This is a genomic window from Methylobacterium sp. 22177 (assembly GCF_052045615.1).
GTDB lineage: Bacteria > Pseudomonadota > Alphaproteobacteria > Rhizobiales > Beijerinckiaceae > Methylobacterium > Methylobacterium radiotolerans.
This window is the reverse complement of sequence record NZ_JBQEPK010000038.1, coordinates 1-55,076: the sequence shown is the minus strand read 5'-3', so window position 1 is coordinate 55,076 and position 55,076 is coordinate 1. Positions and strand designations below refer to the sequence as shown.

The 55,076-nt window shown below is 74.2% G+C and carries 51 protein-coding genes and 2 tRNA genes (1 of these 53 running past the window's edge); 21 read left to right on the top strand and 32 right to left on the bottom strand.

Translation table 11 applies throughout. From position 1 onward, the window contains the following. Positions 1-587, top strand: the 3' portion of a protein-coding gene (locus tag ACTJK8_RS25495; RefSeq protein WP_012318495.1) for a helix-turn-helix domain-containing protein. It extends 388 nt beyond the left edge of the window; the window shows 587 of its 975 coding nt (coding positions 389-975); its start codon lies off the left edge, out of view; its stop codon occupies positions 585-587. A 100-nt stretch (positions 588-687) separates the two neighbouring features. On the opposite strand, the gene ACTJK8_RS25490 is transcribed toward ACTJK8_RS25495, so the two are convergent. From ACTJK8_RS25490 to ACTJK8_RS25455, 8 genes are all read right to left on the bottom strand, one after another. After that, positions 688-2,418, bottom strand: a complete 1,731-nt coding sequence (locus ACTJK8_RS25490; RefSeq protein ID WP_012318494.1) for an FAD-dependent monooxygenase — start codon at positions 2,416-2,418, stop codon at positions 688-690. Then, on the bottom strand, positions 2,415-3,023 hold the full coding sequence (locus ACTJK8_RS25485) for a MarR family winged helix-turn-helix transcriptional regulator (protein WP_440762722.1): 609 nt from the start codon (positions 3,021-3,023) through the stop codon (positions 2,415-2,417). Before ACTJK8_RS25485 ends, ACTJK8_RS25490 begins: the two co-directional genes overlap by 4 nt. Before the next feature lie 172 nt (positions 3,024-3,195). Further along, positions 3,196-4,248: a DNA polymerase III subunit delta' gene (locus ACTJK8_RS25480; RefSeq protein ID WP_012318492.1), complete on the bottom strand. Its 1,053-nt coding sequence runs from the start codon at positions 4,246-4,248 to the stop codon at positions 3,196-3,198. A gap of 193 nt (positions 4,249-4,441) precedes the next feature. Continuing rightward, positions 4,442-5,164, bottom strand: a complete 723-nt coding sequence (tmk, locus tag ACTJK8_RS25475; protein ID WP_440762721.1) for a dTMP kinase — start codon at positions 5,162-5,164, stop codon at positions 4,442-4,444. A gap of 10 nt (positions 5,165-5,174) precedes the next feature. After that, a complete protein-coding gene (locus ACTJK8_RS25470) occupies positions 5,175-6,425 on the bottom strand; it encodes a D-alanyl-D-alanine carboxypeptidase family protein (RefSeq protein WP_041372295.1) in 1,251 nt (416 codons plus the stop codon). A gap of 205 nt (positions 6,426-6,630) precedes the next feature. Next, complete coding sequence (locus tag ACTJK8_RS25465) at positions 6,631-7,959, bottom strand: septal ring lytic transglycosylase RlpA family protein (RefSeq protein ID WP_012318489.1); 1,329 nt, start codon at positions 7,957-7,959, stop codon at positions 6,631-6,633. A 576-nt stretch (positions 7,960-8,535) separates the two neighbouring features. Beyond that, positions 8,536-8,859 (bottom strand): ribbon-helix-helix domain-containing protein, encoded by a 324-nt coding sequence (locus ACTJK8_RS25460; RefSeq protein ID WP_012318488.1) that lies wholly within the window; start codon positions 8,857-8,859, stop codon positions 8,536-8,538. Continuing rightward, a complete protein-coding gene (locus ACTJK8_RS25455) occupies positions 8,843-9,490 on the bottom strand; it encodes a ParA family protein (RefSeq protein ID WP_012318487.1) in 648 nt (215 codons plus the stop codon). The genes ACTJK8_RS25460 and ACTJK8_RS25455 overlap by 17 nt, the downstream gene beginning before the upstream one ends. A 372-nt stretch (positions 9,491-9,862) precedes the next feature. Between ACTJK8_RS25455 and ACTJK8_RS25450 the strand changes: the two genes are divergently transcribed. Beyond that, on the top strand, positions 9,863-10,423 hold the full coding sequence (locus ACTJK8_RS25450; RefSeq protein WP_012318486.1) for a PAS domain-containing protein: 561 nt from the start codon (positions 9,863-9,865) through the stop codon (positions 10,421-10,423). Positions 10,424-10,622: 199 nt separating this feature from the next. Continuing rightward, positions 10,623-12,260 (top strand): acyl-CoA synthetase, encoded by a 1,638-nt coding sequence (locus ACTJK8_RS25445; RefSeq protein WP_012318485.1) that lies wholly within the window; start codon positions 10,623-10,625, stop codon positions 12,258-12,260. Between the two features lie 54 nt (positions 12,261-12,314). Here ACTJK8_RS25445 and ACTJK8_RS25440 read toward each other — a convergent pair whose 3' ends face one another. After that, positions 12,315-12,500: a hypothetical protein gene (locus tag ACTJK8_RS25440; RefSeq protein ID WP_041372294.1), complete on the bottom strand. Its 186-nt coding sequence runs from the start codon at positions 12,498-12,500 to the stop codon at positions 12,315-12,317. Positions 12,501-12,787: 287 nt separating this feature from the next. Here ACTJK8_RS25440 and ACTJK8_RS25435 point away from each other — a divergent pair, with 287 nt between their 5' ends. Then, positions 12,788-14,119, top strand: coding sequence for an alpha/beta hydrolase (locus ACTJK8_RS25435; protein WP_440762720.1), 1,332 nt, complete (start codon positions 12,788-12,790; stop codon positions 14,117-14,119). A 229-nt stretch (positions 14,120-14,348) separates the two neighbouring features. Continuing rightward, positions 14,349-16,592, top strand: a complete 2,244-nt coding sequence (locus ACTJK8_RS25430) for a TonB-dependent siderophore receptor (protein WP_182180457.1) — start codon at positions 14,349-14,351, stop codon at positions 16,590-16,592. Between the two features lie 58 nt (positions 16,593-16,650). Here the strand turns inward: ACTJK8_RS25430 and ACTJK8_RS25425 are convergent, their stop codons facing one another. The 8 genes from ACTJK8_RS25425 to ACTJK8_RS25390 all read right to left on the bottom strand — a co-directional run bounded on the left by ACTJK8_RS25425 (position 16,651) and on the right by ACTJK8_RS25390 (position 27,336). Further along, complete coding sequence (locus tag ACTJK8_RS25425) at positions 16,651-18,246, bottom strand: PhnE/PtxC family ABC transporter permease (RefSeq protein WP_440762719.1); 1,596 nt, start codon at positions 18,244-18,246, stop codon at positions 16,651-16,653. Further along, positions 18,246-18,914 (bottom strand): ATP-binding cassette domain-containing protein, encoded by a 669-nt coding sequence (locus ACTJK8_RS25420; protein ID WP_440762718.1) that lies wholly within the window; start codon positions 18,912-18,914, stop codon positions 18,246-18,248. The genes ACTJK8_RS25425 and ACTJK8_RS25420 overlap by 1 nt, the downstream gene beginning before the upstream one ends. A 5-nt stretch (positions 18,915-18,919) precedes the next feature. After that, complete coding sequence (locus ACTJK8_RS25415) at positions 18,920-19,813, bottom strand: putative selenate ABC transporter substrate-binding protein (RefSeq protein WP_440762717.1); 894 nt, start codon at positions 19,811-19,813, stop codon at positions 18,920-18,922. A gap of 192 nt (positions 19,814-20,005) precedes the next feature. Continuing rightward, positions 20,006-21,331, bottom strand: coding sequence for an adenylate/guanylate cyclase domain-containing protein (locus ACTJK8_RS25410; RefSeq protein ID WP_012318478.1), 1,326 nt, complete (start codon positions 21,329-21,331; stop codon positions 20,006-20,008). Further along, positions 21,331-22,743, bottom strand: coding sequence for a GTPase HflX (gene hflX / locus ACTJK8_RS25405; RefSeq protein ID WP_012318477.1), 1,413 nt, complete (start codon positions 22,741-22,743; stop codon positions 21,331-21,333). Before hflX ends, ACTJK8_RS25410 begins: the two co-directional genes overlap by 1 nt. A 340-nt stretch (positions 22,744-23,083) precedes the next feature. Then, positions 23,084-23,335, bottom strand: coding sequence for an RNA chaperone Hfq (hfq, locus tag ACTJK8_RS25400; RefSeq protein WP_007563033.1), 252 nt, complete (start codon positions 23,333-23,335; stop codon positions 23,084-23,086). A gap of 195 nt (positions 23,336-23,530) precedes the next feature. Next, positions 23,531-24,895 (bottom strand): nitrogen assimilation response regulator NtrX, encoded by a 1,365-nt coding sequence (gene ntrX, locus ACTJK8_RS25395; protein ID WP_012318476.1) that lies wholly within the window; start codon positions 24,893-24,895, stop codon positions 23,531-23,533. After that, the gene (locus ACTJK8_RS25390) at positions 24,892-27,336 is read right to left on the bottom strand and encodes a sensor histidine kinase NtrY-like (RefSeq protein WP_012318475.1); all 2,445 of its coding nucleotides are present in this window, start codon (positions 27,334-27,336) and stop codon (positions 24,892-24,894) included. Before ACTJK8_RS25390 ends, ntrX begins: the two co-directional genes overlap by 4 nt. Before the next feature lie 131 nt (positions 27,337-27,467). Between ACTJK8_RS25390 and ACTJK8_RS25385 the strand changes: the two genes are divergently transcribed. Both ACTJK8_RS25385 and ACTJK8_RS25380 read left to right on the top strand, forming a co-directional pair. Then, positions 27,468-27,560 (top strand) — tRNA-Sec (locus ACTJK8_RS25385). Between the two features lie 210 nt (positions 27,561-27,770). After that, the gene (locus tag ACTJK8_RS25380; RefSeq protein WP_012318474.1) at positions 27,771-28,019 is read left to right on the top strand and encodes a hypothetical protein; all 249 of its coding nucleotides are present in this window, start codon (positions 27,771-27,773) and stop codon (positions 28,017-28,019) included. A 44-nt stretch (positions 28,020-28,063) separates the two neighbouring features. Here the strand turns inward: ACTJK8_RS25380 and ACTJK8_RS25375 are convergent, their stop codons facing one another. After that, on the bottom strand, positions 28,064-28,456 hold the full coding sequence (locus ACTJK8_RS25375) for a hypothetical protein (protein WP_012318473.1): 393 nt from the start codon (positions 28,454-28,456) through the stop codon (positions 28,064-28,066). A 161-nt stretch (positions 28,457-28,617) separates the two neighbouring features. Here ACTJK8_RS25375 and ACTJK8_RS25370 point away from each other — a divergent pair, with 161 nt between their 5' ends. Both ACTJK8_RS25370 and ACTJK8_RS25365 read left to right on the top strand, forming a co-directional pair. Continuing rightward, entirely contained in the window at positions 28,618-28,854 is a 237-nt protein-coding gene (locus tag ACTJK8_RS25370; protein WP_012318472.1) for a DUF4170 domain-containing protein, read from the top strand. Between the two features lie 198 nt (positions 28,855-29,052). After that, a complete protein-coding gene (locus tag ACTJK8_RS25365; RefSeq protein WP_012318471.1) occupies positions 29,053-29,997 on the top strand; it encodes a ribose-phosphate pyrophosphokinase in 945 nt (314 codons plus the stop codon). A 36-nt stretch (positions 29,998-30,033) separates the two neighbouring features. On the opposite strand, the gene glgX is transcribed toward ACTJK8_RS25365, so the two are convergent. Both glgX and ACTJK8_RS25355 read right to left on the bottom strand, forming a co-directional pair. Then, entirely contained in the window at positions 30,034-32,151 is a 2,118-nt protein-coding gene (gene glgX / locus ACTJK8_RS25360) for a glycogen debranching protein GlgX (RefSeq protein WP_440762716.1), read from the bottom strand. A 54-nt stretch (positions 32,152-32,205) separates the two neighbouring features. Then, positions 32,206-33,627 carry an alpha,alpha-trehalose-phosphate synthase (UDP-forming) gene (locus tag ACTJK8_RS25355; RefSeq protein WP_024830509.1) on the bottom strand — a complete coding sequence of 474 codons (1,422 nt, stop codon included), beginning with the start codon at positions 33,625-33,627 and terminating at the stop codon, positions 32,206-32,208. A 417-nt stretch (positions 33,628-34,044) separates the two neighbouring features. Here ACTJK8_RS25355 and ACTJK8_RS25350 point away from each other — a divergent pair, with 417 nt between their 5' ends. The 4 genes from ACTJK8_RS25350 to ACTJK8_RS25335 all read left to right on the top strand — a co-directional run bounded on the left by ACTJK8_RS25350 (position 34,045) and on the right by ACTJK8_RS25335 (position 36,298). After that, positions 34,045-34,590 (top strand): hypothetical protein, encoded by a 546-nt coding sequence (locus tag ACTJK8_RS25350; RefSeq protein ID WP_012318468.1) that lies wholly within the window; start codon positions 34,045-34,047, stop codon positions 34,588-34,590. A 4-nt stretch (positions 34,591-34,594) separates the two neighbouring features. Then, positions 34,595-35,032 carry a phage holin family protein gene (locus ACTJK8_RS25345; RefSeq protein ID WP_012318467.1) on the top strand — a complete coding sequence of 146 codons (438 nt, stop codon included), beginning with the start codon at positions 34,595-34,597 and terminating at the stop codon, positions 35,030-35,032. 5 nt (positions 35,033-35,037) lie between these two features. Beyond that, positions 35,038-35,409: a DUF3618 domain-containing protein gene (locus ACTJK8_RS25340; RefSeq protein ID WP_106427818.1), complete on the top strand. Its 372-nt coding sequence runs from the start codon at positions 35,038-35,040 to the stop codon at positions 35,407-35,409. A gap of 97 nt (positions 35,410-35,506) precedes the next feature. Next, entirely contained in the window at positions 35,507-36,298 is a 792-nt protein-coding gene (locus ACTJK8_RS25335; RefSeq protein ID WP_182179513.1) for a hypothetical protein, read from the top strand. Positions 36,299-36,464: 166 nt separating this feature from the next. Here the strand turns inward: ACTJK8_RS25335 and ACTJK8_RS25330 are convergent, their stop codons facing one another. The 3 genes from ACTJK8_RS25330 to ACTJK8_RS25320 all read right to left on the bottom strand — a co-directional run bounded on the left by ACTJK8_RS25330 (position 36,465) and on the right by ACTJK8_RS25320 (position 39,989). Further along, entirely contained in the window at positions 36,465-37,994 is a 1,530-nt protein-coding gene (locus ACTJK8_RS25330; RefSeq protein WP_440762715.1) for a malonate--CoA ligase, read from the bottom strand. Between the two features lie 117 nt (positions 37,995-38,111). After that, on the bottom strand, positions 38,112-39,521 hold the full coding sequence (locus ACTJK8_RS25325) for a malonyl-CoA decarboxylase (protein WP_012318463.1): 1,410 nt from the start codon (positions 39,519-39,521) through the stop codon (positions 38,112-38,114). 276 nt (positions 39,522-39,797) lie between these two features. Further along, a complete protein-coding gene (locus ACTJK8_RS25320) occupies positions 39,798-39,989 on the bottom strand; it encodes a hypothetical protein (RefSeq protein WP_012318462.1) in 192 nt (63 codons plus the stop codon). A 334-nt stretch (positions 39,990-40,323) separates the two neighbouring features. Here ACTJK8_RS25320 and ACTJK8_RS25315 point away from each other — a divergent pair, with 334 nt between their 5' ends. After that, positions 40,324-41,499, top strand: coding sequence for an MFS transporter (locus ACTJK8_RS25315; RefSeq protein WP_012318461.1), 1,176 nt, complete (start codon positions 40,324-40,326; stop codon positions 41,497-41,499). Here ACTJK8_RS25315 and cobD read toward each other — a convergent pair. Continuing rightward, on the bottom strand, positions 41,492-42,526 hold the full coding sequence (cobD, locus tag ACTJK8_RS25310) for a threonine-phosphate decarboxylase CobD (RefSeq protein WP_076730188.1): 1,035 nt from the start codon (positions 42,524-42,526) through the stop codon (positions 41,492-41,494). The genes ACTJK8_RS25315 and cobD overlap by 8 nt on opposite strands. On the opposite strand from cobD, the gene cbiB reads away from it, so the two are divergent. Beyond that, the gene (gene cbiB / locus ACTJK8_RS25305; RefSeq protein ID WP_440762714.1) at positions 42,518-43,513 is read left to right on the top strand and encodes an adenosylcobinamide-phosphate synthase CbiB; all 996 of its coding nucleotides are present in this window, start codon (positions 42,518-42,520) and stop codon (positions 43,511-43,513) included. The genes cobD and cbiB overlap by 9 nt on opposite strands. A gap of 109 nt (positions 43,514-43,622) precedes the next feature. Beyond that, positions 43,623-44,537: an NAD(P)-dependent oxidoreductase gene (locus tag ACTJK8_RS25300; RefSeq protein ID WP_440762713.1), complete on the top strand. Its 915-nt coding sequence runs from the start codon at positions 43,623-43,625 to the stop codon at positions 44,535-44,537. A gap of 19 nt (positions 44,538-44,556) precedes the next feature. Here ACTJK8_RS25300 and ACTJK8_RS25295 read toward each other — a convergent pair whose 3' ends face one another. The 5 genes from ACTJK8_RS25295 to cobU all read right to left on the bottom strand — a co-directional run bounded on the left by ACTJK8_RS25295 (position 44,557) and on the right by cobU (position 48,882). Further along, a complete protein-coding gene (locus ACTJK8_RS25295) occupies positions 44,557-44,733 on the bottom strand; it encodes a hypothetical protein (RefSeq protein WP_012318457.1) in 177 nt (58 codons plus the stop codon). A 101-nt stretch (positions 44,734-44,834) separates the two neighbouring features. After that, positions 44,835-46,181: an MFS transporter gene (locus ACTJK8_RS25290; protein WP_012318456.1), complete on the bottom strand. Its 1,347-nt coding sequence runs from the start codon at positions 46,179-46,181 to the stop codon at positions 44,835-44,837. 78 nt (positions 46,182-46,259) lie between these two features. Then, positions 46,260-47,702: a cobyric acid synthase gene (locus ACTJK8_RS25285; RefSeq protein ID WP_127991220.1), complete on the bottom strand. Its 1,443-nt coding sequence runs from the start codon at positions 47,700-47,702 to the stop codon at positions 46,260-46,262. Between the two features lie 23 nt (positions 47,703-47,725). After that, positions 47,726-48,328 carry a cob(I)yrinic acid a,c-diamide adenosyltransferase gene (gene cobO, locus ACTJK8_RS25280; protein WP_029359427.1) on the bottom strand — a complete coding sequence of 201 codons (603 nt, stop codon included), beginning with the start codon at positions 48,326-48,328 and terminating at the stop codon, positions 47,726-47,728. Further along, the gene (gene cobU / locus ACTJK8_RS25275; protein WP_029359428.1) at positions 48,325-48,882 is read right to left on the bottom strand and encodes a bifunctional adenosylcobinamide kinase/adenosylcobinamide-phosphate guanylyltransferase; all 558 of its coding nucleotides are present in this window, start codon (positions 48,880-48,882) and stop codon (positions 48,325-48,327) included. The genes cobO and cobU overlap by 4 nt, the downstream gene beginning before the upstream one ends. A gap of 117 nt (positions 48,883-48,999) precedes the next feature. Here cobU and ACTJK8_RS25270 point away from each other — a divergent pair. The 5 genes from ACTJK8_RS25270 (at position 49,000) to ACTJK8_RS25250 (ending at position 52,609) form a co-directional block, all read left to right on the top strand. Continuing rightward, positions 49,000-49,075: transfer RNA gene (locus ACTJK8_RS25270), tRNA-Glu, on the top strand. 382 nt (positions 49,076-49,457) lie between these two features. After that, positions 49,458-50,774, top strand: coding sequence for an FAD-binding protein (locus ACTJK8_RS25265; RefSeq protein WP_440762712.1), 1,317 nt, complete (start codon positions 49,458-49,460; stop codon positions 50,772-50,774). A gap of 14 nt (positions 50,775-50,788) precedes the next feature. Then, on the top strand, positions 50,789-51,202 hold the full coding sequence (locus ACTJK8_RS25260) for a DUF4383 domain-containing protein (RefSeq protein ID WP_012318451.1): 414 nt from the start codon (positions 50,789-50,791) through the stop codon (positions 51,200-51,202). Next, complete coding sequence (locus tag ACTJK8_RS25255) at positions 51,199-52,326, top strand: hypothetical protein (RefSeq protein ID WP_440762711.1); 1,128 nt, start codon at positions 51,199-51,201, stop codon at positions 52,324-52,326. The genes ACTJK8_RS25260 and ACTJK8_RS25255 overlap by 4 nt, the downstream gene beginning before the upstream one ends. After that, entirely contained in the window at positions 52,310-52,609 is a 300-nt protein-coding gene (locus tag ACTJK8_RS25250; RefSeq protein WP_024830520.1) for a hypothetical protein, read from the top strand. Before ACTJK8_RS25255 ends, ACTJK8_RS25250 begins: the two co-directional genes overlap by 17 nt. A gap of 105 nt (positions 52,610-52,714) precedes the next feature. Here ACTJK8_RS25250 and ACTJK8_RS25245 read toward each other — a convergent pair whose 3' ends face one another. The 3 genes from ACTJK8_RS25245 to ACTJK8_RS25235 all read right to left on the bottom strand — a co-directional run bounded on the left by ACTJK8_RS25245 (position 52,715) and on the right by ACTJK8_RS25235 (position 54,815). Beyond that, positions 52,715-52,981 carry a hypothetical protein gene (locus ACTJK8_RS25245; RefSeq protein WP_127991235.1) on the bottom strand — a complete coding sequence of 89 codons (267 nt, stop codon included), beginning with the start codon at positions 52,979-52,981 and terminating at the stop codon, positions 52,715-52,717. Then, a complete protein-coding gene (locus tag ACTJK8_RS25240) occupies positions 52,978-53,757 on the bottom strand; it encodes a hypothetical protein (protein ID WP_024830521.1) in 780 nt (259 codons plus the stop codon). The genes ACTJK8_RS25245 and ACTJK8_RS25240 overlap by 4 nt, the downstream gene beginning before the upstream one ends. A 113-nt stretch (positions 53,758-53,870) precedes the next feature. Beyond that, complete coding sequence (locus ACTJK8_RS25235; RefSeq protein WP_440762710.1) at positions 53,871-54,815, bottom strand: lysozyme inhibitor LprI family protein; 945 nt, start codon at positions 54,813-54,815, stop codon at positions 53,871-53,873. Positions 54,816-55,076 lie beyond the last annotated feature (261 nt).

The following is a 55,076-nucleotide window of genomic DNA, read 5'->3' as shown; positions in this document are numbered from 1 at the left end:
GGGAGCGCCTCGAGGGCGTGCTCGGGCCGGCTCGGCTGTTCGCGGCCCTGACGATGACCGCCGAATCGGCGACGACCCGGCTGGTGACGACCTTCTTCGGGGATCTGCTCCGGGTGAACCGGCGGCTCTCTCCCGAGACGGCCGAGCGCATGGCGGCCATCGGCGTCGATCTGATCGTGGCCGCCCTCGCCGAGCGGATGGCCCGGGAGGTGCCGCGTACCCTGCACGGCAGCGTCGTCGTCCAGCGCGCCAAGGCCCATGTCGAGGCGAATCTCGGCGATCCGTCCCTCGATCCGCCCCGGCTCGCCGCCGCGATGGGCGTGTCCCTGCGCCGGCTCCAGGAGCTGTTCCACGAGCGCGGCCAGCACATCTCTGACTGGATCTGGGAGCGCCGCCTCGCGGCCGCGGCCAGGCGCCTCTCCGATCCGGTCAGCCTGCACCGCCCGATCGGCGTCGTGGCCTACGAGTGCGGCTTCGCGAGCCAGGCCCATTTCGCGCGGCGCTTCAAGGACCGCCACGGCCTGTCGCCCCGCGCCTACCGGGAGGCCGCCGCCCTGCGCCTGTCCGGCAGCCGGCCGGATCCGTGAGGCGCCGCGATGTCGGTGCCCGTCGCGGGCGGCCGGGGCGCGGCGGCGGGACGAGGGGCGCCCCGGGGGCGGCCCTCGGGGCCGCGGCCCCCCGCCGCCCTCACCCGGCGCAAGCCGCCTCCGGCCGCGCCGCGTCCCCGGCCGCGTCCCCGGCCGCGCGGTCCGCCGCGTCGAAGAGCGCGCGGCAATACGCGACCAGGCGGTCGGTCCGGTCCGCGCCGCTCCGGAAGGCGATGTGCCCGTCCGGGCGCACCAGCACGAGCGCCGGCCGGCCCTCCAGCCCGTAGGCGCCGTGCGCCCGGCCGTCGAGGTCCGACAGGACGGGCACCGCCCCCGCCGCGATCAGGGGGCCGGCGAGGACGAGCCGCGGCCGCAGCCAGGGCCAGGGCGCGACGGCCCGGACCGCCTCCTGAAGGGCGGGGGCCGCCTCGGGGGAGCGTCCGTCGAAGCACAGGAGCGCCCAGCCCGTCGTCCATCCGTCCGGGTTGTAGAGGAACGGGAACAGGCGCGTGCGCGCCCCGTCCCGCGTCACCGGCGCGTCCGGCGCGCGCTGGCCCGGCTTCGGCCCCGGCCGCAGCAGGTGTCCCAGGTCCGCCAGGCCGGACAGGTGATCCGCGTTCAGGAGGCTCCCGGGATAGGCGACGCCCATCTGCTGCATGTCGTCCGTCCCCTGCAGCAGGGAGCCCAGGTTCGGCAGCGCCTTCGCGGCCAGCCCCAGCACCGTGTCGGTGACGGCGCCGCGGTAGACGGTCCACCGGAACCCGCGCACCTGCTGGGCGCTCAGCCGGGCGTGCTCGCCGCCGCGCTCGCCGTCGTAGGAGTCGAGGATGGCGGGCGCCGCCTCGCCCCGCAGGGTCATGGCCAGCCGCCACGCGATCTCGACCGCGTCGTGGAGGCCGGCATTCATGCCCTGGCCGCCGATCGGCAGGGACAGGTGCCCGGCATCGCCCGCCAGGAACACGCGGCCCCGCGCGTAGCCGGGGGAGACCCCGTAGGCGAAGCGGCTGTGGGTGAGCCATTGCGGGTCGCTCAGGGTGAGGGTCTCGTCGCCGGTCACCTCTCGGGCGAGCGCCTGGATCTCGTCGAGCGTCGGGTCGCGGTCCGGCACGCCGGCGTCGTCGGCCAGGAAGAACAGCCGGTGGTAGCCGCCCCAGACCGGCATGATGCCGGCGAAGCCGCGCGGGTAGTAGAAGAACCAGAGCTGGTCTGGCTCGGAGCCGCGCCGCCAGGACAGCCGGGCGTCGACCTGCCGGTTCATGCAGCCCGCGAGCCGCTCGGGCTCGAAATCCAGGCCGAGCCGGGCGCGGACCGTGCTCCGGGCCCCGTCGGCGGCCACGCAGTAGCGGGCGCGCAGCCGCGTCTCCGGCCCGTCCGCGCCCCGCCGGAGGGTCACGGTGACCCCTGCCCCGTCCTGGTCGATGCCGGTGACCGTGCAGCCCCGCTCCAGCCGGCCGCCGCGGGCCTCGAACGCGTCGATCAGGGTCCGCTCGATCACGTCCTGCCCGCTGTAGAGGACGTCGGGATGGGGGCTGGCGACGTCGGCGATGGGGATGGGCGTCGTCGGCGCGCCGTCGACGAAGAAGTTGATGGTGCGGACCGCGTAGGCGTTCTCCGCCAGGGCGTCGCGCAGGCCGATGCCGGCGAGCAGCTCCTGCGGGCGGGCCCAGAGGTTGTTGGCCCGCGAGTACGCCCTGACCTCCGTGCGCTGCTCGAGGAGCAGGCACGACACGCCGTGATGGCGCAGGGCGCAGCCCGCGGTCAGGCCGATGGGGCCCGCGCCCACGACGATCACGTCGGTGTCGTAGCCCGGGGCGGCGTTGGCGTCGGTCATCGGTCGGTCTCCGGTCGGGTTTCCTGTCGGGTCTTCTGCGGGGTCTCGTGCGGCGTCTCGTGCGGCGTCTCGCGCGGGGTCTCGTGCGGCCTCTCCTGCCGAGCCTCCGCGGCGATGGACGCGATGGCGCCGTGGGAGGCGCCGATCCGCCGCTGCAGGCTCTGCAGGAGCGCGGCGGCGGCCTCGACGGCCTCGGGCGCGAGACCCGCGGTGAGACCGTCCGACCAGAGGGCGTTGCGCGCCATCGCCTGCCGGTAGGCCTCCGCGCCCCGCGGGGTCATGGCGACGAGGGGCGCGCGGCGGTGGTGGGGGTTGGGCGCGAGCCGGATCAGCCCGTCGGCCCGCATCTCGCCGACGAGGCGCTGCACCGACTGGCGGGCGAGGCCCATGTTGCGGGCGATGTGGGCGACGGGCAGCGGCGCCGGCGCGAGGGCGATGGCCCCCAGCACCTGCCAGCGGGCGCTGGTCAGCCCGAGGTCCTGCACCAGCGCGTCGCCCGCCGCGAGCAGGTCGCCGTTGAGGCGGAACACCGCGACCACGAGGTCCGACAGGGCGTGCCGGGTCCGGTCGCGGTCGGGCGCTGTCCGGGGCGGGTCGGGCTCCATGGGGCGCGTCCTGGTGGCAGGGTGTTGTCGAAATGACAGCATGCTGTCATCGCGCGGACAACGGGGGGCGGGCCGGACGGTTCCACGCCGGCGGCAGGCCGGATCCGGACGCGGGATCCGGACGCCGGAGCCGGGCGCCGGATTCGGGCGCGAGGACGGGTGCCCGCCGGGCCTACGCCACCGCCGCGAGATCCCCGAACAGCGACAGCACCACCGGGCGCCGGTCGAGGTTGTAGATCGCCGCCTCCCGGGCGGCGCGGCCGAACCGGTCGGCGACCTCCACCAGGGCGGCGAGGCGGGCGGGGGGCTCGTCCCGGCGCCGGTCGATCTCGGCCGAGACGAAGCGCAGGACCGCGTCCTGGGCGGCCTCGAACCGCGCCTCGGCGTCGCGGCCCGCCAGGGTCTCGGCGAGCTTGAGCACCCGGCCCCAGTCGGGCGTGCGCGCCCGCGCCAGGAGGGTCTCGATCTCGGCCACGAGGCCGGCGGTGACCGGGTCGAGCATCGCGAGCGCGCGGGCGACCGAGCCCTCGCACTGGGCCAGCGCCCGGGCCAGGGCGGTCTCGTCGGGCTGCGGGAAGGGCTCGGGCAGGCCGCGCACCACCCGGGCGACGTCCTCGGCCGGGAGGGGGCGCAGCATCAGCGCCCGGCAGCGGGAGCGGATGGTCGGGAGCAGCCGGCCGGGCTGGTGCGACAGGATCAGGAACAGCGCGCGCGGCGGCGGCTCCTCCAGGACCTTGAGCAGGGCGTTGGCGGCGTTGGCGTTCAGGTCCTCGGCGCTGTCGAGGATGCAGACGCGCCAGCCGGAATCCGCGGCCGTCGAGGCGAACAGGTCGAGGGCGCGGCGCACCGCGTCGACCGAGATCTTGGTCGGCAGCGTCTTGGCGCCGGCGCTCCGGTGGCGGCGCAGGACCACGAGGTTCGGGTGCGACAGGCCCGCCACCTTGCCGAGGACGGCGTCGCCCGCCGGCACGGCGAGGCCCGCCGGGCCCCCGCCCGCGGGGTAGGCGAGCAGGCGCCGGGCGACCCGGTAGGCCAGGGTCGCCTTGCCGATGCCGGGGGCGCCGCCGATCAGCCACGCGTGGTGCAGGCGCCCCGCCGCGATGGCCGCCGCGAAGGCGTCGGCCGCCGCCGCGTGGCCGACGAGCCCGAGGGTCTCGCGCGGGCGCGGGATCCCGGCGAGGTCCCCGGGCTCGACGTCGTCGGCGGCGCGGTCGGCGGGCTTCATGGGACGGGCTTCATGCGGCTGGCTTCATAGGACGGGCTTCATGGGACGGGCTTCATGGAGTGGGTCTCGCGGCGCGGGCCGGCGGGCTCCGCTCCGGTCGGCGCGCCCGCGCGGCTGCTTACACGGCCGCCGGCCCGGATGGGACCGGTCGGGCCGGGAATCGCCCCGCTCACCCCGCCGCTCACCCCGCCGCTCACGCGGCGTCGCCGCTCCGGCCCGCACCCGCCGGCCGGTCGGGCAGGAGCGCCGGCAGCCGGGACGCGACGGCGGCGCGGACCGCCGCCTCGACCGCGTCGGGATCGCGGGACGCGTCGATCACCGCGCAGCGGTCCGGCTCCGCGCCGGCGATCGCCAGGAAGGCCTCCCGCAGCCGGACGTGGAAGTCGAGGGCCTCGGCCTCGAACCGGTCGGCCCCCTGCCCCGTCCGGGCGCCGCGCCCGGCCGCGCGGGCGAGGCCGGACTCGGGGGCGAGGTCGAGGATCAGGGTGAGGTCGGGCCGGGTCGGTCCGATGACGACCCGCTCCAGGGCGTCCACGATCCCGGGGTCGAGCCCGCCCGCGGCGCCCTGGTAGGCCCGGGTCGAGTCGATGAACCGGTCGCACAGCACGGTCTCGCCCCGGCGCAGAGCCGGGCGGATCAGCCGGTCGAGGTGGTCGATCCGGGCGGCGCTGAACAGCAGGGCCTCCGCGAACGGGCCGTAGGGTTTGGCGACGCCGTCGAGCAGCGCCGCGCGGATCTCCTCCGCCCGCGGCGAGCCGCCGGGCTCGCGCGTCACGCAGACGGGCCGGCCCGAGCGCGCGCGCAGGGTCGCGGCGAGGCGGGCGATCTGGGTCGATTTCCCGGCCCCCTCCCCGCCCTCGAAGGTGATGAAGGTGCCGCCCGCCGCGGCGGGATCCCCGAGACGCGGCCCGGTCACGCGCGCGCCGTCACGACGGGTTGGCCGCCCCGGCAGCGCCCTTGTCGGCCCCGGCCCCCTTGTCCCCGCCCTTGTCCCCGCCCTTGCCGGCCCGGTCGAAGGCCTTGCGGACGAGGCCGGTGCCGAATTCGAGCGCCGCGTCCATCGCCCGCTGCGACAGGGTGCCGGGCTCCACCGCGGCGCCGGCGAAGAGCGGCTGGTCGAGGGCGACGGTGTCGCCGCGCTGGACGCGCAGGATTCCGACCCGCTGGCCCTCCTCCACGGGGGCGATGAGCGGCCCGGTATAGATCGCCCTGGCGCTGACCCGGTCGCTGGAGCCCCGCGGCAGCAGCACCCGCACGGGCTTCTTCGCCACCAGCGGCACCGAGCCCGACTGGCCGCCGAACACCGAGGCCTCGGCCACGGTCTCGCCCGGCGCGAAGACCTGCCGGGGCTCGAAGGCGCGGAACCCCCACTCCATCAGCTTGCGCGACTCGGAGGCGCGGTCCCGGGCGGTCTTGAGCCCCGAGACCACCAGCACGAGCCGCTGGCCGTTCTGCACCGCCGAGCCGGTGAGCGCGTAGCCGGATTCCTCCAGGTAGCCGGTCTTGAGCCCGTCCGCGCCGATGTCGAGGGCCAGCAGCGGGTTGCGGTTCTGCTGGCGGATCTTGTTCCAGGTGAACTCCTTCTCGGAGAAGATCTTGTAGTAGTCCGGGTAGGTGTCGATGATGTGCAGCGCGAGCTTCGCCATGTCCCGGGCCGTGACCTTCTGGTCGGGCGCCGAGTAGCCGGTGGCGTTGCGGAAGGTCGAGTTCGTCAGCCCGATCTCCTTGGCGCGCTGGTTCATCAGCCCGGCGAAGGCCTCCTCGGACCCGGCCATGTTCTCCGCGATGGTGATGGCCGCGTCGTTGCCCGACTGCACGATCAGGCCGCGCAGCAGGTCCGCCATCTTGATGCGGCTGTTGACCTGCGCGAACATCGACGAGCCGCCCCCGCCCGCGCCGCCGCGCTTCCACGCGTCCTCGGTGACGGTGAACTCCGTGTCCATGGACAGGCGGCCGGATTTCAGCGCCTCGAACACGATGTCGGTGGTCATCAGCTTGGCCATGCTGGCCGGCGAGAACCGCTCGTCGGCGGCCTTCTCGAACAGGACCGAGCCGGAATCGGCGTCGATCAGGATCGCGTGCGGGGCCGCGGTCTGGAAGCCCTGCGCGGCGGCGGCGGCGAGGCCGGCGCCCAGCGCGCAGGCGGCCGCGAGAAGGGTGAGAAGGGGTCTGCGCATCACCGTTCCGTCCCGCGCCTGCCGTCGGACCGGACACATCCCGGCCGTATCCCAATAACAAGCGTGACCATATTACGGTTTCGGCGCCGGATCGAATGCGAAATGCCGCATCGCCCGCCGCATCCGTCGGGCGGAGGGCGGCCGCGTCCGGGGCGGCGGGCCGGCCGGGGCCCGGGCGGATCCGCGTCGGATCCCGGGGCCGCCGTCAGTAGATCCCGGCGAGGCGCGCGTGGCCGGCCTTCGCGGCGGTCCCGGTGGCCGGCCCCTTGGCGGCGGGGGCCTTGGGGGCCGTCTTGGCGGAGCCGGTCCCGGCGGGCGCGCCGCCCTTCGCGGCCAACCCCTTGGCCGGCACCGCGGCGAGGCGCGCCATGGCGAGCTTGGCCGAGGCCGGCATCGCGGCCGGCATCGCGGCCGGGGACGGGCCCGACGCTGCCTTGGCGAGCTTGACGGTCCCGGGCGCCGGGACCGCCCGGCCGTGGGCCTCGGCGGGCGTCGGGCGGGCCGCCGGCCCGGCCTTCGGGCCGGGCTTTCCGGCGGCATGACCGTGCGACGGCGGCGCGGCCGGGGCGAGGGCCGGGGCGAGGGCCGGATTGAGACCCGCGACCTTGACGGCCCCGGTCCCGAGGCCGCCCCTGGCCGCGACGGCCGGCACGGGGGCGGGCCGGAACTCGCGCACCCGCGGGGCGGTGGGCTGCACGGCCGCCGGGACCGTCACGGCGGCCGAGGCCAGCACGATCGGCGCGCGCACCGGCGCCGTCCGCTCGGGCCGGGCGGCCGGGGCCTCGGCGGGCGCCGTCCCGGCCTCCTCCGCCTCGGCGGGCTTGAAGGCCAGAGCCGGGGCGGTGCGCGTGTAGCGCTCCGTGTCCTCCGCCGGGCCGAGATCGGCCATCATCACGGTCGAGCGGCCGGCCGGCCGCCCGTCGGTGCGCAGGCTGGCGAGGAGCTTGCGGTCGTCGCTGCCCGCCACCGAGGCCTTGCCGACATACTCGACGCGCACCCGCGCGGTGCCCTTCCGGTGGAAGCCCAGCGCGTCGGCCGCCTCCTCCGACACGTCCATGACCCGGCCGGCATGGTAGGGGCCGCGGTCGTTGACGCGCACCAGCATCGAGTAGCCGTTGTCGAGGTTCGTCACCCGGGCGTAGCTCGGCAGCGGCAGGGTCGGGTGGGCGGCGGCGATCGAGTGGCGGTCGAAGACCTCGCCGTTGGCGGTCATGCGGCCGTGGAAGGCCGCGCCGTACCAGGAGGCCAGCCCCTCGCGCACGTAGCCGTTCGGATTCTCCTTCGGCACGTAGGTCTGGCCGGCCACCACGTAGGGCTTGCCGGTGTAGCGGCGCCCGCCGCCCTTCGGGATCACGTCGCCCTCGTTGTAGAGGCGCGGGCTCGCCTTGACCCCGTATTTCGGGTCGATCCCGTTCCCCGCGGCGAGCTTCTGCTGGGGCGAGGTCGCGCAGTTGGCCGTGGCCAGGGCCACGCCCGAGACGGCCATGAGCCGCAGGGCGAGGCGCGCCGGCCGGGGAAGCGTCGTGCGCACCATCGTGGGGTTCACCAAACTCTACGCGTGACCGGGGCCCGACCGGACCGGAGCCGGCCGCGTGCACTGGGCCGCGATCGGTCCACCCAGATTTGTAGCGGTCGCGTAAAGGAAGCCTGAACGATGGGGCGCGGCCGGGTTCAGGACGCGGGCCGTGCGGCCGGCCAGATCTCGAGCGTTGCGCGAGGATCGGCGGGCAAATGCTTGTTTCAGAAACGAATTTGTCAGGATCGCGTTGGCGCGCGCATCCGGTCGTCCCGGAGCGCGGCGCTCCACTTTTCCGTGTGGAGGCGCGGCCAGGATCGCGGCGGCTCGGGACCGGGCCGGTGCGGAGGCCGCGGGCCGGCTGATCCGCGCCGTCCCTCCGCGCCGTCCCTCCGCGCCGTCCCTCCGCGCCGTCCCTCCGCGCCGTCCTTGCGCGCCGTCGCGCCGGGATGCCGCGGGCGAGCCCGCACCCGAGGGCCGGCGTCGGTGCCCGAGTCCGGCGCCGCGGCGCCGGATGGCCGGAAGGCGCCGCACGCGCAGCGGCGGCCCGTACCCGGAGCGGACGCGCCGCCCCGGGTACGGGCCGGTCCGCCCTCAGCGGGACTGCGTGTCGGTGAGCTGCGCGATCGACTGGGCGCCGCGCTGCTTGAACAGCAGGTCGAGGCCTTCCAGCATCAGCGCGTGCATCTTGGTCCGCTCGGCGTAGGCGAGGTCGCGCAGCTGGTCGTAGACCGGCGGCTCCAGGTAGACCGACATCTGGCGGGCGCGCTGCTTGAGCGTGGCCGCCTGCTTCGGCGCCGGGGGCGCGAGGGTGAGCGACACGATCTCGGCGCCCTGCGGCCGGGCCGCCAGGGGCCGGGCCGGCGGGCTCGCCGAGGCCACGATCGCCGCGAGGCTGAGCTTAGGCGGCTTGGACATGCTGGCCCGTCCTCAGGGACTGCGTGCGGCGCTCGATCCACGACCAGAGGCGGCGGACCTCGCCGGCGGCCTGGCCCTTGGGGTTGAACTCGGTGACGCCCTGGCCGAGGCCGATCGCGTCCTGGTGGTCGGTGCGGGCGACGATGTTCACGTCGGGCAGGATGCCGAGCACCGCGAGCCCGTCCGCGGCGTCGCGGACCCGGTAGGAGCGCGGCGGGGTCTGGTTCAGCACGAAGGCGAACTTCTTCTCCAGCCGGTAGACGGCGGCCAGGGTCGGCTTGAACGCCCGCAGGTCCGCGGGGGTCGGCCGGCACGGGATGATGCACAGATCCGCGGCGCGGATCGCCGACAGGGTGCCGGTGGAATCGACGCCGGGCGTGTCGATGAACACGTAGTCGTAGGCGGAGTCGCGCAGGCGCTCCATCACGGCGTCGATCTGCGTGGCGTCGATCTGCGCCACCTCGGGACCGTCCGCCGTGCGGTGGTCCAGCCAGTCGGAGATCGTGGCCTGCCGGTCCATCTCCAGGATGCAGACCGTGTGGCCCGCCTCCCGGGCGGCCACCGCCAGGGAGATGCACAGCGTGCTCTTGCCGCTGCCGCCCTTCTGCGTGACGAAGGTGATCGCTTTCATCCCGGGCGTCCTCCAGAAGGCCCCATGCATCCGTCCGGGCGCCCGCAACCGCCGGTCGCCGCGCCGTCTGTGCCAACCTCAGGTATGGGATTCGGGGCGTGCCGCGATCCTGTGACCCAAGGATGTCCCGGCACAGGTTGGGGCCGGCATGGTTAACGACCCGTTAAGACGGCTGTCCCTTCCGGATATCGCCCGCCAGCACCGCAGCAGGACAGCAGTCTAAACTTCAAGTTAAGATTCTTGGCATATAGAGGGTTAACAGCCTTTCCAGCGACGCCCGGATACCGTAGCGTGAGCGCGGGTGAGACGAGGAGCTTGGCGGGGGTGAAAACCTCAAGTTTAAAGGCAAGGATCGCCCCGTCGAGGAATGGCATGTCCGAAGCCCCGATCCCGCAATCCATTCTGGAAGCCTCCGGCGTCGTCGGCACCTGGGCGCACGATTACTGGGCGGGGCAGCTGGCGCTCTCGGCCTCGCTCGCGGATCTGCTCGGCCTGGACCCCGAGGCGGCCGCGGCCGGCGTCTCCCTGGAGGCCTTCCTCGACCGCACCCACCCCGAGGACCGCGTCCGGATCGAGAGCTATCTCCACGCGGTGGCCGAGACCGGCGGTCCCGTCGAGGCGGAGTTCCGCACGGCGGACACGCGCACCGGGATCCGCACGCTGCTGATGCGCGGCCGAATCGAGCGGGACCCCGCCGGCGGGGCGACCCGGGGGCGCGGCATCGCCATCGACCGCACCGAGGAGCAGGCTGCCAACCTCGTGCAGAGCGAGCGGGTGGTGAACCGGATGGCCGAGCACATCATCGCCCTGCGCGACCTCGCCCGCGCCCTGCACCGGCCGACGCTCACCGACCGGATCGAGCACCTGATGATCGAGATCGGCTTCGAGCTCGCCCGCTTCCTGCCCGAGCCCGAGGACGAGCCGCGCCACTGAGCGCGCCACCGGGAGCGCCACCGGGCGGGCCACCGGGCGGGCCACGCGACGCGACGTGACACGCGGCCCGCACCGGGCCGCCTACGCGGCGTGACACGCCGCGCCCCCGGGTCGACGGCGCGGAAGCCCCGCCGGACCGATTGATCGCGCCCGTTCCGGCAAGCTACTGTCCCGGCAACACATTGCCGGGAGGACGGGGATGGCCCGCGACACGATCTACGACCGCGACCTCGACCGCGTCCCGGCCAACCACCAGCCGCTGACGCCCCTGCTCTACCTGGACCGGGCCGCGCGGGTGTTCCCCGACCACGTCGCGGTGGTCCACGGCCCCCTGCGGCGCTCCTACCGGGAGGTCTACGCCCGGGCGCGCCGCCTCGCCGCGGCGCTGGCGGCGCGCGGGATCGGCCGCGGCGACACCGTGGCGGCGCTGCTCGCCAACACCCCCGAGATGATCGAGTGCCACTACGGCGTGCCGATGACCGGGGCGGTGCTCAATACCCTCAACACCCGCCTCGACGCCGACGCGATCCGCTTCTGCCTGCAGCACGGCGAGGCCGCGGTGCTGATCACCGACCGCGAGTTCTCCCGGACGGCCGCCGCGGCCCTGGAGGGGCTCGCCACCAAGCCCTTCGTGATCGACGTCGACGATCCCGAATATGACGGCCCGGGCGCCCGCCTCGGCGCGACCGACTACGAGGCCTTCCTGGCCGGGGGCGACCCGGAGCACGACTGGCGTCTGCCGGACGACGAGTGGGACGCGATCACCCTGAACTACACGTCGGGCACCACCGGCGACCCGAAGGGCGTGGTCTACCACCATCGCGGGGCGGCGCTGCTGGCGCTCGGCAACGTCATCACGGGCGGGCTCGGCCAGCACCCGGTCTATCTCTGGACCCTGCCGATGTTCCACTGCAACGGCTGGTGCTTCCCCTGGACCCTGTCGATCGTGGCCGGGACCCATGTCTGCCTGCGTCAGGTGCGGGCGGAGGCGATGTACCGGCTGATGGCCGAGCACGGGGTCACGCATCTCTGCGGCGCGCCGATCGTCATGCAGATGCTGATCAACGCCCCCGACGCCGAGCGCCGCGACCTGCCCCGGCGCGTCGCCTTCTTCACCGCCGCGGCGCCGCCGCCGGAGGCGGTGCTGGCCGGCATGTCGGAGGCCGGGTTCGACGTGACCCACCTGTACGGCCTGACCGAGAGCTACGGGCCGGCGGTCGTCAACGCCTGGCACGCCGACTGGGACGCCCTGGCGGCCGACCAGCGGGCGGCCAAGAAGGCCCGCCAGGGGGTGCGCTACCCGGTGCTCGAGGCCCTCGACGTCCGCGACCCGGAGACGCTGGAGCCGGTGCCCGCCGACGGGGCGACGATCGGCGAGGTGATGATGCGCGGCAACGTGGTGATGCGCGGCTACCTGAAGAACCCGGCCGCCACGCGGGCCGCCTTCGCGGGCGGCTGGTTCCGCACCGGCGACCTCGGGGTGAAGCACCCGGACGGCTACGTGCAGCTCAAGGACCGCTCGAAGGACATCATCATCTCGGGCGGCGAGAACATCTCGTCGATCGAGGTCGAGGACGCCCTGTTCAAGCACCCGGCGGTGGCCGCGGCCGCGGTGGTGGCGCGGCCCGACGCGAAATGGGGCGAGACCCCGTGCGCCTTCGTCGAGCTCAAGGCCGGCGCGGCCCCCACGGCCGACGAGCTGATCCAGTGGTGCCGGGGGCGGCTGGCCTCCTACAAGCTCCCCCGCCACGTGATCTTCGGCGAATTGCCCAAGACCTCCACCGGCAAGGTGCAGAAGTTCATCCTGCGGGAGCGGGCCCGGCAGGACGGGGCCTGATCGGCGCCGGGCCGGGATCGGGCCCCGACGCCCGACCCCGGTGTCGCGGGCCGGTCAGGCCTGCGGCGGATCCCGTCGGTCGGCGCGGACCGGCACCGGCACGGCCTTCGGGGCGGAGCCGGCGTCGCGGAGGTCGGCCAGGATCTGGGCGACGAACGCCTGGAGCGAGACGAGGCTGAACAGGGTGATGGAGGCGACCAGGGCGGCGGAGACCAGGGTCTTGGCGGTTTCGGGATCCACGGCGGGAGTCCTTGGCTTCGCCCCGCCGCGGGCGATCCGGGCGGGGGGCGCCGCTGGCGGCGCCGGTGCCCCCTCAAGGTGGGCGCGCCGCCCGCGCCGCGCCAGCACCGCCGCGGTCGCGCCTGGCATGCGCGGAGGGCCGGGCTCGGCCGCGATTGAGGTTACCGCGACGCTTCGTCCGACCGGGGCGTGATCGCGCGGGACCGCGCAGCTTTCCCGGCTGGCCGAACGTTGCGTTTCCCGCAATAAGCGCCGGCGCGGAGCGGCGCGCATCCGGGAGAGACGGCATGGCCGGCAGCGGCATCGCGGGCGGCATCGCGAACGGCACCCGCGCGGCGCGCCGCGCCGGTCAGGGGCTGGTCCTGGCCGCAGGGCTGGCCGCAGGGATGGCCGCCGGGCTGGGGGCCGGGCCGGCCCGGGCCCAGGGGCCCGTCCCGTCCCAGCCCGCGCCCCGCCCGGATGCCGCGCCTCAGGCGGCGCCCGCCCCGCCGGGCCCGCCCCGCCCGCGGGCGGCGGAGCCGGGTCCGGCCGAGCCGGTGACCCGCGCCGGCTACTTCTACATCGGCGGCCGCTACCAGAAGCTCGGCGACAAGACCGTGATGGTCGGCCAGATGTTCGTGCAGTCGCGCACCCCGGCCCGGATCACGCAGCCCTACCCGGTGGTGATGGTGCACGGCCTCGCCCAGACCGGCGTGAACTACCTCGCCACCGCGGACGGCCGCCCCGGCTGGGTGCAGCGCTTCGTCGACAAGGGCTACCAGGTCTACGTGGTCGATCAGGTCGGGCGCGGGCGCTCGGGCACCAACCCGGAGGTCTACGGCCCCTACGACCGGCTCGGGACCCGCAGCCTGGAGCGCACCCACACGGCCCCGGAGGTCTACGACCTCTACCCGCAGGCCAAGCTCCACACCCGCTGGCCGGAGGGGCCCGGCGTGCAGGGCAACGCCGCCTTCGACCAGTTCTTCGCGAGCCAGGTCCCGTTCCTCGCCAACAGCCAGCAGACCGAGGAATGGGTCGACCCCGCGCTGGTGGCGCTCCTCGACAGGATCGGGCCGGCGATCCTGGTCACCCACGGCCAGGCGGCCCTGTTCGGCTGGGCGGCCTCGGACGCGCGGCCGGACCTCGTGAAGGCGCACGTCGCCGTCGAGCCGAACGGCCCGCCCTTCTTCGACGTGCAGTTCCGCGGCGGCAAGGAGTTCTGGGAGAAGACCGGCGACGGGCGCGCCCGCGCCTACGGGCTGACCCGCATGCCGCTGACCTTCGACCCGCCGGTCAAGGCGCCCGAGGACCTGACGGTGGCGCAGCAGGCCAAGGGATCCGAGTCCAGGCCCGACAGGGCGGCGGACGGGCGGATCCGCTGCTGGCTGCAGGGCGAGCCGGTCCGGACCCTGCCGAACCTCGCCAAGGTGCCGGCCGTGGTGGTGACCGCGGAGGCCTCCTTCCACGCCACCTACGACGACTGCACCGTCGCGTTCCTGACCCAGGCCGGCGCCAGGCCGGACGTGGTCCGGCTGGCCGACCAGGGCCTCCACGGCAACGGCCACATGATGATGCTGGAGACGAACAGCGACGCCGTCGCGGACGTCCTGGCCGGCTGGCTCGCGGGCCGCGTGAAGTAGCCCCGCGGGACCGCCTCCGCCGCGCCACCGATACGTGTCGCTACGGCAACAGCCGTCGCCTTCCGCGCGAAGGCCGCTTGCGGCCGCGCGCGGCTGTCCGTAGTCCGGTGTATAGAAAGATCAAGTATTACAGTAGTTTATCACAATTCTAAACAGCGCGGCTGAGACGTCGGGGGCGAATCCGGCGCGCGCGGCCGGCTGCCCGCAGCGTCGCATCCGGCAAGGGACCATGAGAGCCGCCCACCCCCGCCCCACCCTGCGCGCCCTGCTCGCCGGCGCCTCGCTCGCCGTGCTGGCGCAGGCCGCGCCGAGCCTCGCCCAGGACGCGGCGCCGCGCCGCGGCGGCGCCAACCCGCCGGCCGGCGGCAGCGTGCAGCTCGGGGAGCTGAGCGTCACCGGCCAGGGCGGCGGCCCGGCCTCCGGGGTCCCCGCCGGCGCGCCCGTGCGGGCCGCGGAGAGCCCGACCGGCCCGATCGACGGCTACGTGGCCCGGCGCTCGGCGACCGCGACCAAGACCAACACGCCGCTGATCGAGACCCCGCAATCGATCACCGTCGTGGGCCGGCAGCAGCTCGACACCCAGAACGCCCAGACCCTCACCCAGGCGACCCAGTACGTCGCCGGCACCTACGCGGGCACCTTCGGCGCCGACACGCGCCTCGACTTCTTCCAGCTGCGCGGCTTCGTGGTCAGCGATTACGGCCTCTACCTCAACGGCCTGCAGCTCCTGAACTACGGCTTCGCCTACAGCCGGGTGAACACGTTCGGGCTGGAGCGGATCGAGGTGCTGCGCGGCCCCTCCGCGGTGCTGTTCGGCGCCGGCAATCCCGGCGGCCTGATCAACCAGATCAGCAAGCGCCCGACCGAGACCCCGTTCGGGCTCGTCGAGGTCGGCGGCGGCTCCTTCGACCAGCGCTACGCCGCCTTCGACGTCGGCGGCCCGGCCGACGCCGAGGGGCACTGGTTCACCCGGCTCACCGGCTACGCCCGCAACGGCGGCACGCAGGTCCAGGGGGCGCCGGACGACAGCTACTACATCGCCCCGGCCTTCACCTATAAGCCGGACGGGTCGACCAAGTTCACGGTCCTGTCGAGCTTCCAGCACGACAACACGGCGGTGACGGCGAACTTCCTGCCCTACTACGGCACGGCCCGGCCGACCGTGCTCGGCCTGCGCATCCCGCGCTCGCTCAACGTGGGCGATGCCGGCTTCAACACCTTCCGGCGCGACCAGGCCTTCATCGGCTACGAGTTCGAGCACGTCTTCGACGACACCTGGGCGGTGCGCCAGAACGCCCGCTACGGCTACACGCAGAGCTTCCAGAATTCCTACATCGGCCAGCTCGGCTACACCGACCCGCTCCAGACCCAGCTCGGCCGCTACCTGTTCCGGGATTCGGCCAAGATCGCGCAGCTCGACGTCGACACCCAGGCCGAGGCCAAGTTCTCCGACGGCTTCTTCCGCCACGACTTCCTGATGGGCGTCGAGTACCGGAACTTCCAGATCCACGACAACCAGGCCTCGGGCTTCCCCGGGCCCGACCTGAACATCCTCGCGCCGATCTACGGTCCGCAGACGGTTTCGGCCTCGCCCTACCTGATCAACGCCAACTCGTTCCAGCAGGTCGGCCTGTACTTCCAGGACCAGATCAAGCTCACCCCGGAGCTGACCCTGATCCTCGGCGGCCGCCAGGACTTCGTCCAGAACACCGTCTACGACCGCCTGACCCCCGCCAACACCAACGGCCGCAACGACAGCGCCTTCACCTACCGGGCGGCGGCGATCTACAACTTCGACTTCGGCCTCGCGCCCTACATCATGTACGCGACCTCGTTCCAGCCCCAGATCGGCGTGGACATCAACAACCGCACCTTCAGACCCGATACCGGCGATCAGGTCGAGGGCGGCGTCAAGTTCGAGCCGCCGGGCCAGGGCTACTTCCTGACGCTGGCGGGCTTCGACATCCACCGCAACAACGTGCTCACCCCCAACCCGGTGAACACGATCTTCCAGACCCAGGTCGGCGCGGTGCGCTCCACCGGCTTCGAGGCGCAGCTCGTCGCCAACATCGCCGACGGCCTCAACCTCGTGGCGTCCTTCACCAAGTTCGACTTCACCACCATCCGGGACGCCGATCCGGTGCGGGTCGGCAAGACGCCGGTCAACATCCCGCAGACCCTGGCCTCGCTGTTCGCCGACTACACCATCCCGCTCGGGCCGTGGCGCGGCTTCGGCTTCGGCGGCGGCGTGCGCTACGTCGGCAGCTCGTTCGCGGATGTCGGCAACACCCTGCGGGTGCCCGACTACGTGCTGTTCGACGCGCAGGTGCACTACGATTACGAGAACTGGCGCTTCCAGGTGAACGCCTCGAACCTCGCCGACCGGCGCTACGTCGCCTCCTGCCAGTCGAACGTGTCGTGCTTCTACGGCGACGCCCGGCGGGTGCTGGCGAAGGTCAGCTACAAGTGGTGAGGCGGCTCGGGCGGTCCCCGTCGTGACCGCCCGGTCGTCGTGATCCGCTGCGCCCGGATCAGCCGTCCGCCGCCTCCGCCCCGGTGATCGGCTGCGGCCCGGAGAGCCGGGTCGGCAGGGCGTCGATCCGCAGGGACCGGCGCAGCGCCCGCGAGAACGCGTCGACCGCCACCGTCATCAGGGCGGTGGCGGCGATCAGCACCGCGGCCACGTCGAGGCGCAGCTCCGAGATCGCGGCGTCCACGTAGAAGCCGAGCGTCATGACCCCCAGGATCCCGAAGATCGCGCTCTCCCGCAGGATCAGCTCCCAGCGGTAGAGCAGGTAGGCCAGGAACTGCCCGTAGAGCCGCGGCACGGTCTCGTAGGCGTAGAGGTCGAGGCCCCGCGGCGCGTCCGCCCGGTAGGGGATCGCGTCGGCGTGCCGGCCCATCAGGTAGGCGACGATGCCGGCATTGTGCAGCGCCAGCGCCAGGATCGCCGGCAGCATCGAGGGGCCGAGCAGCTGCAGGCCCACATAGGCCAGCATGTAGTCCGGCGTGGAGCGCACCACCACGAGGAGCGCCCGCCCCAGCGGCTGCCCGACCGGGCCTGCGAAGCGCCGCGCGGTCAGCGGGAACAGGACGAGGGCTCCGAGGGCGGTGGCGGCCAGGGCGACCTGCGCCAGGACCAGGGTCTGGGCGGTGCCGGGCAGGACCTGCTCGGTCAGGATCGGGCGCAGCCACGACCAGAGCCGCGCCCAGGTCTCGGGCTCGGCGAGCGACGCGCCCCGGAGCGGGGCCGGTACGACGTCGTGGCCGAGGAAGCGGGCGAGGCTCGGGCCGACCGCCGCGCTGCCGACCGTCGCCGGCAGCGCCAGCGCGGACCCGACGAGCAGGACGGGCAGGGTCCGGGCGCGCACCCAGAGCCGCCGCGTGCCGATCAGCGCGTAGAAGATCAGGAGCAGCGCCCCCGCCTCGGCGTAGCGGCCCTGGCGGAAGGCGGATTCGAAGGCGAAGCCCATGGTCGGCAGCCCGATGAAGCCGAGCACGAGGCTGGAGCGCAGGCCGCATTCCAGGCGATAGAGGGTGTAGTCGCGCATCCGCCCGGCCACCTCGGGCAGGCGCGCGTACAGGAAGGCCGAGACCGCGCCGGTGCCCGCGGGCAGGACCCGGAGCGCCGCGAGGTCGGCCTCCTCGATCAGCTCGGCGTAGACCTTGGCGCAGATGCCCGCGTAGGGCAGCGCGATGGCGAGTACGCCGGTGGTCGCCGACAGGCCGAAGACCTGCATCAGCAGCAGCGCCCAGAACAGCTCGTGGACGGCGCGCAGGCCCGCGCAGGCGAGCCGGACGGCGCGCGAGCGGCCGAAGGGGACGGCGAGCAGCAGCCCCGCTCCGGCCCCGAGCCCGACGCCCAGCATCGCGAAAGCCACGGTGTAGACGACGCTCCAGCCCTCCACGGCGGGGAAGTCGGGCCGGATCAGGCCGCCGAGGAGCCGGGCGAGGTCGGCGAAGGGGTGGAGCGTCGTGACCTGCAGGTCGGCCACCAGCAGGCCGGCGAGCGCCGCGGCCAGGAACCAGCGGCTCACCGCCCCGTAGCCCGGCCGCGGCAGGCGCGCGGGCTTGAACGCGGGCTTGAACGCGGGCTTGCGCGCGGCCTTGCGCGCGACCGCGCGCATCAGGCGGCCCCGTAGAACGGGCTGAGCCGCGCCGGGTCGAGGCCGGCCGAGGGCGCGTCGAGGACGATCCGGCCGGCCTCCAGCACCACGATCCGGTCGGTGTGGGCGAGCGCCAGGGCCACGTCGTGGAGCGCCAGGATCAGGGTCTCGTGGCCGCGGGCCAGCTCGGCGAGGATCCGGCCGCCCTGCTGGCGGTCCAGAGCCGAGACCGGCTCGTCCCCGACCAGGATCGGCCGGCCGTTGTAGAGGGCGCGGGCCACCGAGACGCGCTGCTGCTGGCCGCCGGAGAGCGCCCCGGCCCGGGCCCAGAGCCGGTCCGCGAGCCCGACCCGGTCGAGGACCGCCTCCACGGCGGCGACGTCGGCCCGCGCCGGCCGGACCAGGGTGCGCAGGTTGTGCAGGGTCGAGCGACGGTCGAGGCGGCCCATGTAGACGTTGTGGAACACCGAGAGCGGGCGCACCAGGGCGGCGGCCTGCGGCACCAGCGCCACCCGCTCGGGGGCCTGCCCGTGGATCAGGCCGATCAGGGTCGACTTGCCGGCGCCCGAGCGCCCCATGAGCGCGACCCGCTCGCCCGCCCGCACGGTCAGGTCGAGGCCCGACAGGACCGGGCGCCCGTCATAGGCCGCGGAGGCGTTCGCGAGGACGATGGCCGCGCCGCCCGACACCCGCGTCAGTCCAGGAGGCCGGTGGAGCGTCCGACCGCGACGAGGGGCTGGTAGGCCGCGTTGGCCACGGGGATGAATCGCGAGCGCCCGAACGGTTCCAGGATCGCCGGATCGGTGATGCCGGTCAGCGCGGCCCGCAGCCTGTCGGTGAAGCCGGCGCCGTAGGTCTGCTCCACGTCGCCCCGCACGGTCCACTGGTAGTCGGGGAAGGTCGGGCTCTCCCAGATCACCGAGACCGCCTGTCGGTCGACCTTGCCGGCCTTCGAGTCGAGGTCCCAGACCGAGTAGTCGACGGCGCCGACCGCGAAGGCGCCGGACTGGACCAGCTGGATCGTGCGGGTGTGGTCGCCCGAGAAGCCCACCCGGGCGAAGACCTGCTCGGGGGTCTTCCCCGGGAAGGCCTGCCGGATGAAGTACTCGGGCATCAGCCGCCCGGAGGTCGAGGCGCGGGCGCCGAACGTGAAGGTTTTTCCGGCGATGGCCGTCGGGAAATCCTTCTCCGGCTTCAGCCCGGTGGCGGCGTTGGCGATGAGGTAGGTCTTGAACGCGGCGTCCTCGGCGCCCTGCGCGATCGCCTGGGAGCCCGGCACGGCCTTGCGCGCCTGGACGCCGGTGAAGCCGCCGAACCACGCGAGCTGCACCTGCCCGTTGGTGAAGGCGGTGACCGCCGCCGGGTAGCTCTTCACCGGGATGTAGCGCACCGGCACGCCGAGCCTGGTCTCGAGATAGGCGGCGACCTTGCCGAAGCGCTCGACCAGCCGGCTCTCGTCCTGGTCGGGAATGCCGGTGAAGACGAGGGGCGGGAGCGCCTTCGCGGCCGGCTTCTCCTGCGCCTGCGCCGGCGCGGCCAGGACCGCCAATGCCCCCAGGACGAGCCGTCCCAACCGTCCTGATCTCACCCTCGAACCCGACCTCGATCCCGGCCTCGATCCCAGCATCGCTTCCTCGTTACACCGCGCCCACGCACGGTGGGCTCACATCCCGGCGGGCGTAGCAGAAGTTGCCGCGGCCGCCAGCCTCACGGCGCTGCGAGCCCGCCCGCGGCAGCGGACACCGCAGCGAGGCCTGCGCTCCGCGCGGGCCGGCTCGCCTCAGGGACCCGGCGCCACCGCGATCGCCGACAGCGTGAGGTGCTCCGGCAGGGCGGCGTCCGGCACCGGGACGGCCCGGATCCCGGCCGGGAGGACGCCGCCGAGCAGATCCAGGAAATCCCCCGAGGCGGCGAGCTCGATCTCGGCCGCCTTGGCCCGGGTCTCGATCCGCGCCAGGGCGTTCATCGCCGGGCCCAGCACCGTGTACTCGGCCCGCACCCCGTCGTCGAAGACCCCGACCAGGAGGTCGCCCGCGTGCAGGGCGACGACCACGCGCAGGGGGAACAGCCCCTCCCGGGTGCGGGCCGCGTTGAGCGCGGCGATCCGGTCGTGGATCGACAGGGCGCAGGCGAGCGCCGCGCGCGCCTGGGCGTCGGGGTGTCCGACGACGAACTGCACCAGCACCGCGTCGCCGATGTACTTGTCGACGAGGCCGCCCTGCTCCGCCACCGCCGCCTGGGCGGCCGCCCGGACCGCCAGCAGGGCCGTCACCATGGCCTCGGGCGGGTGCTCCCGGGAGAGCCGCGAGAAGCCGCGGATGTCGAGGATCATCAGGCAGGCGTGGCGCCGGTGGATGCCGAGGCCGGAATCGCCGTCCTCGGCGGCGAGGTCGAGGGCGACCGTGTCGGGCACGAAGCGGGCGAGCTGGGAGCGCTCGTGCTCCATGCGCAGGGCCCGCGCCACCGCGGCGCGCAGGCGGATCATGCCGTCGACCACCAGGAGGCCCGCCACCATGAAGGTGGCGAGCCCGGTGACCTGCGCGGTCGGGAAGGTGTCGGCGTTCGGGAACAGGTCGGGATGGACCAGGCCGACCAGGAAGGCCGCGCTCCAGCAGACGGTGACGAGCCCGCAGAACAGCAGGGTCTGCGCCACCCGCATGCTCAGGCCGGTCTGGAGCAGGAGCAGGAAGGCGGGCAGGCGGCTCACCGCGTCGGCGCCGAGCCCCGCCCCGCCGCCGGCCAGCATGTGCTCGATGATCACGTAGACGGCGAGCCCGGCATTGAGCCCGGTGCCGGCCCAGCTGTAGGCGTTGGCCGCGGGGCCGCCGCCCCGCTCGCGGAGCCCGAACCAGACCGTGCCGAGCCCGTACAGGCCGAGGATGAGCCAGTGGCTCAGGGCGTGCAGCGAGCCGTCATAGGCCTGGGCCGCCATCAGCAGCACCAGCACGATCACCACCCGCAGGCCGAGCAGGCGCAGGCCGCCGCCGGCCTGCATGGCCCGCAGCACCGCCTCGTCGTCCGATCCGGGATCCGCCCGGCGCTCGGCCGGAGCCCGCGCGGGCCCCAGCGCGGAGAGCGTCGGGTTGCCGGCGCTGCCCGAGGCCATCAGCCGCCCCGGCCGAGGCGCCGGGCCGCCGCGAAGCGGTTGAGGAAGCGCGGCTCCTTCTCGGGGGCGATCCGGATCGCGAGGTGCAGAGTGCCGTCGGCCTCCGAGCGGCGGTCGAGGATCTCGGCGTTCTCGTAGAGCCAGTTCAGCGCCGCCCCGTCCTCCGGCGGCAGCGCCACCGCGAAGCTCGCGCGGTTGCGCCCGACCCGCGCCTCGATCCGGCTGGTGAGGGCGGCGAGCCCCTCCCCGGTCAGGGCCGAGACCAGGACCGGCGCGGCGCTGTCCCGGTCGTTGCGGGCCCTGGCCTGGCCGCTGAGGTTCAGGAGGCGGGTGCGCTCGTCGTCGTCGAGGAGGTCGGCCTTGTTCCAGACCTCGATGATCCGGTCGGCGCTGGTCTCGATGCCGAGTTCGCGCAGCACCGCCCCGACATCCTCGGCCTGGGCCTCGGAATCGACGTGGGAGACGTCGCGCACGTGCAGCAGCACGTCGGCCTCGATGGCGTCCTCGAGCGTCGCCCGGAAGGCCGCGATCAGCGGCGTCGGCAGGTCGGAGATGAAGCCCACCGTGTCGGACAGGATCACGGTCTCGCCGTGGGGCAGCTTGGTCGCCCGGGCGGTCGGATCGAGGGTGGCGAACAGCATGTCCTTGGCGGTGACCTCGGCCCGGGTCAGGGCGTTGAACAGGCTCGACTTGCCGGCGTTCGTGTAGCCCACCAGCGCCACGATCGGGTACGGCACCCGCGCCCGGCTCTGCCGGTGCAGGCCGCGGGTGCGCACCACCGCGTCGAGGTCGCGCTCGATCCGGGTCATGCGCTCCTGGATCATGCGCCGGTCGGCCTCGATCTGGGTCTCGCCGGGGCCGCCCAGGAAGCCGAAGCCGCCGCGCTGGCGCTCCAGGTGGGTCCAGGAGCGCACGAGCCGGGACTTCTGGTAGGCGAGGTGGGCGTGCTCGACCTGCAGCGTGCCCTCCCGGGTCGAGGCGCGGCGCCCGAAGATCTCCAGGATCAGGCCGGTGCGGTCGATGACCTTGGCGCCCCAGGCCTTCTCGAGGTTGCGCTGCTGCACCGGCGACAGGGCGCAGTCCATCACGACGAGGCCGATCTCGCGGGCGCGGATCAGGCCGGCGATCTCCTCGACCCGGCCCTTGCCGAGATAGGTCGAGGGCCGGATCCGCGGCAGGCTGATCGCGAGGCTCTCGACCACGTCGAGCTCGATCGCGGCGGCCAGCCCGGTCGCCTCGTCGAGGCGGGCCTCCACGGAGCGCGACGGCGCGGCCGGTCCGGGGCCGGCCCCCGCCGCGCCGCGCGCGAGGTAGGGGCCGATCACCAGGGTGTGGGTCGCCGCGGCGATCTCGCCCTCGGGGGCGGCCTGCGCCTGGAGGCGGGCTTCGCCGGACGTCAGCGTTTCGGTCATACGGCCTTTGGCACCGCCGGGACGCCGGCGGCTTCGTTCGAGAACTCGGACTCGACAGAATGGGGATGCGGGCGCGCCGGGCCAAGGCTCGGAGGCGGAAACGCGGCGGATATCCGCAGCCGCGCCGCAGCCGCGCCGTCTTCCCGAGGGCCGCGCGGCGGGGACCGGGATCCGGACCCGCCGCCGTGCCGGCTCCGGGAACCCGTCGCGTTCGCGGATCCCGGGCTCGCCTGCGGCGCCCCGGAATGACGGCGCGAGAGGCCCGGGCCGGACGCGCGAGTCTACGCCCGGGCGACGGTCATCCGACGCAGCGGCCCCGCCCTCGTCCTGCCGCCGGCCCTCACGCCTTCTCGGCGGTCTCGTCCGGCTCGAACAGCTGCACCGGGTGGCCCGGCATGATCGTGGAGATCGCGTGCTTGTAGACCAGCTGGGAATGGCCATCCCGGCGCAGCAGCACGCAGAAATTGTCGAACCACGTCACCACGCCCTGGAGCTTGACGCCGTTGACGAGGAAGATCGTCAGCGGGATCTTGTTCTTGCGGACATGGTTGAGAAAGGTGTCCTGAAGGTTCTGTGCGCGTTCGCCCGCCATCTTCTTGGCCTTCTTGTTGTCCCGGCTCACTCGGCCCGGATGGGTATGCCGCGGGCCGGATCGTCCGATCATCCGGTCCGGCGTCGTGTATACAAGCACCATGACGACGTGAAAGCGTGGGCGCAAGCAACCCCCGTTCCAGCCGATCCGTGACGGATCGGCCCCGCCCTCAACGCGCGCCCCGGCGCCGCGGCCTCACGGGCCGATGCCGAGGGACTTCAACTTGCGGTGCAGGGCCGAGCGCTCCATGCCGATGAACTCGGCGGTGCGCGAGATGTTGCCCGAGAACCGGGCGATCTGCGCCACGAGGTACTCGCGCTCGAAGATCTCGCGGGCCTCGCGCAGCGCGAGGCTCATCAGCTTCTCGCCGCCCGCGCCCCCCGGCGTCGTCGGCACCAGGGCGCCGATCTCGGAGGGCAGCATCTCGGAGGTGACCTCCTGCTCCGGGTCGGCCTGCGTGAGGATCATCAGCCGCTCGACGTTGTTCTTGAGCTGGCGGACGTTCCCCGGCCAGTTGTGCGACTGCAGCACCGCCATCGCGTCCTCGGCGATCCGGCGCTTGGGCAGGCCGGTCTGGGACGAGATGTTGTCCATGAAGAACTGGATCAGCTCGGGCACGTCCTCCCGGCGCTCCGACAGGGCCGGCACCCGGATCGGCACCACCGAGAGGCGGTGGAACAGGTCCTCGCGGAAGCGGCCGGCGGCGATCTCCTCCTGAAGGTCCCGGGAGGACGAGGAGATGATGCGCACGTCCACGTGCACCCGCGTCGTGCCGCCGACCCGCTGGAAGTTCTGGTCGACGAGGACGCGCAGGATCCGGTTCTGGGTCTCGCGCGGCATGTCGGCGACCTCGTCGAGGTAGAGGGTGCCGCCGTGGGCCTCCTCCAGGGCGCCGACGCGCCGGCCGCTCTCGCCCTCGACCCCGAACAGCTCGGCCTCCATGGTCTCGGGCAGGATGGCGGCGGCGTTCAGGAGCACGAACGGGCCGTTCGCGCGGGCCGAGGCCTTGTGCAGGCTGCGCGCCGCGAGCTCCTTGCCGGAGCCCAGCGCCCCGGTGATCATCACCCGGGCGTTGGTCGGCGCCACCCGGTCGAGGGTCTGGCGCAGCTGGTTGATGGCGAGCGAGGTGCCGACGATGCGGTTGGTCGCGCCCGAGCGCGCCGTCAGGTCGCGGACCTCGCGCCGGAGCCGGGAGGCCTCCAGCGCCCGCTCGGCCACCAGGATCAGCCGGTCGGCCTTGAACGGCTTCTCGATGAAGTCGTAGGCGCCCGCCTTGATCGCCGAGACCGCGGTCTCGATGTTGCCGTGGCCCGAGATCATCACCACCGGCAGGTCCGGGTTGGCGGCCTTGATCAGGTCGAGCACCTGCAGGCCGTCGAGCCGGGAGCCCTGGAGCCAGATGTCGAGGAAGACGAGGTGCGGCCGGCGCGCCTCGATGGCGGCGAGCGCCTCGTCCGAGCCGCCGGCCGTGCGGCAGCGGTGGCCCTCGTCGTCCAGGATCCCGGCGACGAGGTCGCGGATGTCGGCCTCGTCGTCGACGATCAGGATATCGGCGCTCATGCGTGCATCTCCGCGATCCGGGGGGCCGTCGGCGCGGCGCCCTTCTCCTCTGTCGTGACGGGACTGGTCTGAGGACCGATCTCAGGGGCCGCCGCCGGTTCGGGCCCGTGCTCGCGCGGGACCCGCATCCGGACCTGGCCGCCGCGGCCGGCGGGATTGTCGTTCAGCTCGATCCCGCCGCCGTGCTCCTCCAGCACCTTGCTGACGATAGCAAGCCCCAGTCCGGTGCCACCCTCGCGGGTGGTCATGTAGGGCTCGAGCAGGCGCTGGCGCCCCTCGGCCGGAAATCCCTTGCCGTTGTCGGTGACGGCGATCACCGCGAACCCGTCCTCGACGGCGAGGCTCAAGGAGATCTTGCCCTTGCCGAGCTCGGCCTCCGGCACCTCGGCCACCGCCTCGACGGCGTTCTTGAGGATGTTGGTGATCACCTGGCTGAGCAGCCGGATGTCGAAGGCCGCCACGATCTTTTCGGACTCGCCGGCGCCGCCCTCCGCCGCGCCCGTCTGGGCCGAGAACGCGAAGTCGATGTCCGGGTGCGCCACGCGCATCATGAACAGGTTCTGCTTGGCGATCTCGGTGAGGTCGTTCGGCGCGATGGCCGGCTTCGGCATCCGCGCGAAGGCCGAGAACTCGTCGACCATGCGCTTGATCTCGTCCACCTGCCGGACGATCGTGGCGGTGCACTGGTCGAACACCTCCTTGTCGGCGGTGATGACCTTCCCGTACTTGCGCCGGATCCGCTCGGCGGAGAGCTGGATCGGGGTCAGCGGGTTCTTTATCTCGTGGGCGATGCGGCGCGCCACGTCGCCCCAGGCGGAGCTGCGCTGCGCCTGGACGAGGTCGGTGATGTCGTCGAGCGTCACCACCGAGCCGCGGGAGGCCCCCTGCGCCTGCTCGCTCGTGACCCGCACCGTGATGGTGCGCTCGCCCCGGGACCGGGTGAGCTGGACCTGCTGCTGCTGCAGGCTGCGCGGGCGCGCCTCGCTCTCGGCCAGCACCGGCGCGAGCTCCGGCACCGCGCGGGCCAGCGGCTGGCCGACGAGCGCGTCGCTCGCGAGGTCGACCATCCGCTCGGCGGCCGGGTTGGCGATGGTGACGAAGCCCGCCGCGTCCAGGCCGATCACCCCGGGCGAGACCCCCGACAGCACGGCCTCGGTGAAGCGGCGGCGGGTGTCGATCAGGTCGCTCGCGGCGATCAGGCCGGCGTGCTGGCGGCGCAGCTCCTGGGTCATCTTGTTGAAGCTCTCGCCGAGATGGGCGAGGTCGCCGCTGGTCTTCTTGGTCGGCACCTGGGCGTAGAAGTTGCCCGACGCCACCTGGTCGGCGGCGTTGATCAGCCGCCGGATCGGCGCCACGAACCGGTTGGCGAAGTTCATCCCGAACCAGACGGCCGAGAGCAGCGCGATCAGGGCGATCAGCAGGAACACCGACGCGAAGGTGATCTGGATCGAGCGGCGCAGCGAGTCGTAGGTGAGGTACTCGGCCGCCGCCGCCCGGGAGACGCCGGGGAACTCGATGGCGAGCTGGCTCACCTCCCGCTGCACCATCAGCACGGCGTCGTCGTAGGCCGGCATGCGCAGCAGCGCGGCGAAGACCCGGCCCTCGGTGGGCAGGAGGCAGATCGGGTCGGCGGAGTTGGCCGCGTCCTCGAAGGCCGCCGCCGAGGGCAGCCGGTTCGTCTTCAGGACGTCGATCTTGGCCCGGGCCACCACCTCGGTCGGCCCGCGCATGATCTGCGCCACCGGCAGGCCGAGATTGGTCGCCCGGGTGGTCAGGAAGGTCTGGAACCAGTCCCGGTTCACGTCGAAGTTCGGCCGGGCCCGGGTCAGGTCGTCGGCGAGGATGCGGATCTCGCGGGCGAGGCTCTGGCACTGGTTCTCCTGGTAGGCGTCGGCCACCTCCACGGATTTCAGCACCACGTCGCGGACCCGGTCGGTGAAGCCGAGCGACAGGCCCCGGTCGATCGTCACCGAGGCGACCACGGCGAGCAGGATCGTCGGCAGGATCGCGATCAGCGAGAACAGGCCGACGATGCGGGTGTGCAGCCGCGCCACCGCGGCGTTGGCCTTGCGGGCGTGCAGGAAGACCCGCGCCTCCCAGGCGATGATGACCGCGAGGCCGAGCACCAGGGCGGCGTTGATGGCGAGCAGCGTCACGCCGTAGGCCGGCGTCGGCGTCACCCGGATCACCCCGGCCAGGATCAGGAAGGTCGCGAGCGCCGAGACCAGGGCGGTGACCACCATGGCGGCGCCGATCCAGCCGGGACCGCGCGGGCCCGGCCGCAGCGATTCCGCCAGGGGCGTGCCGGACGGCTGGGCCGCGTCGGCACCCGCGGGCGTGCCCGCGTCCTGCTGGTCCGCGGTCTCGCCCGTCCCGTCGGCACCCCTCTCGGGGACCGGCGCGGGGCCTTCCTCTGTCCGTGAGCGTCTCAGGAACGGCATGACTGGTGCAAGGCCACAACAGTGTGGCGGAATTAATACGAATCCGGGCGCCCGGGCGGCGGACCGGCGGCGCGATCCGCCGCAGGCGGCCGGCCTTGACCCCGCCCCGCCCCGCCCGTACCCCCGGCCGTGGAGGCGAACGGGGTCTGGTGGCCCTCCTGGTCTTCAAAACCAGCGGTACGCCAACAGCGTACGGTGGGTTCGATTCCCATCCGCTTCCGCCACTCTTCGCGCAGTCGCGATCGGCAGATCAGTGTTCGCCGATATCCAGGCGACACGTGCGATAAAATTCGCAATACTGCTGCATCGGAACTGTGGAGGTGCCGGCTCGTTTCCCGCGGTCGATCCCGCACGGGTGCCCTCGTGAAGAACCGGTCCGCCACCATCGTCCCGTCCCCGCCGGCCTCGGCCGGCCGTGCGCGCTGAGGCCGGCCATGCTGGACAGACTCGTCACGTTCCTCCCGCCCGGCGCCCGCGAGGCGCTGCGGACCCTCGCGGCGCGCCGGCCTGTGCGACGGCCCGCGCTTCGGCCGGGCACCGAGGCCGCGATCCTGCCGGGCCTCGACACCCGGCCCGCCCCGATGGCGCCCTTGCACCCGCCCGCCGCCATCAACGACAATCCCCTCCAGGCCCTCCACGACGCCGTCGAGCGGGATCTGCGCGCCAGCGGCCACCTGCGCTGAGCCCGGGCCGAGGGCCCGTCCGTCACCGCTCCGTCACCGCTCCTTCACCGCTTGGCCGGCGCGGGAGCCTCGGGAATCGTCCCGGGCGCGATCCAGTGGCAGGCCGTCGTGCCGCGCACGCCGGCGCAGTCGTAGCTCTGGCCGCCCAGCATCACCTTGTCGACGATGCCGGTGAGCTCCGTGCGCGCCAGCGCCGCGCAGCCGAGATGGTCCGCCTTGGGATCGGCCAGGTGCGCCGCGGCGGCCGCCGCGCCGTCGCGCATCAGCATGCGGTAATTGGCCAGCGACGGGCAGCCGATCACCGGCGGCCCGGCCCGCCGGTCCGGGGCGCTCCTGTCGGCGCGCGCGCGGGGCGCCTGCTGCGCCTGAACCGGCGCGGCGCCGAGGCCGAGGGCCAGCGCGACGAGGACGGCGTCGGAGAGAGGGCGGCGTGTCATGGGCCGCTCGTAGCACGGCGCGTCCGGGGTTGCGCATCCGCCGCGGCGCCGCGCCCGGCCGCCGCGCAGGCCTGCGGCGGGCTCAGGGCTCGCCTGCGGATGTTCAGGCTTGACCGCGGGCCCGCCATTTGCGAGCGCCGCCGAGGAACGGAGGACGGGCCATGACGACGGCAATCGACAGCGACCAGAAGCTGCACTTGGTCTTCGGCGGTGAATTGCAGGATCTCGACGGGGTCCGGTTCCGGGACATCCGGAACCTCGACATCGTCGGCATCTTCCCGGACTACGCCTCCGCCCAGGCCGCGTGGCGGGCCAAGGCCCAGGCCACCGTCGACAGCGCGCAGACGCGCTACTTCGTGGTGCACCTGCACCGGCTGCTGGAGCCGCCGGCCCCCTGAGGGGACCGCGCGCGCGGCCCCGGCCCGGCTCCGGGTCCGCCGCGGGCACCCGCGGTGCGTGCGGGGCGGCCGTGAAGGCATTGTGACACTTCCTGCCCGCTGCTAAGAGCCTCGCCCGTCATCGGATCGTTCCGGCTCCTCGGGAGACCGGTCTGAACAAGAGCGGCGGGAGGTCCGGCCGCCAGCGAGCGGTCGCCCATGAAATCCTCGATCAAGATCATCGCCGGGAATGCCAGCCGGCCCCTGGCCGAGGCGATCGCGGCCTATCTCGAATTGCCGCTCGCCAAGTGCATGGTCCGGCGCTTCGCCGACATGGAGATCTTCGTCGAGCTCCAGGAGAACGTGCGCGGCGAGGACGTGTTCATCGTCCAGTCGACCTCGTTCCCGGCGAACGACCACCTGATGGAGCTGCTGATCATGATCGACGCCGCGCGCCGGTCCTCGGCCCGGCGCATCACGGCGGTGATCCCGTATTTCGGCTACGCGCGGCAGGACCGGCGCACCTCCGGCCGCACCCCGATCTCGGCCAAGCTGGTGGCGAACCTCATCACCGAGGCCGGCGCCGACCGCGTCCTGACCCTCGACCTCCACGCCGGCCAGATCCAGGGCTTCTTCGACATCCCCACCGACAACCTGTTCGCCGCCCCCGTGATGGTGCGCGACATCAAGGAGCGGCTGCCGAGCGCCGACCGGATGGTGGTGTCGCCGGACGTGGGCGGCGTGGTCCGGGCCCGCGCCATCGCCAAGCGGATCGACTGCCCGCTGGCCATCGTCGACAAGCGCCGCGAGCGCCCGGGCGAGTCCGAGGTGATGAACATCATCGGCGAGGTCGAGGGCCGCTCCTGCATCCTCGTCGACGACATCGTCGATTCGGGCGGCACCCTGGTCAACGCCGCCGAGGCCCTGCTCAACGCCGGCGCCAAGGACGTCTCGGCCTACATCACGCACGGCGTCCTGTCGGGGGGCGCGGTCTCCCGCATCGCCGCCTCGCGGATGAAGGAACTGGTGATCACCGACTCGATCCAGCCGACGCAGGCCGTCAAGCTCGCCCGCAACATCCGGGTGGCGACGATCGCGCCGCTGCTCGGCGAGGCGATCGGCCGGACCGCGACCGAGTCCAGCGTGTCCAGCCTGTTCGACTGACGGCGCCTCCCGGCCGATCCCGGGGGCGCCCCGCCCCTACCGGCCCTGCACCCAGCCGCCCCGGTCGCCGGTCTCCGTTCCCGGCGCGGTGAGCACCAGGACCGTGCGGCCCGGCAGCGGCACGGCGCCCCCGGCCGCGATCGCCGGCGCGCCGGGGGCGCGGGCGCCCGCGGGCTCGCCCGTGTCGAAGACCGGCATCCACGGGCCGCCGATCACCGGGGCGAGGCGGAAGCCGACGGCCTCCGCCCCGGCATTGAACAGCATCAGCAGGCGGTCGCCCGGATCGCCGTCGTTGCCGATCTGCATGCCGAACACCTGGAGCCCGTCGTCGGACCAGTGCCGGACCTCCATCTCGATGCCCTCGGGGGAGAGCCAGTGCACGTCGCGCAGCGGCTCGTCGGGGTCGATCAGCGCGCCCGTGAAGAAGCGTCGCCGCCGCAGGGCCGGTTGAGCCCGGCGCAGGGCCAGCAGGTTGGCGACGAAGTCCGTGAGGGCGGGATCCGGATCGACGCTCCAGTCCATCCAGCTCGTCGGGTTGTCCTGGGCGTAGGCGTTGTTGTTGCCGCCCTGGCTGCGGGAGCGCTCGTCGCCCATGAGCAGCATCGGGACGCCCTGGGCCAGCATCACGGTCGCCAGCATGTTGCGCTTCTGCCGGGCGCGCAGGGCGAGGATCGCCGCGTCGTCGGTGTCGCCCTCGACGCCGTAGTTGCGGCTGACGTTGTGGTTATGGCCGTCGCGGTTGTCCTCGCCGTTGGCCTCGTTGTGCTTCGCCTCGTACGCCACCGTGTCGGCGAGCGTGTAGCCGTCGTGGCTGGCGATGAAGTTGACGCTGGCCAGCGGCGAGCGCCGGGACGGGGCGAACACCTCGCGCGAGCCGGTCAGCCCCTGCGTGACCTTGGCGAGGGTGGCGGAATCGCCCTTCCAGAAGCCCCGTGTGGCGTCGCGGAACTTGTCGTTCCACTCGCTCCAGCCGCGCGGGTAGCCGCCGAGCTGGTAGCCGCCCTCCCCGATGTCCCAGGGCTCGGCCACCATCTTGACCCGGGCCAGGACCGGATCCTGCGCCACCGCCTGGAAGAAGGCCGCCTGCGGGGTGAAGGCGAACGGGGCGCGCCCGAGGCTCGAGGCGAGGTCGAAGCGGAAGCCCGCGATGCCGTAGGCGGTGACCCAGTGGCGCAGGGAATCAAGCACGAGCTGCATCACCCGCGGGTGGCTCGCGTCGAAGGTGTTGCCGCAGCCGGTGCAATCGAGATTGCGGCGCGGATCGGCGGGGTCCAGCTTGTAGTAGCTGGCATTGTCGATGCCGCGGAACGACAGGGTCGGGCCGGTGTGGTCGCCCTCGGCGGTGTGGTTGTAGACCACGTCGAGCCAGGTCTCGATCCCGGCGGCGTTCAGCTCCCGGATCGCCGCCTTCAGGCCGCCGAGGCCGCCCTCCCCCAGGTAGCGCGGGTCCGGGGCGAAGTAGCCCAGGGGCTGATACCCCCAGAAATTGACCAGCCCCTTCTCGACCAGGAAGCGGTCGTCCGCGAAGGCCTGGATCGGCAGCAGTTCCAGGGCGGTGACGCCGAGCTTCACGAGATGCGCGATGATCGCCGGGTGGGCGAGCGCCGCGTAGGTGCCGCGCTCCGCCTCGGGGATGTCGGGATGGGTGCGGGTCAGCGCCTTGACGTGCGCCTCGTACACCACCGTCTCGGCGAGCGGCCGGCGCACCGGATTGAGCGCGAGGTCGGGCACCTCCGGGGCGGTGACCACGCATTTCGGCATGTAGACCGCGCTGTCGCGCCGGTCGATGCGGTCTTCCCGGCCCCGGCGGTGCCCGTAGAGCGCGTCGTGCCAGCGGATCCGGCCGCGGATCTCCCGCGCGTAGGGGTCGAGCACCAGCTTCGAGGCGTTGAACCGGTGCCCGTTCGCCGGATCCCAGGGCCCGTGCACCCGGTAGCCGTAGAGCTGGCCCGGCAGCACCCCGCGCAGGTAGCCGTGCCAGACGTCGTCGGTCCGGCAGGGCAGCCGGACCGTGCGGGTCTCGTGCCGCTCCCCCGGCTCGAACAGGCAGATGTCGACCGCGGTGGCGTGCTCGGAGAACAGGGCGAAGTTGACGCCGCGCCCGTCGAAATGCGCGCCGAGCGGCGCCGGCACCCCGTCATCGACGGCGATCATGCGGGGCGTCCGGTCACACGGAGGGCGGCGGGCGGAAGCAGCGGGCGGCGCCGGCTATTCGGCGGCCGCCGCGGCGGTGGGCGGCTCGCGCTCGATCGTGCGGAAATTCTCGAGTTCCGCCAGGAAGTTGCGCGCCCACCAGTCGACGTCCTCGCGGGTCATGCGCTCGACCATCGGCTTCCAGCGCGCCAGCCGCTCGGCCTTGGGCATGTAGAGCGCGGCCCGGATCGCCTCGGCGACCTCGAACCGGTCGTAGGGGTTGATCAGCAGCGCCTCCGGCAGCTGCCGGGCCGCCCCGGCGAATTTCGACAGGACCAGCACGCCCGGATCATCCTCGGACTGGGCGACGACGTACTCCTTGGCGACGAGGTTCATGCCGTCGCGCATCGGCGTGACGAGGCCGACCCGCGCGGCCCGGTAGAGGCCGGCCAGCACCGGGCGGGGATAGGCCTTGGTGATGTACTGGATCGGTGTCCAGGCCGGGTCGCCCAGCGAGCCGTTGATCTCGCCGACCTTCTCGTTCACCTCGCGGGCGAGCTGCTCGTATTCCGGCACCTCGCTGCGGGATTTCGGCGTGATCTGGATGTAGGTGACGTTGCCGCGCTGGTCGGGGTTCGAGGCGAAGAAGCTCTCCACCGCCTCCATCCGCTCGGGCACGCCCTTGGAATAGTCGAGCCGGTCGACGCCGATCAGCAGCTTGCGGGTCCGCAGGCCCGCGATGGTCTCGCGCACGACCTTGTTGGCGTTGGCCTTCTCGGCGGCCTCCTTGAAGCCCGCCACGTCGATGCCGATCGGGAAGGCGCGGATCCGGGTCCGGCGGCCGTCGACCATCAGCGAGCCGCCGCCGAGCGGGATCGCCCGCTGGGTGTCGACGAGGTTGCGCTGCAGGTTCTGGACGTCCGCCTCGGTCTGCAGGCCGATCAGGTCGTAATCGACGATGGCGCGCAGGAGCTCGCCGCTCGCCGGCAGCGAGTTGAACACGTCGGCGGCGGGCCAGGGGATGTGGTGGAAGTAGCCGATCGGGTTGTCGAGCCCGAGGCCGCGCAGCTCGGCGGCGAGCGGCAGCAGGTGGTAGTCGTGGACCCAGATGATGTCGTCGGGCTCGACCAGCTTGGCCAGCGCTCGGGCGAAGGTCCGGTTCACGCGGCTGTAGCCGGCGTAGTCCGAGCGCGAGAAGGCGCCGAGCCCGAGCCGGTAGTGCATGATCGGCCACAGGGCCCGATTCGCGAAGCCGGCGTAGTATTCCAGGTGGTCCTGCGGCGAGAGGTCGACGACGGCGTACTGGACCCGGCCCCGGTCGATCAGCGTCGGCTCCTCGGACGGCTCGTCCGTGATGGTGCCGCTCCAGCCGAACCACAGACCCTCGTAGGCCGTGAAGGCCTCCTTGACCGCGACGGCGAGGCCGCCCGCCGCCACCGCCTTGCCGCCCTCTTCCGGGACGGCGACGCGGTTCGATACGATCACAAGGCGTGCCACGCGGGTCGACTCCGGATCAGGGGCGCGGGTCGGGTCGAGGATCTCGCCGCGCCTGCATCGGGACATCACTACTATGTCAGAACGCGCGGAGTCCCTGCGCGATCCTTTGTTGGTCGTCCGGCAACCCAAGCGTGAAGCCGGGCGCGGGTCAAGTCGAGGCCCTGCCGTTCCGGGACAGGGCGACCGCTCCGTCCCGACCGGGCGCCCCGGGCGAGCGTCGTGCGAGCGTGGCGGTTCTGGCAGACCTTGCCTGAACGGGGACTGAGCGGTGCCGCGCGCCGCCCCGGACCCGGCGCGCGCACCGGAAGGACGCACGGAGGCCGGAACCCGCGACAGCCGAGTCGGTTACTCAGCCATCGCGGGGCCCGCGGTCGCCGCGAGCGGCCCCGTCCCCGCGCCGCGAGGAGTGTTTTCGAGATGGCCGGCAACGAGTTACCGCAAGGCACCCCCGTGGACCCGATCGCGGATCCGCACCGCGAGGGGCCGCACGACGCGCCGCACCACGCGCCGCACACCGCCGCGGAGGAGCGCGCGCAGTGGCGGGCCCTGCAGGGCGACGTCGAGGGGCTCGCCGACGTGGCGGCCGAGCGCGGGCGCGGCCTGCTCGACGCGGCCCGGCTGCAGGCGCAGAGCTACGTCGAGCAGCGCAAGAGCGATGCCGCGCAGTCGGTCCACGACCTCGCCCAGACGATCCGCAATTCCGGCCGCGACCTCGGCGACAAGCCGAACGTCCGCGCCTTCTTCGACAGCGCCGCCGACGGGCTGGAGCAGCTCGGCTCCTCGATCGAGCGCCGCAGCCTCGGCGAGTTCTACAGCGAGGCCGAGTCCTTCGCCCGGCGCGCGCCGGTCGCCGTGGCGGTGGGGACCTTCGTGGCCGGGCTGATCGCCGCCCGCTTCATCAAGTCCTCCAGCCTGCCGCCGGAGGCGCCGGACGGCGACGCCCGCGACAGCTTCCGGGCCTGACGCCATGACCCACGGCTCCGACCCGCGCCAGGCGGGCCCGTCCACGGGCCCCTCCGCCGGCCCCTCCAGCATCCAGAGCCTGATCGGCGACGCCCTGCGCGAGACCAACGAGCTCGCCCGCAAGGAGATCGCGCTGTTCCGGGCCGAGATGGCCGGCAACGTCCGCCAGCTCATCGTCGGCCTCGCCTGCATGGTCGGCTCGGCGGTGTTCGCCGTGGTCGCCCTGCTGGTCCTGATCGGCGCCTTCGTGAAGTGGCTCGCCACCATCGTGGGCTCCGAGTGGCTCTCGGCCCTGATCGTCGGCGGCGTGCTGCTGCTCCTCGCCCTCGGGATGGCCCTGTGGGCGCGCAGCGTCCTCTCCCTCTCGACCCTGGCCCCGACGCGCACGACGCGCCAGGTCCGCCAGGATGCCCAGGCCCTGTCGGAGCGCGTGTCCGGATGAGTACGATGAACGACCTCGAGAAGGAGATCGAGGAGAGCCGTGCCCGGCTCGACGACACGATCGACCGCATCCAGGGGCGGCTCTCGGTGCCGAACCTGGTGGACGAGATGCTGGGCAATGCCCGGCGGGTGCCGGCCCTGAACACCACCTACGATTCGGCCCTGGAGGCGGTGCGCCGCAACCCGGTGCCGGTGCTGCTGATCGCGGCGGGCGTCGGCCTGCTGTTCAACCGGATGGCCCGCGACGCCCAGCGCCGCCGCACCGAGGTCTCGGCCGAGCGCGTGCCCACCCTGAACACCGGCGCGGCCCGCGGCTACGACCCCGACCTCCCGACGGTCCGCCCGGCCCGCGATCCGCTGGACACGACCGAGATCTGAGGACCGACCCGTCCGGATCCGGGACGAGACACCTCGCGCGCCCGGGCGGACCGGCGCCGAAGGCGGGCCGCCGAGACCGACATTTGAGGACAGCGCCATGACCGACAAGCCGGGTACCCCTTCCAGCACCCCCGAGCAGCTCGCCGCCGAGGCGGGCATGCCGCACGGCGGCGGCGACAAGAGCCTGCGGCCGGACCCGACCGGCCTCGGCGACCCGGGCGCGCCCGGCACGGCCGCGGGCGACTTCACCCTCCGGCCGGACCCGCGCGGCCTGCACGACCCGCTCCAGTCCGGCGCGGCGACGGGCTCGCACGACGCGGCCGGGCACGACGCCGCCGCGGCCGCGAAAGACGGCATCCGGGCGGCGGGCGACCGGGCCACCGAGCTCGCCGGACAGGCGCGCCGCACCGTGTCGGGCCTCGCCGACGACATCAACGACCGCCTCGGCGGGGCGGCCGACCAGGCCCGCGACCGCGCCTCCGCGGCCTACGACGATGCCCGGGAGCGGGCCGGCGCCCTCCATCGCCGCAACATGCGGGCGCTGGACGACCTGACCAACCAGGGGATCGCGGGGATCAACCGCGGGCGCACCGCCGTCGAGCGCTTCGTGGACGACAATCCGCTCCTCGTCGGCGTGGTCGGCGTGGCCGCCGGCCTGCTCCTCGGCGCGCTGCTGCCGCGCACCCGCCAGGAGGACCGGAGCATCGGCCCCTGGGCCGACGAGGTCCGCGACCAGGGCCTGCGCTACGCCCGTGAGGTGACCAATATCGGCCGGGAGTTCGTCCAGACCGCCCTCGATCCGGACAACCTCAACGCCGCCGCGCGCAAGGTGGCCGATCCGGAGGGGCACAAGCCGCCGGAGGGCGAGCGGACGCAGCACAATCTCTGATCCGGGTCCCGGTCCAGGCGCCGGCGGGTCGCTCCCNCGGGCGGAGCGGGAGCGACCCGGGGCGCCGCGCGCCGGGGATCGCGGCGGCCGGCTTCCCGCCCCGGCGCGCGGGGACGGCGGGCCCAGGGACCGAGCTTCGTCGGCCCTGGCGCCGACGGCCGGATCGTCAGGCCCGGTACAGACCCGCGTGCGCCTCGCGGAGCAGGTTCTTCTGGACCTTGCCCATGGTGTTGCGCGGCAGCTCGTCCACGAACAGGACGCGCTTGGGGCACTTGAACCGGGCGAGGCGGCCCTCCAGGGCGGCCTGCACGCCGGCCTCGTCGGGGCAGCCGGCGCCGCCCACCACCACGGCGGTGACGGCCTCGCCGAAATCCGGGTGCGCCAGGCCGATCACGGCGGACTCGACCACGCCCGGCAGCGCGTCGATCTCGGTCTCGACCTCCTTCGGGTAGACGTTGAAGCCCCCCGAGATGATCAGGTCCTTGCCGCGCCCGACGATGTGGACGTAGCCCCGGCCGTCGACCTTGCCGAGGTCGCCGGTGATGAAGAACCCGTCGGCCCGGAACTCGGCCGCGGTCTTCTCGGGCATGCGCCAGTAGCCCTGGAACACGTTCGGGCCCTTCACCTCGATCATGCCGACCGCGTCGGGCGCGAGGGCCGCGCCGGTCTCGGGATCGACCACCCGCAGGGACACGCCCGGCAGGGGGAAGCCGACCGTGCCGGCGACCCGGTCCCCCGCGTAGGGGTTCGAGGTGCTCATGTTGGTCTCGGTCATGCCGTAGCGCTCGAGGATGGCGTGGCCGGTGCGGGCCTGCCATTCGCGATGGGTCTCGGCGAGCAGCGGCGCCGAGCCCGACACGAACAGGCGCATGCCCCTGGCCGCCTCCGGCGTCAGGCCCGGCTCCTTGAGGAGCCGGGTGTAGAAGGTCGGCACGCCCATGAGCACGCTGGCCCGCGGCATCAGGCTCAGGATCAGCTTCGGGTCGAGCCGGGGCAGGAACAGCATGGATCCGCCGCTCGCCAGCACCGTGTTGGTCGCCACGAACAGGCCGTGGGTGTGGAACACCGGCAGGGCGTGGATCAGCACGTCGTCGGCGGTGAAGCGCCAGGAGTCGACCAGCGTCCGGGCGTTCGACGCGAGGTTGTCGTGGGTCAGCATGGCGCCCTTCGAGCGCCCGGTCGTGCCCGAGGTGTAGAGGATCGCCGCGAGGTCCTCCGGGCCCCGGGGCACGTCCGCGAAGGCGGCGCCCGCATCGGCGGCCCCGTCCCCGGCCCGGTTGGCGGCCTCGGCGGCGCTGCCGCCGCCCGCCGCGTCGAGGGTCCAGATCTGCCGGACGCCGGCGGCGGCCTCGGTCAGGGCGTCGCGCCGGCCCGGGTCGCAGACGAACACGGTGGGCTCGGCATCGCCCAGGAAGTAGCCGATCTCCGCCGGGGTGTAGGCGGTGTTGAGCGGCAGGAACACGGCGCCGGCCCGGACCGCGCCGAGATACAGGAAGATCACCTCGGGGCTCTTCTCGACCTGCACGGCCACCCGGTCGCCGGGCGCGACGCCCGCGGCCCGCAGGGCCGCCGCGTAGGCGCCGGAGCGGGCGATCAGGTCCGCGTAAGCGTAGCGGCGCCCGTCCGGCGTCTCGAGCGCGGTCTTGGCGGGATCGGAGGCGCCGTCCCGCACCAGGGAGAAGAGGTGGTTCGTCATCGTGAGGCTGGGCTATCACGGGCTGTGGGTCGCGCGCACCCATAGCCGCCCGGAGGCCCACTCGGCGAGCCCTTTCCGCGGCGGCCCGCCGTCCGTGCGGCCCGGAGAGCCGGGTCCCTACGCCTCGGCGAGCACCACGGCCCGGGGCGGCGGCAGCTTGGCGCGCAGCTCCCGGGTCACCGCCGGGGCCGCCACCACGGTGCCGAGATTGGCGTAGGTCTCGTGGTTCCGCTCGATGGCGGCGAGGTCGTACAGGTAGTTGACCATCAGGCCGTGGGACTGGGCCAGCCCCTTCTTGGACGTGTCGCCCAGGAAGTTGATCCGGTCGAGGCGCGCGCCGTTGCCGAGATGGAACCGGGCCACCGGGTCGAGGGGGCGCCCGCGCTCGTTCTTGGCGCGCAGGAAATAGGCGGCTGCCGCCGGGATCAGCGCCCGGCGCACCGTCTCGGCCCGGGCCTTGTCGGCCGGCCAGGCCGGGTCGTCCAGCGCCCGCAGGGTCTCGACATCCTCGGGCAGCAGGCCCTGCGGGCTGTCGGCCCGGCGCTCCCGCGCCAGCCACGCGGCGAAGCCCGGCACCGGCGAGAGCGTCACGAAGGTCTTGAGCGTCGGGACCTCGCGGGTCAGGTCCTCGACCACCTGCTTGATCAGGAAGTTGCCGAAGGTGACGCCGGCGAGGCCCTTCTGGCAGTTCGAGATCGAGTAGAACACCGCCGTGGTGGCGGCGTGCGGCTGCAGCGGCTTGCGCTCCTGCGACAGGATCGGGGCGATCGCCGGGGCGATCTGGTCGGTGAGCGCCACCTCCACGAAGATCAGCGGCTCGTCGGCGAGCGCCGGGTGGAAGAACGCGAAGCAGCGCCGGTCCGGCGGCTCGATGCGGGCGCGCAGGTCGTCCCAGCCGGAGATGGCGTGCACCGCCTCGTAGCGGATGATCTTCTCCAGGATGTGCGCCGGCGTCGTCCAGTCGATGTGGCGCAGCACCAGGAAGCCGCGGTTGAACCACGAGGCGAACAGGTGCTCGAAGTCGCAGTCGAGGCTGTCGACGGCGTCCATCAGGGCCGGGTCGGCCTCGTCGCCGGCGCGCAGCGCCCGGCGCAGGTCGAACAGGTCCTCGCGCATCCGCACGAGGCTGAGCGTGCCGCCGCGGGCGAGGTTGAGGCGGCGGATCAGCTCCTGGCTGCGCGGCTCGGCGGCCTCGTGCAGGCTGCCGAGGCGGGCGCGGGAGGGGGCGGCGCGGTAGGCGGCGATCGCCTCGTCGACGGCGGCGTGGTCCGCGTCGAAGTCGAGGGCGATGGCCCGCAGGAAGGCGTGGCGCTCGGCCTGGCCGAAGCTCGCGTAGCGGTCGAGGATCAGGCGGGCCAGCGCCACCCCGGAGGCCTCGCCGCGCCGGGAGATCAGGTCCTCGCACAGCTTCACGAGGTCGCCGGCGCTGGCCCGGGATCCCATGTCGCCGCGGCCGATCCCGATCAGGTCGCGGCCGCGCTCGCTGATGGTCTGAAGCAGGTCGCCGAAGAAGGAGATCGCCGCCATGACCTTCGCACTGACCCCTGTCGACCCGGATTCGAGACGTGGCCGGCCCCGCGACGCCGGCTCGTCGATCGGGCGCGGGCGGAAGCGGATCCGGACGCCGCCGGGCGTCCCGATCCGCCCGCCATTCTACGGCGCCGCGGCCGCCGCGACCAGAGCTTGACCGGTCGCCGACGCGGGGCTCCCAGGGTGCGGGAGCGGCACGAAGATCGTGTGACGGGGGGGCGCACGACGGAGCCGGGCGGTCGGTCGTCAGGTCGCGCCGTCAGGGCCGCGCCGTCAGAGCCGCTCGGCCACCGTGGCGAGGTCCGCCCGCTCGCGCCAGTCGCCGACGCCGTGCTGGCGGGCGAATCGCAGCTCCGCGGCGCGGCGGGCGCGCTCGGGATCGCGGGCCCGCGCGATCGCGACCGAGCCGATCGTGAACGGCACCCCGAGGATCTCCTTGGCGAAGTCGACGCGGTAGTTCGGCATCCCGTACTCCCTGCTGCGGCGGCCCCGGCGCCGTTCTCGCGGAACGAAACCGCCCTCTCGTTCGTAGTCCGGTCCGTAAACCTCGCGAGGCTCGTCGCCCGGCGCACCGGTCCGCGGCGCCCGCCGGCATGCGGGCAGCGCCGGCTGCGTCTGATGCATATGGTGCGCCGTCGGCCCCGGTGAAGGGCCCCGGGGTGTGCCGGCAGGGATGCATCGCCGCAGCTTGCCCGGCGGCGCGCTCCGCCCGTATCGCTCGCGGCTCCGATCACCCTCCCCACACGGACCCGACCATGGCCCTTCCGCGGCGGCGTGCCTGCCTGCCCCCGACCCAGCCGTGACCACGCCCCTCGACGCGAAGGCCCGGCTCGGCCTGACGCTGATCGCCGGCGGGGCCGTGGCCAACATCTACTACAACCAGCCGCTGCTCGGCCTGATCGTGGCCGAGTTCGGCGACCGCGCCGCCCTGTGGGTGCCGACCACGGCCCTGGTCGGCTACGGGCTCGGCATCGTCGGGCTCGTGCCGCTCGGCGACGCCCTGCCGCGCCGCGCCCTGATCGTGGGACAGTGCCTCGGCCTCGCCCTGGCGCTGCTCGCCGTGGGCCTCGCCCCGAACCTCGCCTGCCTCGCGCTCGCCCATCTGGTGGTCGGGGTCCTGTCCTGCGCGGCCCAGCAGGCGGTCCCGTTCGCGGCCGAACTCGCCCCGGACGCGAGCCGCGGGCGGATCGTCGGTCAGGTCATGACCGGGCTCCTCACCGGCATCCTGCTCGCCCGCACGGCGAGCGGCTTCCTGGGGGCGCATCTCGGCTGGCGGCCGGTCTTCCTGGTCGCGTCCGTGCTGGCGCTCGCCATGGCGGGCATCGCGCGGGCCACCCTGCCCCACACGGTGCAGACGCACCCGCTGCGCTACCGCGCCCTGATGCTGTCGATCCTCCACCTCGCCCGCAGCCAGCCGGTCCTGCGCACGGCGAGCCTGTCGCAGGCGCTGCTGTTCGCGGGCTTCAACGCCTTCTGGGCGACCCTGGCCCTGCTGGTCGAGGGGCCGCCCTTCGGCCTCACCGCCGCCGGGGCCGGGCTGTTCGGGGTGATCGGCGTCTGCGGGGCCTTCGTGGCGCCGATCTCGGGCCGCTTCACCGACCGGCGGGGGGCGAAGCCCGTCGTCCTCGGCGGCAGCCTGCTGGTCGCCCTCTCCTTCGCGGTGCTCTGGGCGGGGGGCACCTGGTCGCTCGCCGCGGTGGCGCTCGGCGTGCTGCTCATCGACATCGGCATGAACGGCGCGCTCATCGCCAACCAGACGCGGGCCTACGCGCTGGTCCCGGGGGCGCGGGGCCGCATCAACACCGTGCTGTTCACGACCCTGTTCGTGTTCGGGGCGCTCGGCGCCTACGCCGGCTCGCAGGCCTTCCTGCTCGTCGGCTGGCCGGGCGTCTGCGCGGTCGGCCTCGCCTTCTCGGCGCTGGCCGTGATCGTGGCGGCCCGCGACCCGCACCCGCCGGGGGCGCGGCCTACCTGAGCACCCGCGACAGCCGGCACCAGCCCGCCCTGTCGGGCGGCAGGCCGAAGCGCAGGCGCTCCGGGCGCCCGGCGAAGCGCCGCACCGCGATCCCGGACGCCGCCAGCCGCCGGTAGAGGTCCGGCCCGTCGGGGAAATCGGCGGTCCGGAACAGGCACGTGCCGCCGACGACGCGGCCGCCGGCCCGGGCGATCATCCGGTCGAGGCGGCCCGCGTCCGCGGCCCGGGCCCGGGCGGCCTCGGCGCGCCAGCCCGCGTCCGACAGGGCCGCGCGCCCGATCGCCAGGGCGGGGCCCGACACCGCCCAGGGTCCGAGGGCCTCGGCGATCCGGGCCGCCGTGCCGGGCTCGGCGACCGCGAAGCCGAGGCGCAGGCCGGCGAGCCCGTAGGTCTTGCCGAAGGAGCGCAGCACCACGAGGCCCGGCGCCGAGTCCGGTGCGGCGACGTGCGGGCACAGGCTCTCCACCGGCTCCAGGTCGGCGAAGGCCTCGTCGGCGACGAGCAGGCCGCCGCGCCGGCCGAGCGCCGCGGCGAGCGCCCGGCGCTCGGCCAGCGGGTGGGTCCGCCCGTCCGGGTTGTTGGGATCGACGAGCACCACCACCCGGGCCTGCCCGAGGGCGTCGACGCCCGCGACCTCCGCCACCGCGTGCCCGGCCCGCGCCCAGGCGGCGGCGTGCTCGGCGTAGGTCGGCCCGACCACCGCGACCTCGGTCGGGGCCAGGAGCCGGGGCAGGGTCTCGATCAGGATCTGGGTGCCGGGCGCGGGCACGACGTGGTCGGCATCCGGCGCGCCGTAGGCCGCGGCGGCGGCCTCCCGGAGGGCGCGGACCTCGGCGGCCTCGGGCAGGCGCGTCCAGGCGCTGGCCTCCAGTGCGGGCACGCGATAGGGGACCGGGTTGATCCCCGTCGAGAGGTCGAGCCAGGGCTCCGGCGCGTCGGGAAAGGCTTGTCGGAGTCCGCCGAGATCGCCGCCATGCGCGATCGGGGCGACCTCACGCGCGGGAACGCTCCACACCGAATGGTCCATCTGCCCGGTACGTTTGCCGACACGCTCGCCGTCCTCGCCGTCGCCCTCGGGATCGAGGCGGCGGCCGGCTATCCCGACGCGCTCTACAGGGCGGCCGGTCACCCTGTCACCTGGATCGGCCGGCTGATCGCCGCCCTGGAGCGCGGTCTCAACCGCGGCTCGGCGCGCCGGCGGCGGGGCGCCGGCTGCCTCGCGCTGGCGCTGCTCCTCGCCGCGGTCGGCTCGGCCGCCCTCGCCGTCGCGGCGCTGGCGGGGCTCGCCGGCCCCCTTTCCGCCCTGCTCCTCCTCGGCCTGATCTGCGCCAGCCTGCCGGCGCAGCGCAGCCTGCACCAGCACGTCGCCGCCGTGGAGACGGCCCTGCGCGCGGGCGGCCTGGAGGCGGGGCGCCGGGCCGTGGCGATGATCGTCGGGCGCGACCCGGACCGCCTCGACGAGGCGGCGGTCTGCCGGGCCGCGATCGAGAGCCTGGCGGAGAACTTCTCCGACGGGATCGTGGCGCCGGCCTTCTGGATCGGCTGCCTCGGCCTGCCGGGCGGCGCCCTCTACAAGGCGATCAACACCGCCGACAGCATGATCGGCCACCGCAGCCCGCGCTACGAGGCCTTCGGCTGGGCGGCCGCGCGGCTCGACGACGGCGTGAACCTGCCGGCCTCCCGGCTCGCGGGCCTGCTGATCGCCGGGGCGGCGGTCCTGCGGGGCGCCGACGCCCGCGGGGCGCTCCGGGCGATGGCCCGGGACGCGCGCCGGCACCGCTCGCCGAATGCCGGCTGGCCCGAATCCGCCATGGCGGGCGCGCTGGGCCTGCGGCTCGCGGGGCCGCGGGTCTACGACGGCACCCTCGTCCCGGACGCCCATATGGGCGACGGCCGGGACGCGGCCGCGGCCGACGACATCGCCCGGGCCCTGACCCTCTACCGGACGGCCTGCTGGCTCCAGGGCGGGCTCGTGCTGGCGCTCCTCGGGCTCTGCCTGACCCTGGCGGGCTGAGCCGTCTTCGCTCCGCGCGCCGGGACGGCGGCATGCCCCGATCGGGCCTTGGCACGGCCCGCGCACCGGACGCATCGTGGCCGGACGGGGCCGGATGAGGGAGACGCCGATGCGCGCTGTGTTCGTGGATGCCAGCGAGACTCTGGCGGCAGTGGCCCGGCGGCTGCTGCGCCCCGACGACCCGCCCTTCGCGATCCACGCGGATCCCGGCATCGCGCCGCAGGATCTGCCCGCGATCCTCGACGGCGCCGAGACCGCGGTGATCGACCACACCGCCCTCCCCCTCGACGTGGCCCGGGCCTGCGCGGGCCTGAAGCACGTCGTGTTCCTCGGCACCGGCGCCCGCAGCTACATGGACCCGGAGGCGCTCCGGGACGCGCTCGGCGTCACCGTCCACACCATCAAGGGCTACGGCGACACGGCGGTCGCCGAGTGCGCCTTCGCGCTGATGTGGGCCGCCGCCCGCGGCCTGCCCGAGATGGACCGGGCGATGCGCGTCGGATCCTGGCTGCGCACGGAGGGGATCCAGCTCACCGGCAAGACCGTCGGCCTCGTCGGGTTCGGCGGGATCGCCGCCGAGATGGCGCGCCTCTGCCGGGGCGTGGGCATGCGGGTGCTCGCCTGGAACCGGACCCCGAAGGCCCATCCCGGCGTCGACTTCGTCCCCCTCGACCGCCTGCTCGCCGAGAGCGACGTGGTCTCGCTCCACCTGCTCCTCACCGACGCGACGCGCGGCTTCCTGTCGGCCGCGCGGATCGCCGCGATGAAGCCCGGCGCGATGCTGATCAACACCGCCCGCGGGGCGGTGCTCGACGAGGCCGCCCTGGTCGAGGCCCTGCGCACCGGCCACGTGGCGCGGGCCGGGCTCGACGTGTTCACGGTCGAGCCCCTGCCGGCGGATCACCTGCTGGCGAGCCTGCCGAACGTCACCCTGTCGGCGCACTCGGCGTTCCGCACGCCCGAGGCCAGCGACAACCTGATCGGCGCCGCCCTCGCGCATTGCCGGCGGATCGCCGCCGGCTGAGGGATCGGCCGCGCGATCCTCAGTGCTCGGTGCCCGGCATGTTCGGCCGCGGCGCGCCGCCGTGGTGGTGGATCAGGTTCGAGCGCTCCGGGCTGCCCTTGGCGTCGGCGACCTGCTTCCGGGCCGCGGCGGCCAGGAACCAGATGCCGCCGAGCGTGCCGAAGGCGAGGATCAGTAGCGGGAATCCCTGGCTCATCGCGGTGCCCTCCTCGACGATGGCCCGCGGACGCGCGGGTCGGCATCATCCTGCCGGACAATCCGGCCTGAGGAAGGATAACGCACGAACCCGGCCCGTGTTCAGGCCGGTCGCGCGCCGGCCGGGACCGACCGCCGCGCCGCGTCCCGCCGCAGGGCCGAGAGGACCACGAACATGAGGCCGGCGCCCAGGGCCAGGCAGGCGGCCAGGAACAGCATCGGCACGAGGTCGCTCTTGGTCTGGTCGCGGATGAAGGGCACGGCGTTCTGGGCCACGAAGCCGCCGAGATTGCCCACCGAGTTGATCGCCGCGATCCCGGCGGCCGCCGAGGCGCCGCGCAGGAACGTCCCGGGCATCGACCAGAAGACCGGCTGGGCCGCGAAGGTCCCGGCCGCGGCCACGCACAGGCAGGCGAACTTCACGGCGTTGCCCGGCAGGACGACGCTGAGCGCGAGGCCCGCCGCCCCGACCAGGGCCGGTCCGACCACGTGCCAGGTCAGCGCGTTGCCCTGCGCGCCCGTGCGGGCGGCATGGCGCGGCACCCACCACAGGGCGAAGGCCGTCGCCATCCACGGGATGATGTTGAGGAAGCCGTTGGTCAGGTTCGAGACGCCGAAGCCCTTGACCACGGTCGGCAGCCAGTAGCCCAGGCCGTAGGCGGCGAGCGGCAGCGAGACGTAGACCCCGGCGAGCATCAGCACCCGCCGGTCGAGGAGCGCCGCGAACGGGTTGCCGTGGTCGACGTGGCCGCCGTCCTCGCGCTCGGCCCGGAGCGTGCGGGCGAGCCAGTCGCGCTGGGCCTGCGACAGCCAGGGCGCGGTCTCGGGGCCGTCCGGCAGGACGAACAGCACCACCGCGGCCATGAGGATCGCCGGCGCGCCGGTGGCCAGGAACACCCATTGCCAGCCCTGGAGGCCGAGCAGCCCGTCGAGGCCGAGCAGCGCCCCGCCGACCGCCGCGCCGACCGCGTTGGCGACGGCGCTCGCGATCATGAACCAGCCGATCATCCGCGCCCGGTGGGTCTGGGGGAACCAGAGCGTGAGGGCGAACAGCACGCCGGGGAAGAAGCCGGCCTCCGCGGCGCCGAGCAGGAAGCGCAGCACGTAGAACATCGCCGTGCCCTGGGTGAAGCCCAGCAGGACGGTGACGATCCCCCAGGTGATCATGATCCGGGCGAACCAGATCCGCGCGCCGACCCGCTCCAGGAAGACGTTGGCCGGCACCTCGAACAGGAAGTAGCCGAGGAAGAACAGCGAGGCCCCGAGGCCGTAGGCGGTCTCGGAGAGGCCGAGGCTGCCGACCATCTCCAGCTTGGCGTAGGAGACGTTCTGCCGGTCGATATAGGCGATCAGGTAGAGCAGGCCGAGGAGCGGCATCAGCCGCAGGGTCACGGTCCGGACGGTGCTCGCGGCGAGATCCTCCCCGGCGGGGGACGGCGTGGGCGGCATGGGGCGTTCCTCCGAGCGCGTGCGGCCCTTCGTGGCGGGGCCGGCATGACACGGAGTAATCCCTGGCTCAGGCCCCGGCTACCGGGCAAGCGCCAGGAGGCGGTCGCAGTCGACATGGGCCGCGATGTGTCGCGCGAGGCCGTCGAGGGCCGCCTCGACCCCGGCCTCGTAGCCGGCGCCCTCCGAGAGGGTGCCGAGGCGCGCGAGCCAGGCCGCCCGCTGGGCGTCGTCGGCGAACAGGCCGTGGACGTAGGTCCCGGCCACGCGCCCGTCCGCCGAGACCGCCCCGTCCCGGCGGCCGTCGGCGAGGCGCAGCAGCGGCCGGGCCGTGTCGGGGCCCGCGGTCGCGCCGATATGCATCTCGTAGCCGGAGAACGGCACGCCGTCGGGCAGGCTCGCGCCGGTGACGGCGGCGAGGCGCTTCTCCGGCGTCATCACGGTGTCGACGTCGAGGAGCCCGAGGCCCGGCACCGTGCGCGGCGCCCCCTCGATCCCGTGCGGGTCGGCGAGGCTCTTGCCCAGCATCTGGTAGCCGCCGCACAGGCCGAGCACCCGGCCGCCCCGGCGGACATGGGCGCGCAGGTCGACGTCCCAGCCCTCCTGGCGGAAGGCCTCCAGGTCGTCGATCGTGGTCTTCGAGCCCGGCAGCAGCACGAGGGCGGCCTCGGCGGGGATCGGCGTGCCGGGCCGGACCAGGACCACGGACACGCCCGGCTCCGCCCGCAGCGGGTCGAGATCGTCGAAATTGGCGATGCGCGGCAGCACCGGCACCGCCACCGTGACGGAGCCCGGTCCGCGCGCTTCCGAGCCGGCGAGGCCCAGCACGTCCTCGGCCGGCAGGCGCGCGGCGCCGGGGAAGTGCGGCACGAGGCCGAGCGCCGCCCAGCCGGTGCGCTCGGCGATCAGCCGCATGCCGTCGGCGAACAGGCTCGGATCGCCCCGGAACCGGTTGACGAGGAAGCCGGCGATCAGCGCGGCGTCCTCCGGGTCGATCACCGCCTTCGTGCCGACGAGGCTCGCGATCACCCCGCCCCGGTCGATGTCGCCGACCAGCACCACCGGCGTGTCGGTGGCCCGGGCGAAGCCCATATTGGCGATGTCGCCCGCGCGCAGGTTGACCTCGGAGGCGGAGCCCGCGCCCTCGACGAGGACGAGGTCGGCGTCTTCCGCGAGGCGCGCGAAGCTGTCCAGGACGGCGGACAGGAGCCGGGGTTTCCAGGCCTGGTAGTCGCGCGCCTTCACGGTGGCGACCATCCGGCCCTGCACCACCACCTGGGAGCCGACCTCGCTCTGCGGCTTCAGCAGGACCGGGTTCATGTGCACGGAGGGCGCCACCCGGGCGGCGCGGGCCTGGAGCGCCTGCGCCCGGCCGATCTCGCCGCCGTCGGCGGTGACGGCGGCGTTGTTCGACATGTTCTGCGGCTTGAACGGCCGGACCCTCAGGCCCCGCTCGGTGAAGGCGCGCGCCAGCCCCGCCACGATCAGCGACTTGCCGACATCGGAGCCGGTGCCCTGAATCATCAGGGCCTTCGCGCGCGGCGGGCTCAGAACTCGATCCCTTCCTGCGCCTTCACGCCGGCGGCGAAGTGGTGCTTGACGCTGCCCATCTCGGTGACGAGGTCGGCGGCCTCGATCAGGGCCGGCTTGGCGTTGCGGCCGGTGACCACGACGTGCAGGTCCGGCCGGCGCGCGCGCAGGGCGGCCAGCACCGCGTCGAGGTCGAGATAGTCGTAGCGCAGCGCGATGTTCAGCTCGTCGAGGACGAGCAGGCGGATCGTGGGATCGGCCATCAGCCCCGCGGCGACGTCCCAGGCGTGGCGGCAGGCGGCGATGTCCCGGGCCTTGTCCTGGGTCTCCCAGGTGAACCCCTCCCCGAGGGTGTGCCACGCGACCCGGTCGCCGAAGGCCGCCACGGCGTGGCGCTCGCCCGTGTCCCAGCCGCCCTTGATGAACTGCACCATGCCGACCCGCCAGCCGCGGCCGAGCGCCCGCAGCATCAGCCCCAGAGCCGCCGTGCTCTTGCCCTTGCCGGGGCCGGTATGGACCAGGAGGAGGCCCTTCTCGAGGGTCTTGGCGGCCACCTCGGCGTCCTGGACGGCCTTGCGCTTCTCCATCTTCTCCCGGTGGCGCGCGGCGTCGTCGCTCATGCGGAGGCTCCTGTCGGGTGGACTTGTGTCTGAGGGGGCTGCGGCTTCACGAGCAGCGGCAGGCCGGCCACGGTGAGCACGACCCGGTCGGCCCGCGCGGCGAGCTGCTGGTGGAGGCGGCCGGCGGCGTCGCGGAAGCGCCGGGCGAGGGCGTTGTCGGGGACGATCCCGAGCCCGACTTCGTTGCCGACCAGCACGAGCGGGCCCGGGGCGTCGGCGCAGGCGGCGAGGAGCCGCGCCGTCGCCTGCGCCACGTCGGCCTCCGCCAGGATCAGGTTGGTGAGCCAGAGCGTGAGGCAGTCCACCAGGACCGGTCCCTCGGCCTCGGCGACCGCCTCCGGCAGGGCGAGCGGCACGTCGCGGGTGCGCCAAGCGCCGCCGCGCCGCGCGCGGTGCTGGGCGATGCGGTCGACCATCTCGTCGTCGAAGGCCTGGGCGGTGGCGAGGTAGAGCCACGGGCCGGGACAGGCTTCGATCAGCCCTTCCGCGTAGGCGCTCTTGCCGGACCGCGCCCCGCCGAGGACGAGGGTCATGCGAGGGGTGGGCTGGGGCATGGCTCTCCATCGCCCCAACCCGGCGCGCGGTCAAACTCGGGACCTGTGGCACCTGTGCCGCGCCTGGACGGTTGCCGGGCGTCTCCGGTCCGACTATAGAACCCCGGCCCAGCCAGAGCGCCCTTCGTCTAGCGGTCCAGGACGTCGCCCTTTCACGGCGAAAACACGGGTTCGATTCCCGTAGGGCGCGCCAGGGTGTCCAAGAACAGCGTCCAGACCGGTTCGAGCGCCGTCCGGGCTGCCTCCGTCCTGGAGATCCGGCGACGGCCGGAACGGTCCGCCACCGGGCTGTTGACCGCGCCCTGCCCTTGCTGCTGATTGCCCCGCGTCGCACCGGCGGGCGGCGCACCGTGCGCGATCTCACGCCGCCGGATCCGGACCCGTCGCAGAGTTCTCCGGCGGGCGATCCGGTCGCCCCATCGGCGCGGATCGAGGGCGGGCATCGAGGGCGGGCATGGCCGGGACGGGACCGAGCAGGCGCGGGATCCTCGCGGGCGGCGGCGCCGCGGCGGCCGCCGCGCTNGGCCGCCCCGCGCACCATCCTGAACGACGCGAGCGGCCTCAACCCGACCCCGGTGACGCGGCACGCCGTCCTCCCGACGGGCTCGACCGACGTCCTGATCGAGGCCGTGCGCGCCGAGATCCGGGACGCCGCCGCCGCCGGGCGGCCGGTCGCCGTCGGCGTCGCCCGCCACTCCATGGGCGGACAGAGCCTCGCCCGCGACGGGACCGCCGTGACCCTGGAGGGCGGCCCGATCGAGCCCGACACCGCCGCCGGCCTCTACCGGGTCGGGGCCGGCGCGCGCTGGGCGCAGGTCATCCGGCAGCTCGACCGGATCGGGTTCTCGCCCGCGGTGATGCAGTCGAACAGCGATTTCGGGGTCGGCTCGACCTTCAGCGTCAACGCCCACGGCTGGCCCGCGCCGTACGGCCCGTTCGGCTCCACGGTCCGCGCCCTCCGCCTCGTCCTGGCCGACGGCAGCCTCGTGACCTGCTCCCGCACCGAGAACGCCGAGCTGTTCGGGCTGGCGATGGGCGGCTACGGCCTGTTCGGCGTCCTGGTCGACCTCGTGGTCGAGATGGTGCCGAACCGCCTCCTGACGCCGACCTTCGCGGTGATGCCGGCCGCCGCCTTCGCCCCGGCCCTCGCGGCGGCGGTGGCGCGCGACGCGCGGCTGCGCATGGCCTACGGCCGCCTCTCGGTGGCGCGGGCCGGGTTCTTCGACGAGGCGATCCTCGTCACCTACGCGGAGGCCGAGCACCCGCCGCAGGTCCTGCCCGCGGCGGCCGCGCAGGGGGCGTTCTCGGCCGTCTCGCGGGAGATCTACCGCGCCCAGGTCGGCAGCGAGCTCGGCAAGCGCGCCCGCTGGATCGCCGAGACCCGGCTCAACCCGGCCCTGGATCCCGGCCTCGCCACCCGCAACAGCCTGATGAACGAGCCGGTGGCCAACCTCGCCTCGCGCGACCCTGGCCGCACCGACATCCTGCACGAGTACTTCGTCCCGCCCGAGCGCTTCGACGCGTTCCTCGCCGCCTGTCGCGAGACCATCCCGCGCTCGGGCTGCGACTGCCTCAACGTCACCCTGCGCTACGTCGCGGCGGACCCGGATTCGAGGCTGGCCTACGCGCCGGCCCCGCGCATCGGCGCGGTGATGTCGTTCTCGCAGGGGCTCACCCCCGGCGACGAGGCCGCGATGATGCGCATGACCGAGGCCCTGATCGAGCGCGTCGTGGCGATCGGCGGGGCCTATTACCTGCCCTACCGCCTGCACGCCCGGCGCGACCAGATGGCCCGGGCCTATCCCGATCTCGACACCTTCGTGGCGGCCAAGCGCCGCTACGATCCGGGACTGCTGTTCCGGAACGCCCTGTGGTCGACCTACATGGCCTGAGCGCGAGGATCCGCATGACAGTCTCGCTTCCCCGGGCGGCCGCCCTCGCCTTCGCGGCCATCCTGCTGTTCGCCGCCGCCACCGACTACGTCCCGGCCTTCCGGGACGCGGAGGGCCGCGTCTTCGGCCTGTTCCGGCTCGACGTCTACAAGGACGCGCTCCACCTCGCCTCCGGCCTGTGGGCGCTCGCCGCCGCGCTGTGGTCGCGGTCGGCCGCCGTGACCTTCCTGCGCGCCTTCGGGGCGATCTACCTCCTCGACGGCGTCGTCGGCGTGCTCACCGGGTCGAGCTTCCTCGACCTGTCGCTGTTCCTGAAGGGTTTTCAGGACAGCCCGCTCCTCTCGAACGGCCCGCACCTGTGCCTGGGGCTCGCCGGCGTGGTGCTCGGCTGGTGGCCGTGGCGCGGCGCCGCGACGGTCGCGGCGTGAGCCCGCGGCCCACCCGCCGCCGCCGGCGGCGCGCCCGCTGGGCGGCCGCCGGCCTGGCTCTCCTCGCGCTCGCCTGCGCCCTGCCGGTCGCGGCGATCGAGGGGGGCTGCGCGGCCGCGCCCGACCCCGCCCTGCAGGGCCGTGCGGGGAGCGGCTCGCGCTTCGGGATCGCCCCCGACGGCTACAAGCGCGCGGCCGGCGACAGCTACCTGACCTTCCCCGAATGGGCCATCGTCCACGCCTACGCGGACCTCGCCGGGGTGACGCGATCCGCCTCGGAATCGGCCTTCGACTACGGGGCGGCCACTGCCGGCTTCTGGACGAGCCTGTGCGGGGCGACCCGGGCGGCCGGGCGCACCGGCGACGTCACCGCGGGCCAGAAGGTCACCAACTACGTGATCGGCCTCAGCTTCACGGCCGAGATGCTGATACAGGGCGCCTACGAGCGCACCGTCGGGGCGCTGACCGCGCGGTGGCGGGGGCCCGAGCCCACGGACGAGGACCGGTTCAACGCGCGGCTGCTCGCGGACTACGCCGCGTTCCTGCGCCAGACCCCCTGGTACCGCTACCCGTTCGACGCGGAGCTGGCCCGGCTCTGGCACGAGGTCCCGTTCACGCCGTCCCTGCGGGCGGTCGAGCGGCGCGGCGCCCTCACCCTGCAGTACGGGGTGAAATGGGCCTACGCGCGGGGGATCGCGTGGCTCGCCGGGATGGACCCGGCCGGCCTGACGATCCGCAGCGTCGTGGCGGGGCTCGACGCGGGCGACGCGACCGCCGACCCGCGCATCGCCTTCCTCGGCCCCGTCCCGGCCGGCGACGGCGGACCGGCCGCCCTGATGGAGACGCCGCGCTACCGGGCCTTCACGGAGATCGTCCGGGGCCTGGGCGCCCGCGGCCGGACCGTGCTGGAGATCGCCGGCAACCGCCGGATCCTCACCACCGTCCTCCTGCCGCCGGGCCGGGCGGTCACCCTCGCGGGGGCCGAGCCGCTGTTCGCGATGCCGATCCAGTCCGAGCCGGGCTGGCAGCGCGTCGGCTACGACACCGCGGTGGAGCAGCTCGTCGCGCAGATCCGCGCCGTGGAGGCCGCGGGGGGCCGGTTCGAGCATGCCTACGACTACTGATCGGCGCCCGCGGCGCGGCCTGCCGGTCGGCGCCGCCGCGGCGGCGCTCGCCGGGTGGCTGGGCGTGACCGCGCTGACCGCCCTCGCGGTCCAGCCGGAGGCCGTGGTGGCGCTCGGCAACCCCGCCGCCCTGGCGGCCGCCGACGACGGCGCCCTGGTCTCGGCCGGCCGCGCGTATCTGGTGATCCGGCCCGCGGCGCCGGGGGCGGTCCGGCGCCTCTACGCGGGCGGCGCCTGGCTGGTCCTGCCGGCGCCCGGGACCGGCTGCCTCGGCGCGCGCTGAGGACGAGGCCCGCGGCCCGTGCGCCGGGCGGTGCTCAGGAGGGATCGGAGCGCTCGAGGATCCCCTGCCCCATCAGCCCGCGGCGCCCGGTCATCGGCGCGTCGATCAGCCGGATCCGATACGCGCCCTTGTCGATGCTGCCCCCACCTCGATCCCCCGGAAGCGCCGCGTCGCGACCGGGGACGCGACGGTGCCGACGGACCGGACGGAAGCGGGATCGACCGTCGCCCGCGCGTCGCCGTCGCCGCGGAAGCGCAGCAGCGCGAGGGCCTGCCGCTCGGCGTCGGCCGCGCAGGGCGGCGCGGGCGCCGCGACGGCGGCGGTCGGGCCCGTCGCGGCGATCAGCGTCAGCGCCCGCAGGATCCGCCTCATCGGCACGTGATCCCGTATTCGTGGACCTCGGGCAGATCGCCCTCGCCCGTCGTCGTCACCGAGAGCGTACCGGCGGCCCCGGCATACCGGAAGCTGCAATAGGCGAGGCCGGTCCCGGAACAGCCGTCGACCTCGATCACGCCGCGCCGGGCGAGATCCCGCTCCCGCGCATCGTCGCTCGGCGCGCCCCTCACCGGCGTCCAGCCCGCGGCGATCAGCGCCGTCCGGGCCTCGTCGATCGGCCGGCCGCGGATGGCGGGGATCGACCCGCGGCCGCCGCAGACGGATTCGACCTTGGCCGGCGGCTCCAGCGACAGGGTGCCGTCCGCGCGCAGCGTCAGGTCGCCCACCGGGGCGGGCGGCAGCTCGCCGTCCCAGAGGCGCACGCCGCCGGCCCGTGCCGCGATGCGGCCGACCGCGCCGGTCCGGCCGGCACCGTACACGAGGGCGACGAGGCGCGCCCCGTCGAAGAGGCCGACATTGCCGTCCGCGACGAAGCAGGTGCCGCTCGGCCCCTGCTGCAGGTCGCTGGCGAAGCTGACGGCCCGGTAGCGGCCCAGCGCCGCCTCGCCGAGGACGAACCAGTCCCGGGCGGCCACGGCTCGCGCCGCCTCGGACTGCGCCGGGGCGACCTCGCCCGGGCAGCCGGCCCGGCGGCCCGCCCCGCCCGGGGCCCGCGGCAGCTCGGCGAGGGGCACGACGCGCAGGCCCTTCACGGCGGAGGCGACCCGCGGCGCCGGCGGCCCGTCCTGCGCGGCGGCCGGTCCGGCGAGCATCAGGCCGAGCGTCAGCGCCGCGACCCGGACGCCACGCCTGCGGGACGGCCCAGAGGCTGGATCAGGGACAGGAGCGGGGGCCGGATCGGGCGCGGGGGCGTGCGGTCTCATCGTCACCGGCCGCTCGGGGTGCCCGCAGGCGCGGGCGGGCTCGACCCCGGTCCCGTCCGGGCCGCCGGAACCGGGTCGGGCGGCGGGTAGGCGGGGTCGGTCAGGCAGGTCGAGAGCCAGGTCTCGGCCTCGGCGTCCGGGGCCAGCTCGACGTCGAGCACGGCCCGGGGGCCGGCGGGTGGCGCCGCCGCGCCGGCGGCGGCCGGGGCGGCGGGCCGCGTCCAGCGGCCGGCGGAGTTGCCGGGACCCGGGCACTCCGCGTCGTCGCTCCCGCCGATCGTGCAGGTCGCGACCGTGCGCGCGGCGCCGTCGACGACTCGCGCGACCGTGCGCGTCTCGGTGGTGTGGCCGCTCGCCCAGTCGTCGGACAGCGTGCAGACCCGGTCGCCGTTCTGGTAGCGCCGGCTGCCGAAGCAGCCGTAGACCCGGTCCTGCCCGACGGGCAGGAAGTCGCACGCCGCGTCGAACCCCGCGAAGGGGCCGCCGGTGAACCGCGCCGCGAAGGCCCGCTGCCGCAGCGCCGCCGCGATCCAGTGCGGCCGGGCCGGATCGCTCGTCGAGCGGCCGGACAGGTCCCTGGTCCGTGCCCGGATCGCCGCCAGCACGACGGTGCGCGCGTCGGCCGGGTCGGACGGAGCGCCGGCCGCGTCCAGGTCGCCGAGCCGCGTGTCCCGGGCCGCCACCCAGCGCTTCTGGCTGGCGACCAGCATCGCGCGGATCTCGGCGTCGTCCGTGCCGCGCAGCAGTCCGCCATAGGCCGAACCCAGGGCGGCGTCGGCCTTCCGGAGCGCCGCGTCGGCGCAGATCATGCGCTCGAGCGGGCTGGCCGCCTTGCGGCAGTCGATCGCCCGGGCCGGAGACGGCGCCAGGAGGGACGCGGCCACGGCGGCCGCCAGGAGGCGCGTCACGGCCGGCCCCGCACTGAACTGTGCATCTGAACCTCGCATCTGAACCTCGCATCCGGGCCCGACTGCACCGCGGCCGCCCGCCGCGTCGACGGGGCGGCCGGATAGGCGGACGCGGTCCGCATCGATCCCATGTGGGTCGGCCCTCGCATCGTTCTGCCGTGGCCTTGGCGGACCTGCGCGGCCGGGTCCCGGTCGGGCGTCGGTCCGTACGGGTGCGGGAGGCCCGCCCGCGCCGGCCCCGCAGGGTCTCAGAGCTGCGGCGCGGCCGGTGGCCGGGGGCGCGGCGGCGGCGCCATCGCG

Bases quoted from the DNA above. Each gene is read 5' to 3' on its own strand.
- ACTJK8_RS25490 (WP_012318494.1), bottom strand. From the start codon at position 2,418: ATGACCGACGCCAACGCCGCCCCGGGCTACGACACCGACGTGATCGTC.
- ACTJK8_RS25485 (WP_440762722.1), bottom strand. From the start codon at position 3,023: ATGGAGCCCGACCCGCCCCGGACAGCGCCCGACCGCGACCGGACCCGG.
- ACTJK8_RS25480 (WP_012318492.1), bottom strand. From the start codon at position 4,248: ATGAAGCCCGCCGACCGCGCCGCCGACGACGTCGAGCCCGGGGACCTC.
- ACTJK8_RS25470 (WP_041372295.1), bottom strand. From the start codon at position 6,425: ATGCGCAGACCCCTTCTCACCCTTCTCGCGGCCGCCTGCGCGCTGGGC.
- ACTJK8_RS25465 (WP_012318489.1), bottom strand. From the start codon at position 7,959: ATGGTGCGCACGACGCTTCCCCGGCCGGCGCGCCTCGCCCTGCGGCTC.
- ACTJK8_RS25460 (WP_012318488.1), bottom strand. From the start codon at position 8,859: ATGTCCAAGCCGCCTAAGCTCAGCCTCGCGGCGATCGTGGCCTCGGCG.
- ACTJK8_RS25455 (WP_012318487.1), bottom strand. From the start codon at position 9,490: ATGAAAGCGATCACCTTCGTCACGCAGAAGGGCGGCAGCGGCAAGAGC.
- ACTJK8_RS25450 (WP_012318486.1), top strand. From the start codon at position 9,863: ATGTCCGAAGCCCCGATCCCGCAATCCATTCTGGAAGCCTCCGGCGTC.
- ACTJK8_RS25445 (WP_012318485.1), top strand. From the start codon at position 10,623: ATGGCCCGCGACACGATCTACGACCGCGACCTCGACCGCGTCCCGGCC.
- ACTJK8_RS25435 (WP_440762720.1), top strand. From the start codon at position 12,788: ATGGCCGGCAGCGGCATCGCGGGCGGCATCGCGAACGGCACCCGCGCG.
- ACTJK8_RS25430 (WP_182180457.1), top strand. From the start codon at position 14,349: ATGAGAGCCGCCCACCCCCGCCCCACCCTGCGCGCCCTGCTCGCCGGC.
- ACTJK8_RS25425 (WP_440762719.1), bottom strand. From the start codon at position 18,246: ATGCGCGCGGTCGCGCGCAAGGCCGCGCGCAAGCCCGCGTTCAAGCCC.
- ACTJK8_RS25410 (WP_012318478.1), bottom strand. From the start codon at position 21,331: ATGGCCTCGGGCAGCGCCGGCAACCCGACGCTCTCCGCGCTGGGGCCC.
- hflX (WP_012318477.1), bottom strand. From the start codon at position 22,743: ATGACCGAAACGCTGACGTCCGGCGAAGCCCGCCTCCAGGCGCAGGCC.
- hfq (WP_007563033.1), bottom strand. From the start codon at position 23,335: ATGGCGGGCGAACGCGCACAGAACCTTCAGGACACCTTTCTCAACCAT.
- ntrX (WP_012318476.1), bottom strand. From the start codon at position 24,895: ATGAGCGCCGATATCCTGATCGTCGACGACGAGGCCGACATCCGCGAC.
- ACTJK8_RS25390 (WP_012318475.1), bottom strand. From the start codon at position 27,336: ATGCCGTTCCTGAGACGCTCACGGACAGAGGAAGGCCCCGCGCCGGTC.
- ACTJK8_RS25380 (WP_012318474.1), top strand. From the start codon at position 27,771: ATGCTGGACAGACTCGTCACGTTCCTCCCGCCCGGCGCCCGCGAGGCG.
- ACTJK8_RS25375 (WP_012318473.1), bottom strand. From the start codon at position 28,456: ATGACACGCCGCCCTCTCTCCGACGCCGTCCTCGTCGCGCTGGCCCTC.
- ACTJK8_RS25370 (WP_012318472.1), top strand. From the start codon at position 28,618: ATGACGACGGCAATCGACAGCGACCAGAAGCTGCACTTGGTCTTCGGC.
- ACTJK8_RS25365 (WP_012318471.1), top strand. From the start codon at position 29,053: ATGAAATCCTCGATCAAGATCATCGCCGGGAATGCCAGCCGGCCCCTG.
- glgX (WP_440762716.1), bottom strand. From the start codon at position 32,151: ATGATCGCCGTCGATGACGGGGTGCCGGCGCCGCTCGGCGCGCATTTC.
- ACTJK8_RS25350 (WP_012318468.1), top strand. From the start codon at position 34,045: ATGGCCGGCAACGAGTTACCGCAAGGCACCCCCGTGGACCCGATCGCG.
- ACTJK8_RS25345 (WP_012318467.1), top strand. From the start codon at position 34,595: ATGACCCACGGCTCCGACCCGCGCCAGGCGGGCCCGTCCACGGGCCCC.
- ACTJK8_RS25340 (WP_106427818.1), top strand. From the start codon at position 35,038: ATGAACGACCTCGAGAAGGAGATCGAGGAGAGCCGTGCCCGGCTCGAC.
- ACTJK8_RS25335 (WP_182179513.1), top strand. From the start codon at position 35,507: ATGACCGACAAGCCGGGTACCCCTTCCAGCACCCCCGAGCAGCTCGCC.
- ACTJK8_RS25330 (WP_440762715.1), bottom strand. From the start codon at position 37,994: ATGACGAACCACCTCTTCTCCCTGGTGCGGGACGGCGCCTCCGATCCC.
- ACTJK8_RS25325 (WP_012318463.1), bottom strand. From the start codon at position 39,521: ATGGCGGCGATCTCCTTCTTCGGCGACCTGCTTCAGACCATCAGCGAG.
- ACTJK8_RS25320 (WP_012318462.1), bottom strand. From the start codon at position 39,989: ATGCCGAACTACCGCGTCGACTTCGCCAAGGAGATCCTCGGGGTGCCG.
- cbiB (WP_440762714.1), top strand. From the start codon at position 42,518: ATGGTCCATCTGCCCGGTACGTTTGCCGACACGCTCGCCGTCCTCGCC.
- cobD (WP_076730188.1), bottom strand. From the start codon at position 42,526: ATGGACCATTCGGTGTGGAGCGTTCCCGCGCGTGAGGTCGCCCCGATC.
- ACTJK8_RS25300 (WP_440762713.1), top strand. From the start codon at position 43,623: ATGCGCGCTGTGTTCGTGGATGCCAGCGAGACTCTGGCGGCAGTGGCC.
- ACTJK8_RS25295 (WP_012318457.1), bottom strand. From the start codon at position 44,733: ATGAGCCAGGGATTCCCGCTACTGATCCTCGCCTTCGGCACGCTCGGC.
- ACTJK8_RS25290 (WP_012318456.1), bottom strand. From the start codon at position 46,181: ATGCCGCCCACGCCGTCCCCCGCCGGGGAGGATCTCGCCGCGAGCACC.
- ACTJK8_RS25285 (WP_127991220.1), bottom strand. From the start codon at position 47,702: ATGATTCAGGGCACCGGCTCCGATGTCGGCAAGTCGCTGATCGTGGCG.
- cobO (WP_029359427.1), bottom strand. From the start codon at position 48,328: ATGAGCGACGACGCCGCGCGCCACCGGGAGAAGATGGAGAAGCGCAAG.
- cobU (WP_029359428.1), bottom strand. From the start codon at position 48,882: ATGCCCCAGCCCACCCCTCGCATGACCCTCGTCCTCGGCGGGGCGCGG.
- ACTJK8_RS25260 (WP_012318451.1), top strand. From the start codon at position 50,789: ATGACAGTCTCGCTTCCCCGGGCGGCCGCCCTCGCCTTCGCGGCCATC.
- ACTJK8_RS25250 (WP_024830520.1), top strand. From the start codon at position 52,310: ATGCCTACGACTACTGATCGGCGCCCGCGGCGCGGCCTGCCGGTCGGC.
- ACTJK8_RS25245 (WP_127991235.1), bottom strand. From the start codon at position 52,981: ATGAGGCGGATCCTGCGGGCGCTGACGCTGATCGCCGCGACGGGCCCG.
- ACTJK8_RS25240 (WP_024830521.1), bottom strand. From the start codon at position 53,757: ATGCTCGCCGGACCGGCCGCCGCGCAGGACGGGCCGCCGGCGCCGCGG.
- ACTJK8_RS25235 (WP_440762710.1), bottom strand. From the start codon at position 54,815: ATGCGAGGTTCAGATGCACAGTTCAGTGCGGGGCCGGCCGTGACGCGC.